The organism is uncultured Flavobacterium sp. (assembly GCF_963974175.1).
Lineage (GTDB): Bacteria > Bacteroidota > Bacteroidia > Flavobacteriales > Flavobacteriaceae > Flavobacterium.
In genome coordinates this window covers 1-57,671 of the sequence record NZ_CAXBBR010000010.1, presented here as the reverse complement: position 1 = coordinate 57,671, position 57,671 = coordinate 1, and the positions used below count along the sequence as shown (strand labels likewise).

41 protein-coding genes and 1 tRNA gene (1 of these 42 running past the window's edge) are annotated in these 57,671 nt (G+C 35.2%); 15 read left to right on the top strand and 27 right to left on the bottom strand.

Going from position 1 to position 57,671, the window contains the following annotated elements; genetic code table 11:
* On the top strand, positions 1-456 hold the 3' end of the coding sequence (gene lpxK, locus AAC069_RS14295) for a tetraacyldisaccharide 4'-kinase (RefSeq protein WP_339921139.1). It extends 582 nt beyond the left edge of the window; the window shows 456 of its 1,038 coding nt (coding positions 583-1,038); the start codon falls outside the window, past its left edge; its stop codon occupies positions 454-456.
* The gene (locus AAC069_RS14290) at positions 416-1,228 is read left to right on the top strand and encodes a purine-nucleoside phosphorylase (RefSeq protein ID WP_339921138.1); all 813 of its coding nucleotides are present in this window, start codon (positions 416-418) and stop codon (positions 1,226-1,228) included. Before lpxK ends, AAC069_RS14290 begins: the two co-directional genes overlap by 41 nt.
* A 25-nt stretch (positions 1,229-1,253) precedes the next feature.
* Here the strand turns inward: AAC069_RS14290 and AAC069_RS14285 are convergent, their stop codons facing one another.
* From AAC069_RS14285 to recF, 13 genes are all read right to left on the bottom strand, one after another.
* The gene (locus AAC069_RS14285; RefSeq protein ID WP_339921137.1) at positions 1,254-3,422 is read right to left on the bottom strand and encodes a response regulator; all 2,169 of its coding nucleotides are present in this window, start codon (positions 3,420-3,422) and stop codon (positions 1,254-1,256) included.
* A gap of 26 nt (positions 3,423-3,448) precedes the next feature.
* Positions 3,449-4,450 carry a type I glyceraldehyde-3-phosphate dehydrogenase gene (gene gap, locus AAC069_RS14280; RefSeq protein WP_339921136.1) on the bottom strand — a complete coding sequence of 334 codons (1,002 nt, stop codon included), beginning with the start codon at positions 4,448-4,450 and terminating at the stop codon, positions 3,449-3,451.
* Between the two features lie 30 nt (positions 4,451-4,480).
* Positions 4,481-5,350: a lipoyl synthase gene (gene lipA / locus AAC069_RS14275; protein WP_339921135.1), complete on the bottom strand. Its 870-nt coding sequence runs from the start codon at positions 5,348-5,350 to the stop codon at positions 4,481-4,483.
* 336 nt (positions 5,351-5,686) lie between these two features.
* Positions 5,687-6,514, bottom strand: a complete 828-nt coding sequence (locus AAC069_RS14270; protein WP_339921134.1) for an energy transducer TonB — start codon at positions 6,512-6,514, stop codon at positions 5,687-5,689.
* Positions 6,515-6,700: 186 nt separating this feature from the next.
* Positions 6,701-7,252: a sigma-70 family RNA polymerase sigma factor gene (locus AAC069_RS14265; protein ID WP_339921133.1), complete on the bottom strand. Its 552-nt coding sequence runs from the start codon at positions 7,250-7,252 to the stop codon at positions 6,701-6,703.
* Positions 7,243-8,349: a glycosyltransferase gene (locus AAC069_RS14260; RefSeq protein WP_339921132.1), complete on the bottom strand. Its 1,107-nt coding sequence runs from the start codon at positions 8,347-8,349 to the stop codon at positions 7,243-7,245. Before AAC069_RS14260 ends, AAC069_RS14265 begins: the two co-directional genes overlap by 10 nt.
* A gap of 99 nt (positions 8,350-8,448) precedes the next feature.
* Positions 8,449-9,063 (bottom strand): FMN-binding negative transcriptional regulator, encoded by a 615-nt coding sequence (locus tag AAC069_RS14255; protein ID WP_339921131.1) that lies wholly within the window; start codon positions 9,061-9,063, stop codon positions 8,449-8,451.
* A gap of 70 nt (positions 9,064-9,133) precedes the next feature.
* Positions 9,134-10,147, bottom strand: a complete 1,014-nt coding sequence (gene murB, locus AAC069_RS14250) for a UDP-N-acetylmuramate dehydrogenase (RefSeq protein ID WP_339921130.1) — start codon at positions 10,145-10,147, stop codon at positions 9,134-9,136.
* A 47-nt stretch (positions 10,148-10,194) separates the two neighbouring features.
* Entirely contained in the window at positions 10,195-12,042 is a 1,848-nt protein-coding gene (gene asnB, locus AAC069_RS14245) for an asparagine synthase (glutamine-hydrolyzing) (RefSeq protein WP_339921128.1), read from the bottom strand.
* 2 nt (positions 12,043-12,044) lie between these two features.
* On the bottom strand, positions 12,045-13,112 hold the full coding sequence (locus AAC069_RS14240; protein ID WP_339921127.1) for a glycosyltransferase: 1,068 nt from the start codon (positions 13,110-13,112) through the stop codon (positions 12,045-12,047).
* Between the two features lie 9 nt (positions 13,113-13,121).
* Positions 13,122-13,799 (bottom strand): DUF2461 domain-containing protein, encoded by a 678-nt coding sequence (locus tag AAC069_RS14235; RefSeq protein ID WP_339921126.1) that lies wholly within the window; start codon positions 13,797-13,799, stop codon positions 13,122-13,124.
* A 274-nt stretch (positions 13,800-14,073) separates the two neighbouring features.
* On the bottom strand, positions 14,074-14,469 hold the full coding sequence (locus AAC069_RS14230) for a rhodanese-like domain-containing protein (RefSeq protein WP_339921125.1): 396 nt from the start codon (positions 14,467-14,469) through the stop codon (positions 14,074-14,076).
* 82 nt (positions 14,470-14,551) lie between these two features.
* Positions 14,552-15,631 (bottom strand): DNA replication and repair protein RecF, encoded by a 1,080-nt coding sequence (gene recF / locus AAC069_RS14225; RefSeq protein WP_091092076.1) that lies wholly within the window; start codon positions 15,629-15,631, stop codon positions 14,552-14,554.
* Positions 15,632-15,876: 245 nt separating this feature from the next.
* Here recF and AAC069_RS14220 point away from each other — a divergent pair, with 245 nt between their 5' ends.
* From AAC069_RS14220 to AAC069_RS14195, 6 genes are all read left to right on the top strand, one after another.
* Entirely contained in the window at positions 15,877-16,650 is a 774-nt protein-coding gene (locus AAC069_RS14220; protein ID WP_339921124.1) for a tetratricopeptide repeat protein, read from the top strand.
* 104 nt (positions 16,651-16,754) lie between these two features.
* Complete coding sequence (gene ribH / locus AAC069_RS14215; RefSeq protein WP_339921123.1) at positions 16,755-17,330, top strand: 6,7-dimethyl-8-ribityllumazine synthase; 576 nt, start codon at positions 16,755-16,757, stop codon at positions 17,328-17,330.
* 162 nt (positions 17,331-17,492) lie between these two features.
* A complete protein-coding gene (mutL, locus tag AAC069_RS14210; RefSeq protein ID WP_339921122.1) occupies positions 17,493-19,349 on the top strand; it encodes a DNA mismatch repair endonuclease MutL in 1,857 nt (618 codons plus the stop codon).
* Positions 19,346-20,092 (top strand): rhomboid family intramembrane serine protease, encoded by a 747-nt coding sequence (locus AAC069_RS14205; RefSeq protein WP_091092085.1) that lies wholly within the window; start codon positions 19,346-19,348, stop codon positions 20,090-20,092. Before mutL ends, AAC069_RS14205 begins: the two co-directional genes overlap by 4 nt.
* A gap of 52 nt (positions 20,093-20,144) precedes the next feature.
* Complete coding sequence (locus AAC069_RS14200) at positions 20,145-21,014, top strand: rhomboid family intramembrane serine protease (protein WP_339921120.1); 870 nt, start codon at positions 20,145-20,147, stop codon at positions 21,012-21,014.
* Between the two features lie 83 nt (positions 21,015-21,097).
* Positions 21,098-22,144 (top strand): endonuclease/exonuclease/phosphatase family protein, encoded by a 1,047-nt coding sequence (locus AAC069_RS14195; protein WP_339921119.1) that lies wholly within the window; start codon positions 21,098-21,100, stop codon positions 22,142-22,144.
* 114 nt (positions 22,145-22,258) lie between these two features.
* On the opposite strand, the gene AAC069_RS14190 is transcribed toward AAC069_RS14195, so the two are convergent.
* The 6 genes from AAC069_RS14190 to AAC069_RS14165 form a co-directional block, all read right to left on the bottom strand.
* Entirely contained in the window at positions 22,259-22,891 is a 633-nt protein-coding gene (locus AAC069_RS14190; RefSeq protein WP_339921118.1) for a WbqC family protein, read from the bottom strand.
* A gap of 68 nt (positions 22,892-22,959) precedes the next feature.
* Positions 22,960-24,534 (bottom strand): signal peptidase I, encoded by a 1,575-nt coding sequence (gene lepB / locus AAC069_RS14185; RefSeq protein WP_339921117.1) that lies wholly within the window; start codon positions 24,532-24,534, stop codon positions 22,960-22,962.
* A gap of 64 nt (positions 24,535-24,598) precedes the next feature.
* Positions 24,599-25,300 carry a 4-hydroxy-tetrahydrodipicolinate reductase gene (gene dapB, locus AAC069_RS14180; protein ID WP_339921115.1) on the bottom strand — a complete coding sequence of 234 codons (702 nt, stop codon included), beginning with the start codon at positions 25,298-25,300 and terminating at the stop codon, positions 24,599-24,601.
* A 58-nt stretch (positions 25,301-25,358) separates the two neighbouring features.
* Positions 25,359-25,919 carry a DUF5683 domain-containing protein gene (locus tag AAC069_RS14175; protein WP_339921113.1) on the bottom strand — a complete coding sequence of 187 codons (561 nt, stop codon included), beginning with the start codon at positions 25,917-25,919 and terminating at the stop codon, positions 25,359-25,361.
* Complete coding sequence (locus AAC069_RS14170; protein ID WP_339921111.1) at positions 25,919-26,821, bottom strand: ParB/RepB/Spo0J family partition protein; 903 nt, start codon at positions 26,819-26,821, stop codon at positions 25,919-25,921. The genes AAC069_RS14175 and AAC069_RS14170 overlap by 1 nt, the downstream gene beginning before the upstream one ends.
* Before the next feature lie 4 nt (positions 26,822-26,825).
* The gene (locus AAC069_RS14165) at positions 26,826-27,593 is read right to left on the bottom strand and encodes an AAA family ATPase (protein ID WP_091092104.1); all 768 of its coding nucleotides are present in this window, start codon (positions 27,591-27,593) and stop codon (positions 26,826-26,828) included.
* Between the two features lie 445 nt (positions 27,594-28,038).
* Between AAC069_RS14165 and AAC069_RS14160 the strand changes: the two genes are divergently transcribed.
* The 6 genes from AAC069_RS14160 (at position 28,039) to trxB (ending at position 34,628) form a co-directional block, all read left to right on the top strand.
* A tRNA-Pro gene (locus AAC069_RS14160) sits at positions 28,039-28,113 on the top strand.
* 215 nt (positions 28,114-28,328) lie between these two features.
* Positions 28,329-29,927: a malate synthase A gene (aceB, locus tag AAC069_RS14155; RefSeq protein ID WP_339921109.1), complete on the top strand. Its 1,599-nt coding sequence runs from the start codon at positions 28,329-28,331 to the stop codon at positions 29,925-29,927.
* An 86-nt stretch (positions 29,928-30,013) separates the two neighbouring features.
* Complete coding sequence (locus AAC069_RS14150) at positions 30,014-31,639, top strand: isocitrate lyase (protein ID WP_339921108.1); 1,626 nt, start codon at positions 30,014-30,016, stop codon at positions 31,637-31,639.
* Between the two features lie 97 nt (positions 31,640-31,736).
* The gene (gene rraA, locus AAC069_RS14145; RefSeq protein ID WP_339921107.1) at positions 31,737-32,216 is read left to right on the top strand and encodes a ribonuclease E activity regulator RraA; all 480 of its coding nucleotides are present in this window, start codon (positions 31,737-31,739) and stop codon (positions 32,214-32,216) included.
* Positions 32,217-32,223: 7 nt separating this feature from the next.
* Positions 32,224-33,390, top strand: a complete 1,167-nt coding sequence (locus tag AAC069_RS14140) for an alanine--glyoxylate aminotransferase family protein (protein ID WP_339921106.1) — start codon at positions 32,224-32,226, stop codon at positions 33,388-33,390.
* 290 nt (positions 33,391-33,680) lie between these two features.
* Positions 33,681-34,628 (top strand): thioredoxin-disulfide reductase, encoded by a 948-nt coding sequence (gene trxB, locus AAC069_RS14135; protein WP_339921105.1) that lies wholly within the window; start codon positions 33,681-33,683, stop codon positions 34,626-34,628.
* Between the two features lie 74 nt (positions 34,629-34,702).
* Here trxB and AAC069_RS14130 read toward each other — a convergent pair whose 3' ends face one another.
* The 5 genes from AAC069_RS14130 to AAC069_RS14110 form a co-directional block, all read right to left on the bottom strand.
* Positions 34,703-35,536: a DUF2807 domain-containing protein gene (locus AAC069_RS14130; RefSeq protein ID WP_339921104.1), complete on the bottom strand. Its 834-nt coding sequence runs from the start codon at positions 35,534-35,536 to the stop codon at positions 34,703-34,705.
* An 85-nt stretch (positions 35,537-35,621) separates the two neighbouring features.
* Complete coding sequence (locus AAC069_RS14125; protein WP_339921103.1) at positions 35,622-36,362, bottom strand: head GIN domain-containing protein; 741 nt, start codon at positions 36,360-36,362, stop codon at positions 35,622-35,624.
* 2 nt (positions 36,363-36,364) lie between these two features.
* On the bottom strand, positions 36,365-38,083 hold the full coding sequence (locus AAC069_RS14120) for a PspC domain-containing protein (protein WP_339921102.1): 1,719 nt from the start codon (positions 38,081-38,083) through the stop codon (positions 36,365-36,367).
* Between the two features lie 5 nt (positions 38,084-38,088).
* The gene (locus AAC069_RS14115) at positions 38,089-38,418 is read right to left on the bottom strand and encodes a PadR family transcriptional regulator (protein WP_339921101.1); all 330 of its coding nucleotides are present in this window, start codon (positions 38,416-38,418) and stop codon (positions 38,089-38,091) included.
* A gap of 155 nt (positions 38,419-38,573) precedes the next feature.
* Positions 38,574-39,029, bottom strand: coding sequence for a DUF4870 domain-containing protein (locus AAC069_RS14110; RefSeq protein WP_091092129.1), 456 nt, complete (start codon positions 39,027-39,029; stop codon positions 38,574-38,576).
* 198 nt (positions 39,030-39,227) lie between these two features.
* On the opposite strand from AAC069_RS14110, the gene AAC069_RS14105 reads away from it, so the two are divergent.
* Complete coding sequence (locus tag AAC069_RS14105) at positions 39,228-39,683, top strand: DUF4442 domain-containing protein (RefSeq protein ID WP_339921100.1); 456 nt, start codon at positions 39,228-39,230, stop codon at positions 39,681-39,683.
* Positions 39,684-39,755: 72 nt separating this feature from the next.
* Here AAC069_RS14105 and AAC069_RS14100 read toward each other — a convergent pair whose 3' ends face one another.
* The 3 genes from AAC069_RS14100 to AAC069_RS14090 all read right to left on the bottom strand — a co-directional run.
* A complete protein-coding gene (locus AAC069_RS14100) occupies positions 39,756-40,004 on the bottom strand; it encodes a hypothetical protein (protein WP_339921099.1) in 249 nt (82 codons plus the stop codon).
* Positions 40,005-40,130: 126 nt separating this feature from the next.
* Positions 40,131-51,239, bottom strand: coding sequence for a PKD-like domain-containing protein (locus tag AAC069_RS14095; RefSeq protein ID WP_339921098.1), 11,109 nt, complete (start codon positions 51,237-51,239; stop codon positions 40,131-40,133).
* A 433-nt stretch (positions 51,240-51,672) separates the two neighbouring features.
* A partial coding sequence (locus AAC069_RS14090; protein ID WP_339921097.1) for a LamG-like jellyroll fold domain-containing protein occupies positions 51,673-57,671 on the bottom strand: 5,999 nt, incomplete at its 5' end.

Below are 57,671 nucleotides of genomic sequence, written 5' to 3'. Positions count from 1 at the left end.
TCATTAGCGGAGCAAAACAACATTAAAAAAAGATTGAAAATTGCCGAAAATCAGGAGTTGTACTTTACTAGTATTGAGTACGATGAATTTGTTTATTCTGAAAAGGGAGAACGAACAGTAAAAGATGTTTTAGTTACAGATAAATTACTTTTGGCCGGTATTGCAAAACCAACATCTTTTTTTGCATATTTGCAGGCTGCAAATGATGTAAGTATGGCTTTTCCAGACCATCATCATTTTAGTGAAAAAGATATTTTAGACATTAAAAATAAATCACTAAACAGGATCATTATTACTACTGAGAAGGATTATGTTCGATTGCTGGGACGATTGCCTGCCGATCAGCTTTTTTATCTACCGATAAAAAGTCAGTTTCTCAAAGGAGATGAACAGTTTAGAAAAACAATTATGAATTATGTGGGAACAAGTACAAGAGACGGTAAGTTATATCAATAAAATAAATAGTTTCAATCCTGAATATGGAATCATTTTAGGTTCGGGATTAGGAAGTTTCACGGAGGACATCAAAATAGAATTTACACTACCGTATAATGAAATTCCTAATTTTCCTGTATCTACAGTTCAGGGACATAAAGGGGCTTTGGTTTTTGGGACTATTGGTGATAAAAAGGTAGTAGCTATGCAAGGTCGCTTTCATTTCTATGAAGGCTATTCCATGAAGGAAGTTACTTTTCCAGTACGAGTGTTGAAATTTTTAGGAGTTAAAAAACTAATAGTTTCAAATGCATCAGGTGGAGTGAATCCTATTTATAAAATTGGAGAAATTATTATTATAAAGGATCATATTAATTTTACGCCAGAGCATCCGTTACGTGGTGCAAATGACGAACGTTTTGGTCCCCGATTTGTAAATATGAGCGAGCCTTATTCGAGAAAAATGATTGCAAAAGCAAAAGAGCTAGCTGTAGCATTAAATATAGAAGTTAAAGACGGGATTTATTTAGGTTTGCAAGGGCCTAGTTTTGAAACGTTGGCAGAGTATAAAATGGTTAAAATTTTAGGTGCTGATTGCGTAGGAATGTCTACTGTACCTGAAGTTATTGTGGCGCGTCACATGGATTTAGAGACTTTTGGGATATCTGTAATTACAGACATAGGAGATGAAGCTAATATTGATTCCATCTCTCATGATGAAGTATTAGAAGCAGCGCAAAATGCAGAGCCTAATGTAAGAAAGCTAATTAAAGAATTAATTTTAAAATACTAAACTAAGAAAGGTTATTTGCAATTAACTAAGAAAGGTTATTTGCAATTACAGTGTAGAAAACTTCAGGAGCAAATGGTTTAGTAACTACATCATTCATACCAAAGGATAGCAACATTTCTCTGTTTTCATCTAGAGAAATGGCTGTTATTGCAATAATTGGAGTGACAGAGTCAAATTCTCTTATCTGCTTTGTTGCAATGGTACCGTTGATTCCAGGTAAATGAACGTCCATTAAAACCATATCATAATTATTATTCCTGACAGTTTCAATTGCTTCTTCGCCGTTATCAATGATTTCGCAAACAATACCCTTGTTTTCAAGCATTTTTTTGGTAATCATTTGGTTGATTTTATTGTCTTCAACAATAAGTATTTTTTTATTTTTTAAAGTTTCATTGTCATAAGTTGGTGCTGGGGCCTCTTCTGGCAATTGATTTTTGTCTACTTTAAATTGCAAGTCAAAAAAGAAAGTAGAACCTTGTCCTAGGATACTTTGCAGCTTTATTTCTCCTCCTAGTATTTCAATTAGTTTTTTTACAATGGTTAGCCCAAGGCCTGTTCCTCCAAATTTGCGGTTGATTTCCACAGACCCTTGTGAAAAACTCTCAAATACAGTTTCTAGTTTGTCTTCAGATATTCCTATTCCAGTATCTGTAATTTCAAAGGATAGGATGACGTTGTCGGTTTCTAATTGGGTTACTTTGGTAGTAACTGTTACACTCCCGTCCTTTGTGAATTTGAGGGCGTTATTAATCAAATTCATGAATATTTGGGATAACTTAGTGGGGTCGCCAATTAAATTATCTGGAATATTTGGATCGATATTAAGGGTAAAAATATCATTATTGGTAATTGCTAATCCTTTTAAGGAGTTCTTAATGTCTTCTAAAAGCTCCTTTAGATTAAATTTGATGTATTCTATTTCAGTTTTGTTAGAATCGATTTTGTTGATTTCAAGAATTTCATTGATGAAGGTGGCTAAATAATTTCCGGAGAATTTTAACGAGGATAAATAATGCAATTGTGATTCCTTTGGATTTTCTTGCAGTAACAGATGGGTTATTCCATTTATTGCATTTAAAGGTGTTCTAAGCTCATGACTTACTGTTGATAAAAATTCAGACCTGGCTTTTGAGGCTTTTTCCGTCTTTTCTTTTTCAATCAGTAATTCATTGTTTTTTTCTTTAAGTAATAGGTTTGATTTATTTCTGATGATATTGTTTTTGTACAATGATAAGCTCAGCAGTGATAAAATGGTGATTAAGGCAATTGCCAGAATGTTAATGAGTTTAGAAAATTTATTGGTTTTTTCTTCTTCAGCATTTTTATGATTAATTCTTTCTGCTTTTTTTATTCGCTGCGTTTCTTTAAAGTTTTCGTAATCATCGATACCTAACTTTTCATTATTTGCAAGTTCTAAACTTTCTTTTAAGTTTAGGTGCTGTTTCAAATACAAGTAGGCATTGCTCTTATCTAGAGTTTTTTCATATACCTTACTTAGTGCTAATAAAATTCTTGATTTTTGATTTAAGTTGTTCTCCTTCGAGTTAAGGTCAAATGCTTTGTTAAGATAAGTTAGCGCTAGATTATTTCTATTATTAGAGGCTTCGATAAGTCCCATTTGATATAAAGCCTCTACTTTAGCGTCGAAGATAGCTGGATTGTCCGGTTTAGAAATTACAGAGTTAAAACAGAATGCTGCAGTATTAAGATTTCCGTTTGCTTTGTAGATAATCCCTTTTTGAAGATTAAGTAAATCTTCATCAGTATCGATACCTAATTCCTTATAAATAAATAATGCCTGATTAAGAGCAGTTTCAGCAGCTTTGTAATTGTTTATGCCAATGTACGAAAGGCTTAGGTAATAATAACTTTTAGCAGCCTCGTGTGATGGTGGTAAACTTTCGAATAAAGCGGTGCTTTCATTAAAAATATCTTTGGCATCACCGTATTTATTGAGGTTATAATAAAGTACTCCTAGATTATACGTTTGGATTGCTTGGGCTTCTGTTTGTCCATTGTTGTCGCAATAATTGATTGCTTTCTGAGTAAAAAGAAGCGCGTCTTTGTATTTGTTTTCTTTGATGCTAGAATTTGCCAGATTGGTATAATAGGCAGTGCTATCTGTACTCTCTTTTTTTTGAGAATAAAGAAATGAATTAATAAAAAACATAAAAACCAACAGGTATCTCATTTGTTATTTATTTTTCTAAGCAATTTTTATTTTGCAGTCAGTAGTATTAAGTCTATTATTCTTGATGAATATCCTATTTCATTGTCGTACCATCCTACTACCTTAACCATTTTGTCGATTACGGATGTGAGCTGTGCATCAAAGACACATGAGTTTTTATTTCCAATAATGTCTACGGAAACGATAGGGTCCTCTGTGTAATCTAAAATTCCTTTTAAATTATTTTGGGCAGCATATCTAAATGCTTCGTTAATTTCATTTATTGTAACGGCACGTTTTACATTGAATGTAATATCCGTTAATGATCCATCTGGAACGGGTACTCTAATTCCACAACCGCCTATTTTTCCGTCTAATGTAGGGAATATTTTTGTTAATGCTTTGGCTGCTCCAGTTGTTGTAGGTACAATAGATTGGCTAGCGCCACGAGCTCTGCGTAGATCTTTATGGGGTTGATCGTGCAGGCTTTGGTCTGTGGTGTACGAATGTATGGTAGTAATATATGCTTGTTCTATACCACATAGTTCGTCAATTACCTTCATCATGGGTGCCGCATTATTCGTCGTGCAGCTCGCATTAGAAATAATAGTTTCTGTACCGTCAAGGATATGATCGTTTACACCTATGACGACAGTTTTTATACTGTCGACTTCCGAAGGAGCAGATAGGATTACTTTCTTAGCTCCTGCGATTATATGCGCATTTAACTCTTCATGAGTTTTGTATTTTCCAGTAGATTCGATTACATAATCGATATCTAAACTTTTCCAGTCTAAATTTGAAATTTGTTTCTCATGAAAAAATAGAAAATGGTCTTCTTCCACAAGAATTCCTTTCTCATCTGCGCTAACCTTGTTAGGTAAAACACCGTGAATACTATCGTATTTTAATAAATGGGCCATTGTTTTTGTGTCGGCAATGTCATTTATGGCAACAACTTCAATAGTAGGATGGTTTAAAAGCAATCGAAATAGATTTCGACCAATTCTTCCAAAACCATTTATGGCAATTTTTGTTTTTTTATTCATTTAAAATTTAGCATTCAACAGTTAACATAATTATAGAATGTGCTTCTGTGCTTTATAGGAAGAACGAACTAATGGACCACTCTCTACATGACGGAATCCTAATTCCAATCCGTATTTTTCATAGATGGCAAATTGATCTGGTGTGATAAATTCTTTAACCGGTAAGTGTTTCTTACTTGGTTGCAAGTATTGACCTATTGTTACCACATCTACATTAGCGTCGCGAAGATCTCTCATCGTTTGAAAAACTTCTTCTTCTTGCTCACCAAGACCAAGCATAATTCCAGACTTTGTTCTCTTGATTCCTTTTTCTTTCAGGTATCTTAAAACCTCTAAGCTACGGTCATATTTCGCTTGAATACGCACTTCACGAGTTAGTCTGCGTACGGTTTCCACATTATGGGAAACTACTTCAGGATTCGCCTCTACAATACGGTCAATGTTTCTTTCGATGCCCTGGAAATCAGGAATCAAAGTCTCCAGAGTAGTGGTTGGATTCATTCTACGAATGGCTTTTACAGTTTCTATCCAAATAATAGAACCTCCATCTTTCAAATCATCTCTGTCTACGCTGGTAATTACAGCATGTTTGATGTTCATGATTTTTATTGAACGCGCTACTTTTTCAGGCTCATCCCAATCTACCGTTTCGGGTCTTCCAGTTTTTACACCACAAAAACCACAAGAACGGGTACAGGTATTTCCTAAAATCATAAAAGTAGCAGTCCCTTCACCCCAGCATTCACCCATGTTAGGGCAGCTTCCTGATGCGCAAATCGTATTCAAACTATATTTATCCACTAAGCCACGAAGCTCAGTGTATTTTTGTCCTATCGGGAGTTTTACCTTCAACCATTTTGGTTTTTGAACAGGTAAAGTATTTTCTAAAAGAGTTTCCATAAATCAATTTTCAGACTGCAAATATAAGGAATGTTGATTTAAAATAGGGTGTTTCGGGCATGAAGCTTGAAGTCCGTTTTTATATTACTTTTTTATACTGTTTTTTGGAGCTAATTCCAGCTTTTCATTGCAATCTTGCCTTTTGAAAACGGTTTTTCTAAATAAAAAAAAGAGCTTCTTACAGTCGCTTTATTTTTTAAAGAAAAATACCTTTTCAAAGGGCAAGGATTTTCATTGCTATCTGGGCTATAACTATAGGTATTTGTTCGTGTTTTGTTTCTAGGTATCGACATAATAAAAAAGCAGAACCTCTCGATTCTGCTTTTTTGTTTAATACTAATTCATTTGAACAATGATGGGTAGATTGTAGGAGGTTCGCACTGGTTTAGAACCTATCATTCCTGGATTCCATTTTGTTTTTAAAGACTTTAGCACCCGTATAGCTTCTTTCCCTAGTCCATAACCAGGATCGTTTTTTACTTGTACATCAGTCATACTTCCGTCTTTTTCAACCACAAAAGAAACATAAATACGAATACTTCTTTCAGCGTTAATTTCAGGGCTTTCAAAATTCTTCCCTATGTAGGTGTAGAATTTAGCAATTCCCCCAGGAAATTCAGGAAGCTTGTCTAGTAGCGCACTGGTCACAACAGTATTTCCGTAATCAGTGATTGCGGGAGTAGCATTTCCTGTTCCTTGTGATGCAACAGGATTGGTCCCGATAATTGCAAGCCCATCAGAACTATCATTTATTGGAGTTGTGTTTTCACTGTTTTTCGCAATATCTGGAGTCGCTAGTGCAGCTTTTACTATTGTTGGATTTGTGAGCTGTTGTTTTGCAATGAGGACCGTAGGTTTTTGTTGGATTGCCTTCGGGAGAATCGGTTGTTCAATTTTTTTTACTTGATTCGGAAAAATTTTAGTCACCTGAATAATTTGATCAATACTTTCTGGAGTTAGCGAAACTATATTTTTTTCAGGATTAAGAAGACTCATAATCTTTGGAATACTTGCTAGAGAAGCAAATAATAGTAAACCCATAAAAAGTGCAAATAAGGAAGTTTTGGCACTTTCTTGACGCAATTGATATGCCCCGTATTCTTTGTTTTTGTTTTCGAAAACTAGATTAATCCAGCTGGTTTCGTAAAGACTTAGTTTTGACATAATTCATGGATTTAATGGGTTAAGTATCAGTTAAATCATAAGCATGTACTATTTTAAGTACTAACGTAAATAACAAGAATTTTAGTATGTAAAATAAAGATTATTTTTGCAAGAAAAATAGGAAGTGTATAAAAGTATAGTGTAGGGGAGTTTTTCAGGCTGACAAGTTGCTGATGAGGAACTCAATTAGCGTTTATCTCGAATAATTTCTGCTAATAGTTTTTTAGCGCGAAGGAGTTTAATTTTTACGTTGCTTAACGGCTCGTCAATTTTATTGGCAATTTCCTGATAACTCATTTCTTGAAAATAACGCAATTGGATTACTTCCTGGTAATGGGGTTTCAATTCCTTTATGTAGCGGAGCAATTGCGAAAGGTTTTGCTCTGTGATTAGTTCGTCTTCTTTAGACGGTGTGGTGTCAGCAATGTTATATGCCTTCTGGTCTTCCTTATCTGTAATTTCGACAAAAAGACTCGATTTCTTTTTGCGTAATAAATCGATATGCACATTTTTAGCGATACTAATAAGCCAAGTGTTAAACTGGAATTCAGGATTGTAACTCGCAATTTTATCAAAAGCTTTCGAAAATGTTTCGATAGTAATATCTTCAGCGCTGGTCTCGTTTTCGGTACGTTTTAACATGAAGCCATATACTTCATTCCAGTAATAATTCAATAGAAAGGTGAAGGCCGCTTGATCTCCTTTTTTTGCTTTTTCGATTTGATTATTTATTTCCAATGTACCGGTTTTGAGAAAGTATTCAATATAAAGATATTGATTTGTGTGAATATAAGCACTAACTCAACGACAGGAAACCAATATTTTAAATCTTTCTCCTTTAATTTTCCAGCTGAAAAACCGATAACAATCCAAACAGCAATATATCTCACAGCAATTAAACTCAATACCAAAATCCAACGAAATTGAAACGATAGTAAGATAATAGGAAGTAAAATAAACAATAGCTGGGAACAATAGAAAAGACCTAATTGTAATTTGTCTAATTTATTATAATGGTTTGCTGTAGCAACATGTCTTCTTTTTTGGGTAATCCAATCTTTATATTTGGTTTTTGGTTTCGAATACGTGAAACTTTCTGGAGCATAAGCAATAGCCGTGTTTTTTGCTGTAGCAGCTTCATTTACAAATAAATCATCATCTCCAGATCGTATCTGAATATGATTTATAAAGCCGTTCACATTAAAAAACTCGTCTTTTTTGTAGGCTAAATTTCTACCTACGCCCATGTAAGGATGTCCTGCTTTTGCCCATGAAAAGTACTGTATTGCAGTAAGGAGAGTTTCAAAACGAATTAATTTGTTAAGAAATGAGTTGGCAATTTTTTCGTATCCTCCGTATCCTAATACAATCGTTTTTTGCATTGTAAACTGAGAGCTCATCGCTGTTATCCATTCTTTAGAAGTAGGATAGCAATCAGCATCCGTAAATAATAAATAATCATTTTTGGCAGCTTTTATTCCTAAGGTCAGGGCGTATTTTTTATTTCCCCAAAAAGCCTCGTTATTTTGAACTTTTACCAAACGGATATTTGGATATTGTTTTTCAAAGTCTTCAAATATATCCAAAGTTCCATCACTTGAAGCGTCATCGATCAAGACGATTTCAAAATCAGGGTAGTTCTGTTCAGCAAGTAGCGGAATAAAATTAACCACATTTTCCTCTTCGTTTTTGGCGCAGACAATAACAGATACGGAAAGTCTTTTCGGTGTTGTTTTTTGTGCTTTAGCGAAAGAAAATTTTCCGAAAATACCTAAATAATAGGAGAGTTGAATGGCAACGACAACAATAAAAAAGTAAAGAATTATTATAAGCATCTGAGTTTTATGAGTTATTAAACCCGAATTTTCGGGAAAGCGCAAAGGTATGAATAGAATTGTGAATTGTAAATGATAAATTATTGAATTTTTAAAAAATTATCGAGGACATTTTTTCATCTCATTTGCAAGTGCAACTGATTGATTATCTTCAGTTTTTTCTAATTCTGAAATGATATTCTCATAATTTTTATCATCACGATTTTGAGATAATTTTTTTGTCGCGTGAATTTCGGTAATTTCAATTTCAAAAGCGATAATTCCGTGAGTTTGCATCATGGTTTTTTTTGATAAATCTTCAACACGAACAGGGTTCTCAGATGATTTCTCATATTTATCTACTAATTTCTTTAAAGATGCTATAACAGCTTCTCCTTCGATAATTTTAATTGTCCCATAAACGTGTACCCCGATGTAATTCCAAGTGGGTACACGTTTATGATCGTACCATGAGGATGAAATATAGGAGTGCGGACCGGAAAAAACAGCTAGTATTTGATCATTCTCAGAGAAACCTTTCCATTGTGGATTTTCTTTTGAAAGATGTCCGTGCAAAATAGTTTTTCCTTCTTTGTCAGTGTCCAGTTCCAGCGGGATGTGAGTTGCCGTTAATTTACCTTCCGTTTGATTGATTAGTATACCAAAGCTATTTGCTTGTAAAAAAGCATTAATTTCTTCTTGGTTTTCATTTTTGTAAAGGTCTGGAATATACATGGTTTGATTTATGGTTTTAGATTAGTTATGGTAATCCCTGAAATTAAAATCATTACATAGAAATAAACATCTAAATTACATTCACTTCAGCTTCAATATGGATGCCAAATGTAGCAAAGATTGTTTCTTGAATATGCTTTGAGACATTTAGAATTTCTTGCCCTGTAGCTTTTCCATAGTTCACTAAAACCAAAGCTTGATTTTTATGGATTCCTGCGTCACCAAAGCGTTTTCCTTTAAATCCAGCCTGCTCTATCAGCCATCCTGCGGGCACTTTTACTTCGGTTTCTGAGACGTCATAATATTTCATTTCAGGAAATTCCTGATGTATTTTTTCGAAATCAGTTTTTAAAAGGATTGGATTTTTAAAAAAACTACCGCTGTTTCCTAATTCTTTTGGGTCTGGCAACTTACTTTTTCGAATCGCGATAACAGCATTGCTAACATCCTTTAAACTAGGATTTAAAATATTGTTTTTGGCTAATTCGTTGGTGATATCACCGTAGGATGTATTTATATTGTGGTTTCGTTTTGTTAATTTGAAAACCACTGAGGTAATTATATATTGATCTTTTACTTCGTTTTTAAAGATGCTTTCACGATAGCCAAAATGACACTCTTCTTTTACGAATGTTTTTGGTTCTTGATTTATGATGGTTAACGCTTCACAGGAAACAAACGTATCTTTGATTTCGGTTCCATATGCCCCGATATTTTGCACAGGAGTAGTTCCTACATTACCTGGGATAAGTGACATGTTTTCCAATCCGCCAAAATTCTGGTCGATAGTCCAAAGTACAAATTCGTGCCAGTTTTCACCTGCTTGGCTTTCGACCCAAACATAATCTTCATTTTCTCTAATAACTGTTTTTCCTTTCAAATCAATGTGAATTACTAAAGCTTCAATATCCTTAGTTAAGAGCATGTTGCTACCGCCGCCAAGGATGAATTTCTGCTGTGATTTGTTTTGGTCTAATATAGTTGTCAATTCTGCGACACTGTGCACGGCTACAAATTGTTTTGCTTTAGCTTCAATGCCAAAAGTATTATAGTTTTTTAGAGAAAAATTAGTTTGTATTTCCATGAAAGAAAGTGCTTTTTAGTAATGTATTCTGGGTTCAAAAGTAAGAATTAAAATTTATTTGCATAGCTTTTCATCCAGATATGCATCATAAATAAAGGCATAATGTATGGAACCATTCTAATGTCTCCTTTTTCTAATTTCTGAATAAGTTGCTTGATGTTTATATTTTCAAAATAGGGCATTTGAAAGAGGTCACTTTTTGAAAAAGACTCTAATTCATCTTTGAAAGCGGGACTTTTTGTTAAATAATCTCCCCATGGAGCACTTAGTCCAACTTTTTTAAATTTTAGAATTTCTTTGGGCAGTCGGTCTTCCATCGCAGTTTTTAGTATGAATTTCCCCTTTTTTCCTGTAAACATCCATTTGTCATCCAGAGAGCCTGAGCCAATTATTAGTCTCTGGTCTAAAAAAGGTTCGCGGCATTCTATTGAAGCTCCCATTGTGGCCCGGTCATTTCGGTATAAAAGGGAACGTAAATAGGTTTGTTGATCAAAATAGAGCGCTTGTCTTCTTAAATTATGCGGATACAAAGATTTAGCTTCTTTATATATTTTCTTTCTATATTCATTTTTGGGAGCAGAGTTAATTCCAAAGGTTTTTGAAATATCGCCCGGATAAATATTGCAACCATTATAGAATATTAAATCAGATTTTTTACTGATCTGCGAATATCTAATGAGCTTTTCATAACGTGGATTTTTTTCAAAAAGATCCAAATTTCCTATTGTTGCAATCGATTTTAGCAAGGCAGGGAATTGCAATGTTTTATATCGAACATAGCCACCCATCAATTCGTCTGCGCCTTCACCAGAAATCAATACTTTAACCAGTGGTTTTGCTATTTTCGAAATAGCCAATAGATGAGGCTCGCTTAAGTGCATTATCGGTTCATCTTGAAGATAGGTTGACTGTATCAGATTGTCATAAAGGTCCATGTCTTCTAATTGCATGGTATGAAAATCGTATCCAAATTTTTCAGCCATCATTTTTGCCAAATGGGACTCATTATGCTCTTCCTCTTTAAAACCAATATTGAAGGTTTGTATGTTTTTGTAGTTTTGATGGCTTAAAGAAGCAAGTACTGACGAGGAGTCGAGTCCGCCACTCAATAATACACCAACAGGTACGTCACTAACCATTCTTAATCTGACCGAATCGTCAAAAGTCTCCCTAAACCATTCTATTGGGTTTTTAATTTTTTGTTGGTTTTGAATTTCCTTTTTTAAATCCCACCATTTTTTAACAGTGATTTTTCCACCTTCATGAATGGTCATACTGTGTCCGGGTAGGACTTTATTAACATTTTGAAATAAAGTATTTTCTCCTGCTACAAATCTGTTGAAAATATACTCTTCTATTCCGTCCTGAGCAATTTTAAGGGGGACTCCCGCAGTAAATAATGCTTTTTGTTCAGATGCGAAATAAAATGTTTCGTTATAGAAAGAATAATATAATGGTTTTACGCCCATTCGATCACGAACTACAACAAGTTTTTTTTCTAATTTATCCCAAATGGCAAATGCAAACATTCCGTTTAGACGAGAAAGCATTTTTAAACCATAAAGCTCATATAGTTTTATTAAAACTTCCGTGTCAGAACTTGTTTTTATGTTAAATCCGCTACTTTTTAATTCTGGGTAAAAGTCCTTGAAGTTGTAAATTTCTCCATTGTACACCATTACATATCTTCCGTTATCTGAAAGAAAGGGTTGATGTCCGGCAGTTGAAACATCGAGAACTGAAAGTCTTCGATGGCCGAAACCAATATTGTTTTCAATAAATAAGCCAGCGTCGTCAGGACCGCGATGTTCTAATGAATCGCGCATCTTGGTCAGAATACGACTGTCCACTTTTTTTTGAGACTGCAAATGCAGGACTCCATTAATTCCGCACATAGCTAGTTAGTTTCAATACTGTTAATTAATTCGTGGTATTTGTTGGCAATTAATTTCATATTGATTTTGTAATCGGCAGCATCTTCGATAAATTTTCTGTTATTCAAAATAGATTCCTTTCTATATGCACTGTTCTCGAAAGCCCATAGTAGCTCTTCAGCAAGCATTTCAGAATCATCAACGGTGATTAATTGTCCATTATTGCGATGGGTAATCCAACTTTGGTTTCCGGCTATGTTAGAAACAATAGGATAGCAGTTACAGGCCATTGCTTCAAATAATGATGCAGATACGCCTTCAGTTGTCGGCATGCTGATATAGAAATTAGACTGTTTTAATAACATAGGTAATTCTGTATTTTGAATTCTTCCAGTGAAAAAAACCTTCTTTTCAATATTTAATTTTTTCGCTAAGTCTTTCAAGTTAGGAAGTTGTTTTCCATCACCAACGATAGTAAGAGTGAAGTCAACTCCTTTTTTGTTTAAAAGGCCAAATGATTTTAAAATGACATCATGACGGTATTCGGGCAATAGGGAACGCGTGACAATTGCACTGATTTTTTCTGGATTTGCGGTGTTTTTATTGTCAAATTTCGCCAAGTCAATTCCTTTCGGTAGGACTAGGACTTTATTCATGTCTACATTGGCTTCAGCCATAGAAAGGGTCATTACTGGTCCCCAAGCATGAATTAAGGTTGCTTTTTTGAAGGCGTAATTTTGAATTAATTTTTTGAATGGTAATAAAATAGAATTTTCTGGCCATAGGTCAGTTCTACCCTGTTGTGCAATTGCCACTAGTTTTACACCAGACAATGCAGCAAGAACACCGTAACTCGTGGTTCTTTCAGCAATTACCATGTCCGGTTGTTGCAATTTTATTATTTTCTTAATTTTAAGCAAAGCAAATTTGAACTCGATAATTCGTAGTATTCTGTTGAAGAAAGTATCACTGGGTGTTTTTAATTCCCAACTGATTATTTCAAAATCGCCAAATTCTTTTAGACCATTTGTCCAAGTTAAGGCATCAGCTCTATAAGATTCACCAAGAAAAAGTATTTTTCTTTTTTTCATCGAAATAAATTAAAATTCGTCAGTGGCCAGTGCCCGGTTGATAAATTCATTCAAAGGTTTTAAAAGGATTAGCTTTTTACTCGTCTTTGAAACGAAATCTTTCTGTAGAATTTCTGATATGTCAAATTTAACACTGGCTTCAAAACTTTTTAGTTTTAAAAGTTCAATTGCGGGATGTTCTTTGTCGTATCCTCTAGGCGGGTTTTTGAGTGTGCTTTTTTCATTACGATCAAAATCTCCGAATACTTTTTTAAAGTCTTTTTCGTTTAGAATTGCTTCTAAATCATCATAAAAATAAGCGATCTCTTTGCGAACTTTTTTCAAATCATCTGCTAACGGCGCATAGAATCCACCGGCGATAAAACTGGCTCCTTTTTCAATATGAAGATAATAGCCAGCACGGCTTTGTCCTTTTGTACCTGAAGACAGCCAAACACCTATATGTGACTTGTAAGGTGATTTGTCTTTGGAAAACCGAATGTCCCGATTAATTCTAAAAGTGCAGTTTTTTACTTCTAGCAGTTCTAAAGAGGGGTCTAAAGGTTTCATGATATCAAGAAAATCGGCAACCAATTGATGGTAGTCTTTTTTGAAAATCTCGTATCTTTTTTTATTGTCTAAAAACCAATCCCGGTTATTATTTGCTTGTAAATCTTCCAGGAATTGTAGTGAGTCTTTTGAAAGCATGTTTTTACTATTGTAATAGTGTTCTTAAATTTTCATTACTTAAAAAGCTAGAATATTTGTATTTTACTTTTTATACTATAAAAAGAAGGAAGTTCGTTTGTTTTTATTTTTGAAAATCAGGCCTTGTTATATCTGAATTCAGAGGAATGATAGCCATACTATACCTAATTCTATTTTCACCTTTGTAAGGTACGGAGTCGTTTTTTTGCAATTTGTACACTAATAAGAAGTCAATGCTTTTATATTAGTATTATTGGCTGATCAAATCTATGATTTAGTCTGTTGATGTATTAAGACCTTCGGCGCTCCATTTCATAAAGCCGCCTTCTAGTTCATAAATGTTTTTGAATCCTAGTTCCTTAAGCTTTTCACTTGCTTTTTTGCTTCTTCCGCCACTTTTACAATAAACAAAAACTGGTTTTGTCTTGTCAAATTTTTCTGCATCAGCAATAAAACGGTCACCTAACCAATTTACATTTTCAGCATTTTTGATGTGCCCTTCTGTAAATTCTTCAGGAGTACGTACATCGAGAATTTGCGGGTTTTGGGTTGTGTTCATTGTTTCAGCAAAATCTTTTGCTTCAATCGTTTTTATGTTTTTTGCGGCTTGACCGTTACATGATAGGATAACGAAGGAAATTAGTAAGAATAATATGGAACGAAATTTCATTAGAATTTGATTTAAAAATTGATTAGGCTAAAATAAGTAATTTATCAGGATAGGAGGGTTTTATATCATAAAATAAACACCGCTATAAGTTAAATATTTTATAGGATTGGTGTGTCGACTTTACAATTGCTTCGGTACGTTCTGGGTGTGTGTCTGAAATAAAAAGTTGTCCAAAAGTGTCGCTATTGACCATCTCTATTATTTTTGCTACACGACTTTCATCTAGCTTGTCGAATATGTCATCAAACAGTAAAATGGGTTTTACGCCACTTTGTTTTTTTAGAAATTCAAACTGCGCCAGCTTTAAAGCAATTAGGAAAGACTTTTGCTGTCCTTGGGAACCGAATTTTTTAATTGGGTGGCCATCGATTTCAAATGACAAGTCGTCTTTGTGTGTGCCCACACTTGTGTAATGTAACGCTCTGTCTTTATTGATGTTTTCTTGTAGAAGTGTTAGTAAATTATTTTCGAATAAATGACTTTCATAAACCAGTTGAACTGTTTCTTGCGATCCGGTGATGGCATGGTGATGAGTATTGAAAATAGGAATGAATTGCGCTATGAATTCTTTTCTTTTTTCGAAAATAGATTTTCCATAACCATCAAGTTGTTCATTATATATAGAAAGGGTATCGATTTCAAAAACGCGGTTTAAGGCAAAATATTTAAGTAAAGCATTCCGTTGATTTAATACTTTTTGGTATTGTATCAATTGCTGTAGGTATTGCGGGTCTAACTGTGAGATGACGCTATCCATGAATTTCCGTCTGGTTTCGCTGCCTTCAACAATCAAATCACGGTCGGCAGGTGAGATGATAACCAAGGGAATAAAGCCAATATGGTCTGAAAATTTATCATATGCTTTGCCGTTGCGTTTTAATACTTTTTTTTGACCTTTCTTCAAACTGCATACCACTTGCTCGTTTCTTTCATTTTTTATAAACTCCGCATCAATTACAAAAAACTCTTCGCCGTGTTTGATATTTTGGACTGCTAATGGGTTGAAATAACTTTTACCGTAGGATAAATGATAGATGGCATCTAATACATTTGTTTTTCCTATGCCGTTTTTACCTACAAAACAAATTATCTTTCCGTCAAATTCGAAGTTTGCTTCTGAAAAATTCTTATAATTGAATAATGAAATCTTTTTTAAATACATCTTTAGGGCTTACTGGTATTGAGGAGTTTGTTGTTTTTGAAGGGCTTTTTGAAAGTGGGTGCAAATTATTGAAAAATATTGATATAAAGCCGTTTTGAACTTTTTCTGTGCTAATTATTTTTAATTATAATTGAATGAGAGGTGCCTAAAGAAAAATATTTTTTTTATTTAAATATAAAATCCTAGTTTTTTTGTGTCGGTTTGAATAAAAATTTTATTTTTGCCGTTCACTAAATTAAAATTAAATGGCTACTTACAGTAAAAGAGGATATAAAGCACCAAAAGAAAGAGCAGTAGATGATTCTGTTGAGGATGTAATTATCGATGAAAAAGACAGTACGACTGCTGGTGTTTTTTCAACATTGGACGAAACTGCTGGAAAAACAGAAGCTTTTGTTGCTAAAAATCAAAATTGGATCATTGGTGTTGTAGGAGCTGTCGCTATGGTAACTATTGGTTATTTAGTGTATCAAAAATTTATTGCTGAGCCAAAACAACTTGAAGCTGCAGATGAAATGTTTGTTGCACAACAAAACTTTCAACAAGCTACAGATGGTATTGCGAGCGATTCATTATATAAATTATCTTTAAACGGTTCAGAAGGTAAATTTGGATTTATTAAAATTGCAGATGAGTATTCAGGTACTGATGCTGGAAATTTAGCTAATTATTATGCTGGAATGGCTTACTTGAACACAGGTAAATATGCTGAAGCAATTGATTACTTAGGTAAATTCAAATCAGATGATGTTATTTTAAGTAGCTTGGCAATTGGTGCAATTGGAGATGCTTATGCAGAAACTAACAAGTCAGAAGAGGCGTTGAAAAATTACGTTAAAGCTGCTGAAACAAATAAAAATGATTTTACTACGCCACGTTTCTTGCTAAAAGCTGGAAAAACAGCTTTGGCTTTAGGAAAGAAAGAGGATGCATTAAAATATTTCACTGATATTAAAGACAATTATGAAGCGTCTCCAGAGGCTTCTTCAGTTGATGTTTTAATCGGTTTAGCACAATAGTAAAAAAGGATTTAAGATTCTGGTTTAAGACTGCAGTTTTTTGATTTCAAAATTCTATCTTTAACTTATAAAATCTCAAAATTCAATTTTAAAAACTATATCAAATGGCGACCTTAAATAAAAACTTATCCGTTTATGATAAAAACAGTGTTCCAAAAGCGAAGAACTTTCGTTTTGGAGTCGTTGTTGCTGAATGGAACGAAGCTATAACTGAAGGATTATACAATGGAGCAGAACAGGCATTTTTAGAAAATAGTGTTCCGCAGGAACATATTATTCGTTGGAATGTTCCTGGAAGTTTCGAACTTGTTTATGGATGCAAAAAAATGTTGCAAACGCAAAACGTAGATGCTGTAATAGCTATAGGTTGTGTGATTCAAGGGCAAACTAAGCATTTTGATTTTGTTTGTGATGGAGTTACTCAAGGAATTAAAGATTTGAATATTCAAACGGATATTCCTGTTATTTTTTGTGTGCTTACTGATAATACAATGCAACAATCGATTGATCGAAGTGGTGGGATTCATGGTAATAAAGGTACAGAAGCTGCTATAGCTGCTATTAAAATGGCTTTTATTCGTCAACAGGCTTCGTTAACGCATCAAAAAGGGAATCAAAATTTATTGTCAACAGGTCCTTTGAGAATAGAGGAGGGGACCCCTTTAGAACTAAAGGAATAAAGCAATAATATATTATAATAAAGCCTATACTGTTTAGTTAATAGTATAGGTTTTTTTTGTTTTATTTATGACTGAGTAAACCCTAAAACCCAACATAAATTCATTAAATTTGTGCACTTTGGTTTTGAAAATAAAACGTAAACTTTAAATAAATATTTTTTAATGTCGAGTATCATTCAATTGCTTCCTGATCATGTTGCCAACCAAATTGCTGCTGGAGAAGTCGTACAAAGACCAGCTTCCGTTGTCAAAGAGTTACTTGAAAATGCAGTTGATGCAAAGGCAAGTGATATTAAATTGATTATAAAAGATGCTGGGAAAGCATTAGTTCAGGTTGTTGATAATGGACTAGGAATGAGCGTTACCGATGCGCGTTTGTGTTTTGAACGCCATGCGACTTCAAAAATACGTAAGGCAGAGGATTTATTTTCATTACATACGAAGGGGTTTCGTGGGGAAGCTTTGGCTTCAATTGCTGCGATTGCTCATGTAGAGATGAAAACAAAACAAGACCAGGAAGAGTTAGGGACGCAAATTATTGTCGAAGGAAGTAAGTTTGTCTCTCAAGAAGTAGCAGTATTACCCAAAGGGACGTCATTTGCGGTTAAAAATCTGTTTTTCAATATTCCTGCTCGTCGTAATTTTTTAAAGTCGGATACGGTAGAGTATCGTCATATCATTGATGAATTTCAACGTGTCGCTTTGGCACACCCTAATATCTATTTTACTTTTTTTCATAATGGAAGCGAAATGTTCAATTTGCCTCCCTCAAGCATGAGGCAGCGAATCGTTAATATTTTTGCTGGTAAAACCAATGAAAAGCTAGTTCCGGTGCAAGAAGAGACAGAAATCGTGACAATTCAAGGTTTTGTCAGTAAGCCTGAATTTGCTAAAAAAAACAGAGGAGAGCAGTTCTTCTTTGTCAATGATCGATTTATAAAAAGTGGTTATTTGCATCATGCGATAATGGCCGCTTATGATGGTATTTTGAGAGATGGAGCGCAACCTAGTTATTTTTTATATTTAACGGTGCCGCCTAATACAATCGATATCAATATACATCCTACTAAAACAGAGATTAAGTTTGATGATGAGCATGCCATGTATGCTATTTTAAGAGCTTCGATTAAACATAGTTTAGGTCAGTTTAATGTGGCTCCAGTTTTAGATTTCGACAGAGATTCTAATTTGGATACGCCTTACCATTATAAAGATTTAGAAGGTGCTACGCCTACAATACAAGTAGATGGGAGTTTTAATCCTTTTTCAGATGATAAAGTAAATAAGCATTATTCAGGTTCTAGTTATAGAAAGCCTGAAGCAACAGCTTCTTGGGAAAGTTTGTACGTAGGATTAAAACAAGAGGGAGAGTTTATTTCCGGGAATACTGATTTTTCATTTGAAAGTGAAGAAGTGACAGGTTCTTTGTTCAATGAGGAAGAAGTCGAACAAACCGTTAATAATGCCTACCAAATCCATAAAAAATATATCGTTTCTCCTATTAAATCAGGAATGGTTATTGTGGATCAGCAGCGGGCCCATCAAAGAGTGTTGTACGAGCAGTTTTTGACTAATATGACAGTGAATCAGGCATCAAGTCAGCAATTGTTATTTCCGTTAGATTTGTTCTTTTCGGCTCCAGAAATGGAGCTTATACAGGATTTAAAATTATCACTGGTGAATACCGGTTTTGTTTTTGAAGAGACTAGTATAGATCATGTTGTTATTTCAGGGATTCCAGTAAACGTAACTGAAAGTGAAGTTTCGTTAGTTTTAGAACAATTATTAAGTGATTTGCAAGATGGAATTCCCGACAGTAGTTTTAGTCAGAATGACACGATCGCGAAATCAATGGCCAAAAGTTTAGCTGTAAAAACAGGGACGGCTTTAACATTAAAAGAACAAGAGAACTTGGTAAATGGTCTGTTTGCCTGTAAAGACCCCAATGTTTCCCCTTTCCAAAAACCAACTTTCATCACGATGCGTGTGGAAGATTTAGACAAAAAATTTGCACTATGAGAAATGTAACCGAAACGGTAAAACAATTAATTATAATTAATGTTCTTTTTTTCATTGGAACTTTAATCGTTGGAGATCCTGCTTACAAAATGTTAGCTATGTTTTTTCCGGAAAATAAAGACTTTCAATTATGGCAGCCTATCACGCATATGTTTATGCACGGTGGGTATATGCATATCTTTTTTAATATGTTTGCTTTGTATTCGTTTGGATCTGCTCTGGAAAGTTTTTGGGGAAGTAAGAAGTTTTTATTCTTCTATATTTCTTGCGGTTTAGGTGCTGCATTGCTGCATACAGGAATTAATTACTATTACTTTAATGACGCTATAAGTACGCTGGTTTCCAACGGTTTTTCTAAGACTGAAGTTATACAGCTTTTAAATGAGGGTAAAATAAATACGCAATGGCAGGAGTTGTTGACTCCTTCAGAATATAAAAATTTTCTTAGTGCTTATATGGGAACTGTAGTGGGAGCCTCTGGAGCTATTTATGGTGTAATAGTCGCATTTGCATTTATGTTTCCTAATGCTGAGTTGGCTTTGATGTTTATTCCTGTGCCTATAAAAGCAAAATATTTTGTACCTGGTTTAGTTTTAGTAGATTTGTATTTAGGAGTTTCTGGACAATCTATTTTTGGCGGTGGTGGTATCGCACATTTTGCTCACGTGGGTGGAGCTTTATTTGGCTTTCTGATTATGTGGTATTGGAAGAAGAATCAGTTTAATGACAACAGGTGGAACTAAAATGTTTCTTCTCGTAAAAGATATTATTTCATTAAAAACCTAAATACAAAGAATGAATATTATAGATGACTTGAAATCACAATTCAAATTTGGTGATATTGTAACAAAATTGATTTTTTGGAATATTGCTATGTTTGTTATTCCTTTCTTAGTTTTTGGTTTTTTGAACTTGATTGGGATTCGAATCGATTATATTTCCTATTTTAGTCTGTCTTCAAATCCAGCTGATTTACTCTGGAAACCATGGTCGCTGCTGACGTACGCTTTTTTTCATGCAGATTTTTTCCATATTTTTTTCAATCTTATAGTTTTGAATTTCGTTGGCCGATTGTTTTTAACTTATTTCAACCAAAAACAACTTGTAGGATTGTATGTTCTTAGTGCTATGTTCGCGGGCATCGCATATATAACGGGTTTTTATTTCCTAGGGTTGAACGCTCCTATAATTGGTGCTTCAGCCTCAGTTATGGCTATATTAGTAGCTACAACAACTTATAATCCTTTTATGAATTTACGTTTGTTGCTTATTGGAAACGTTAAATTATGGCATATTACAGCTGTATATTTATTGATTGACCTAATGCAATTTCGTTTAGATAATACTGGCGGACATATATCTCATCTGGCTGGTGCTTTTTTTGGTTTCCTTTTTATCCGATTATTGCAAAAAGGAACTGATTTGAGTGAAATAGTAACAGGAGTTATTACTTTTTTCGCTAATTTGTTTAAAAAATCGAGCTCGACACCATTTAAAAAAGTACATAAAAATTATGGTAAACCGGCTGAAAAAAGGGTTTCTAAAATTATTACAAAAGATAAAGCGCAGCAACAAATTGATGAAATCTTAGATAAAATTAGTCAGTCAGGATATGATAGTTTGACTAAGGATGAAAAAGAATTTTTGTTTAAAGCTGGAAAATAAGAATTTTACAGCATATTTTAGAAATAAATTAAATAGTTAGCCGTTAGTAATTTGACAATCTAATTAATGGAACAAGTAAAAATATGAAAAAACTTTCCTGGTTCAATAAAGCAATGTATAGTTTAAACATTGTTCTTATTATTGTCACTTTTGTCGCCTATATTTTGCCGTTTCTGGCTCCAAAAATATTTCCAATTTTATCTGTTTTGACTCTTTTCATGCCATTGTTTTTTATTTTAAATGGTTTGTTTTTTTTGTATTGGGGACTGCAGTTTAAAAAACGCATGATCTTATCTGGGTTGGTACTTTTGATTGGGATTACCTTTATTAATAAATTTTACAAGTTTTCAGCCAAAGAGTATCCGCCAGATGAAAAGAATTTCACTGTCATGAGTTACAATGTCCGCTTGTTCAATTTGTTTAAATGGTTAGATAAGGCAGATGTTCCGGGAGAAATTCTTGAGTTTATAAATGATAAAAACCCTGATATCTTATGCATTCAAGAGTTTTCGTCCTCTGCTGTTATTGATTTGAAAGTGTACCGACATAAATATATTTTGATGGAGGGAAACAAGATTAAAACGGGTCAAGCTATCTTCTCTAAATTCCCCATTATAAATCAAGGGAGTATTATATTTCCAAGCTCTAATAATAATGTTATTTATGCTGACATAAAGAAAGGCAAGGATATCATTAGGGTTTATAATATGCACTTGCAATCCATTAAGATTTCGCCTGATGTTAATGAAATATCCGAGAATATAGATGTGATTAATAAGAATAAGTCCCAAATGATGCTTATAAGAATCAGTAAAGCTTTTAAGCAACAACAGCAACAAGCAGAGATTTTTAAGAAGCATGAAAAGGAATGTGAATACCCTATTATCATATGCGGTGATATGAATAATAGTGCATTTTCGTATGTTTATCGAAATATAAAAGGAACACTAAAAGATAGTTTTGAAGAAGCTGGTAAGGGATTTGGAGCAACTTATAAGTTCAAGTATTATCCTACCAGAATTGACTATATTTTTGCTGATGAGAAGATGACTGTCAAAATGTTTGAAAGCTTTCCTGAATTCGAAAATTCTGATCATTACCCCATTATGGCACAATTATCATTAGAATAAAAGAATAGCAATCTTTATTTATAGTATTGGGCTTTTAAAAATACTACAATATAGCATAACCTCAAACTAAATGTTAGATTCAGGGAGCGAAAAATTTCACAGTAATCTCTAGGCTTAAATGGTGTTAATAACCAGTTTTTGGTTTTTCATATAATCTAAAGCAAATTTACCTTCATTGAATAGTAAGTCAAGAACACTAAGATTATTTATAAATCCATGTTTATCATCAAATACTTGAATGTATTTTTCAAAAGAGGAAGGGTCTTTTTTTCCATCTGCAAGAGATCTGCAATCTAAAATTAGGTTAGAATCTACTTCTTGTACATATTCATTAGTAGTGACATAGTCAAACTTTACTCGCATGCATTTAGAGATAATTTCTAAGGTCTCAAAGTTTAAATCCAATAGAAATTTGTGTTTTTTTTCATAGAAGGGACGAATATCGTCGTCAAAAAACTCAAAAAATGGAGAGCTTCGGTAAGCTGTTTCCAGCGATTTGTAATGTTGCTTCTGCCAGTCAAAATCAGCGTCGACTTGAATGTCTTTGGTTGATTGATGGTTGGCTTTAGAGTGCTTAACTGGAATGTTCAGTAACTGAATTCCATTAGGACTATAGATATAAGTACGATTTCTATTAGTTTGTTTTTGGAAATTATCCTCTATTTCAAATATAATCCCGTCTGATTGCGACATGGCAACAAAATGGCTTATCGATGGGAAGTAAGTAGGATGGAGGAGTGTATTCATAGTTTTGTTTTTTGTTTCAGGTTTAAAGTTTCAATTGGTACTAGTAACTTTAAACCTGAACCTTTAAACTAGATATTTTTTTTGTCTTTTCTTTTTTTCCAAAAATACTCACCCACGAAAAAGGCTGCTAATGCAATTAAGAAATATTTAAAATACGATTGTGGTTGCCCTTCACCGCTAACGGTTGTGAAAACTCTATCCCATCGTATTTTATTCAATCCTTTTCCATTAGTATCCCAACTCAACCAAATGAATACTGGTTTTCCGACAATGTGATTTTCAGGTACAAAACCCCAATAACGGCTATCTTCAGAGTTGTGGCGGTTGTCCCCCATCATCCAATAGTAATTTTGTTTGAAAGTATAATCTTTAGCTACTTCACCATTTAATCTGATTTCGTTTCCTGTGACTTTAAGATCGTTTTTATCTCCGTTATCATTCAATTCATAATCAGTGATAATTCTTTTGTAAAACGGTAATGTTTCAGTGGTAAGCGCTACTTTTTGTCCTTTTTGAGGGATGTAGATCGGACCAAAATTATCTCGGTTCCATTTATTTATGTGCGGGAATATTCCGCCTTCTGTTCCTTGAAAAATTTCTTGGGTTACAGCAGTTATTCCGGGAACATTGCGCAGTCTTGCTGCTCCTGCAGCTGTTAATGCTCTGAATAGTAAAGTGTCTTTTGAGGCGCTTTTATAACCAATACCATCAGTTACGTCCATATCTTTTAATAGATATTCAAAATCAATAGGCGTTTTACCGTCTAAGGCTACTGAATAAGAAAACTGAGGCTTAGCTCTTTCTGGTAGTTGTAGTACTTTCCCGTCTATATAAACAATACCATCTTTTATGGACAGGCTGTCTCCAGGAACTCCTACGCATCGTTTTACATAGTTCGATTTTTTATCGATTGGTTTGATTACACCGGGGCTTCCCTTTGCTTCAAAAAAGTAATGAACTGTATCCACAGGCCAGTTAAAAACGACAATGTCAGTACGTTTTATATCTTCTATTCCGGGTAATCTTAAGTAAGGTATTTGCGGCCAGTTCAGGTATGATTTAGTTTTGACAACAGGAATTGAATCATGAACCATTGGCAATGCTACAGCAGTCATTGGTACTCTGGCACCATAATTTACTTTACTAACAAACAGGAAATCTCCAATCAATAACGATTTTTCTAATGACGATGTTGGAATAGTATAGGGTTGTACAAAATAGGTGTGAACCAAAGTAGCTACAATTATAGCAAACAACAATGAGCTAACAGTGTCTGCGGTTTTATTTTGAGGATGGATACTTCTGTCGACAACGTAATCTAATTTTTGAGTGTAATTGATGTAATAGATATATAGACCAAAAGTAATTATTCCTAAAAAAGTATCTAAGCTTGATTTTTTTCCAAAACTCCTTAATGTTTCGATCCAGATTACTGGAAACATAATTAGGTTTATAATTGGAATAAAAAGCAACAACGTCCACCAAGTAGGGCGACCTATTATTTTCATCAATACAATAGCGTTGTAAACTGGAATTGCTGCTTCCCAACGTTTTCTTCCGGCGGCTTCATATAATTTCCAAGTTCCTAAAAAGTGAACTATTTGTACAAATAGGAAAAACACAAACCATTGATATATAGACATAGCTTAATTTTTTAGTTTTATGAGACAGGAAGTTTAGTAACTGGTCCCCAAAAGTTTATTTGATTTATTTTAATTCTAAAACGTCTTTCATTGAGAAAACTCCATGTTTGCCTACAATCCATTCTGCTGCAATTACGGCACCAAGAGCAAATCCCTCACGATTGTGTGCGGTATGTTTTATCTCGATACTATCAACAGCTGAATTATAAGTTACCGTATGTGTTCCAGGAACAGTTCCAATTCTTTTTGCGTTAATATGAATTTGATCTGCTTCCGGTTCGTCTAAAGTCCAATTCGTATAATTGCTGTTTTCAATTACTCCTTTGGCTAATGAGATAGCAGTACCGCTGGGAGCATCCAGTTTTTGAGTATGGTGAATTTCTTCCATTTCAATACTGTAACTGTCCAGTTTAGCCATCATTTTAGCAAGATACTCGTTAATTTCAAAGAATATATTAACGCCCAAGCTAAAGTTTGAACTGGATATGAAAGCACCGTTTTTAGCATTACATAGCGCCACCATTTCGTCGTAATGTTCCAACCAACCCGTTGTGCCTGAAACTACAGGTACATTAGCAAGAAAACAATTTGAAATATTAGGTACAGCCGCTGTAGGTACGCTGAAATCTATGGCGACATCAGCAGTTGAAAGTCCATCGTAAGTGTTGTTTTCATCTTTCTTCAAAACAATCTCATGACCTCTTTCCTGTGCAATTCTTTCGATTACCTGACCCATTTTTCCGTATCCTAAAAGCGCAATTTTCATTTGGTGTTTATTTATAAATTAAAAAATCAGACGGTAAACGAATAGTCTCGTTTAAAATCTAAAAATTGTAATTAAAGGTTAGACCTACATTTGTCTTTAATGTTACATCATTAGGATAAATTACCGGTCGTACTGATAAGTTTTCGTCTACATTAAACTGCAATAAGGCAGCGTCTACGTTAGCGTCGATAATATTTAAAGCATAAAATGCTACAACAAACAAGGCAGATAAATCGCGATTTCGTTGGTAGAACTTCTGTCCGGCAATTAATCTGGAGTCATCTAGGTAGGAGTATTTATCATCACTATATCCTTCAAGCCTATGTTTGTAAGCATCTCTATATTGATGGTATTTCGTATTACTGTCTAAGTAGAAATATAGGCTAGTTCCAATAGCACCATAAACAAGAGGGATCTTCCAGTATTTTTTATTGTATGCCTGTCCTAAGCCGGGTAAAACGGCGGAATAGAATGCTGCTTTTGCCGGGGTAAGCGGATCTATATCGTTTGTCTTTACTGTGTCTTTAGCCACTAGAACAGCATCTGTTTTTACTTGAGCAAAAAGAGTGGTGTGTCCTATAATAAAAAGGAACATTCCTATGTAAAGAAATTTATTCACTATCCTTTTATTATTTCCATGATTCTATTGAAGTCTTCTTCTGATTGAAATGGAATTGTGATTTTTCCTTTCCCATTTCCAGCTACTTTTACATCTACTTTGGCACCGAAATAATTAGTAAAAACTTTTTTCTGTGTTTCTTCAATTTCAAATCCTGATGATGATTTAGCTTTGGTTGCTGGTTTTGGTTTTAAACTTTCCTGATAGTTTTTTACCAAAGCTTCTGTATCACGCACAGAAAGGTTTTGACTTACTATTTTTTGGTAAATATCAGTTTGAATGTCTAAATCTTCGATATTGATAATGGCGCGACCATGACCCATGCTGATAAAACCATCACGAATTCCTGTTTGGATAATCGGATCTAGTTTTAAAAGACGCAAGTAGTTAGCAATAGTAGAACGTTTTTTTCCTACACGCTCGCTCATTTGTTCCTGAGTCAATTGAATTTCGTCAATTAACCTTTGGTAGGACAGTGCGATTTCTATTGGATCTAAATCATGACGTTGAATATTCTCAACCAAAGCCATAACTAACGATTCATTATCATTTGCAATACGAATATATGCAGGGACAGTTGTTAATCCCACTAGGGTAGAGGCGCGTAAACGGCGTTCCCCTGAAATCAACTGGTATTTATTGAATTCTAGTTTTCTAACAGTAATAGGTTGTATCACTCCTAATTCTTTTATAGAAGTGGCAAGTTCTCTTAATGATTCTTCATTAAAATTACTACGGGGTTGAAAAGGATTTATCTCAATAGCATCTATTTCAAGCTCAATAATATTACCTACAACTTTGTCGGCATTTTTATCGTGTACTGATTTAATATCGTTTTCCGGATCTTTTAGTAATGCAGATAATCCTCTGCCTAAGGCTTGTTTTTTTATTGCTTTTGCCATAAAACTATTTGCTGTTTTTCTTTATAACTTCCTGCGCTAGATGTAAATAATTTGCAGCTCCTTTACTGGTTGCGTCATAGTTGATGATGCTTTCTCCAAAACTAGGCGCTTCGCTCAATTTTACATTTCTTTGAATAATAGTGTCAAAAACCATATCGTTAAAATGCTTTTGCACTTCTTCGACAACTTGATTCGATAAACGAAGTCGGGAGTCAAACATGGTTAATAATAATCCTTCGATATCTAAATCTGGATTGTGAATTTTTTGAATGCTTTTTATTGTGTTTAGTAATTTACCCAAACCTTCTAGTGCAAAATACTCACATTGAATAGGGATAATTACTGAATCAGCTGCTGTCAATGCATTCAACGTAAGCAGTCCAAGAGAAGGCGCGCAATCAATGATTATATAATCATAATCGTCTTTTACACTCTCTAGTGCTTTTTTAAGCATATATTCTCTATTTTCCTTATCTACCAATTCGATTTCGATGGCAACAAGGTCAATATGTGATGGAATTACATCTACGTTTGGTGCTGAACATTTAATAATTGCCTCTCTGGGGGTATTGCTATGTTCCAGAATTTGGTACGTTCCGATTTCAACTTCGTCGACGTTGATTCCTAATCCAGAACTCGCATTAGCTTGTGGATCAGCATCTATAAGTAATACTTTCTTTTCTAAAACTCCTAAGGAAGCGGCAAGATTTACAGATGTTGTAGTCTTTCCAACTCCTCCTTTTTGATTAGCAATCGCAATGATTTTGCCCATTTATTTTATAAATTTTGAACCGTAAAAATACAATTTATTATGGTTTCTAAAAATCTATTTTGTTAACATTTGTTAAAGCTTGATTAGGGGCGTATTGCTGTGTTTTATTATGTGCTTCTTGATTTTTATTTTAGAATTTTTTTGGATTGTCAACTAGGTCCGCTTGGGTCGCTGATTATAGAGTTTGAATATTCGAGTTTGGACTGTTTTGTTAGTTTATGCTGAGTTGTACTTTGGCTGTTTATAGGTCATTTAAAACTGAGTTTAGATAAAGAGATTTTTTATTTGTAGTTATAGATTTATGAAGAAGGAAGCTAAACTGCAAAAGATGAAGCCGATGTGGGTAATAATGTTACAGCGTTCTTTTTTTACAATTGTTTTTTATTTCTTATTTTTCAAATAGTGTTGTTTAAGCAAAAAATAGTTTTATATTTGCACTCGCTTTCGGGGTGTAGCGTAGCTCGGTTATCGCGCCTGCTTTGGGAGCAGGAGGCCGCAGGTTCGAATCCTGCCACCCCGACTAAAACCTTCTTGTAGACCAAGAAGGTTTTTTTATGTCTAATAATTTTACCCTGGTTATGAAATAGTTGCTGTAGGAATATCTTCGCTTTCAATGAAAGTAAATTCAATAATTTTTAGCGAATATGTTTTTTTAGCGAAATACAATATTTAACGAACGTTCGCTTGTTTTATAAAAAACTTTGTTATACTATTGCATTATAAATATATAACAACATGGAAAGCACCTATTTAAAACAATCTAAAATTAACTTTTCTAAAGAGGTTAATAATTACTATCCGGAAATTTTAACTGATGAAGCATTAACTTTTATTACTGCTCTTCATGAAAAATTTAATGCAGAGAGATTATCTCTTTTAGAAAGTCGCGTAACTCAACAAGAGGTTTTTGATGAAGGTGAATTTCCAAAGTTTCCAAGTGAGACTAAAACTATAAGAGATGGAAACTGGACTGCTGGTAGTATTCCGCATGACTTACAGGATAGACGTGTAGAGATTACAGGTCCAGTTGATAAAAAAATGATTATCAATGCTTTGAATTCAGGAGCCAAAACATTTATGGCAGATTTAGAAGATAGTAATGCTCCTACTTGGAAAAATACTATTGAAGGTCAGCAAAACCTAATAGATGCCAATAAAAAAACCATTTCGTTAGTTGATACAAAACGCAATAAAACATATACATTAAATCAAGAGACAGCTGTTTTATTGGTTAGACCAAGAGGTTTGCATTTAGACGAAAGACATATTATAATTAACAATGAAAAAGCCTCTGGTAGTTTAGTTGATTTTGGTTTGTATGTATTCCATAACACACAAACAATGCTGCAAAATGGAACTGCACCGTATTTCTACTTACCAAAATTAGAGCATTATTTAGAAGCGCGTTGGTGGAACAAAGTGTTTGAATTTGCTCAAGAGTATTTAGAAGTGCCAAATGGAACTTTTAAAGCGACAGTTTTAGTAGAAACCATTACAGCTAGTTTTCAATTAGACGAAATAATTTTCGAACTAAAAGATCATATTGTTGGTTTAAACTGTGGTCGTTGGGATTATATTTTTTCTTACATCAAAAAATTCAGAAACCATCCAAATTTTGTAGTTCCAAACCGTGATCAAGTAACTATGACAACACCATTCATGGATGCGTATTCAAAGTTAGTGATTCAACGTTGTCACAAAAGAGGAATACTTGCTATAGGCGGAATGGCAGCGCAAATTCCGATTAAAAATGATGAAAAAGCGAATGCTGCTGCTTTAGAAAAAGTAAGAAAAGACAAAGAGCGTGAAGTGAAAAATGGTCATGATGGTACTTGGGTTGCGCATCCTGCACTGGTAGCAGTCGCCATGGCAGAATTTAACAAATACATGCCAACAACGAATCAATTGCATGTGACACGTGACGATGTAAATATAACGGAGCAAGATCTGGTTGAAATACCTAAAGGAACCGTTACCGAAGAGGGAATTAGAAAAAACATTAATGTTGGTATTTTGTATACGGAAGCTTGGCTACGAGGTCATGGCGCAGTGGCTCTTTATAACTTAATGGAAGATGCTGCAACAGCCGAAATTTCCAGAACTCAAGTATGGCAATGGTTACATAATGAAGTTGTCATAGAAGATGGACGAACTTTTAATAGGAAGTTATACGAAGCCATTTTTGATGATGAGATAGAAAAACTCATTATTGAATTTGGTGAAGAGAACATAAAGAATAGCAAGTTTGAATTAGCTATTGAGCTTTTTAATAAGCTAGTGATCTCAGAAGAGTTTGAAGAATTTTTAACATTACCAGCATACCAATATATTTAAAAAAAATGTCTCGCAACTACTGGAATAGTTTGCGAGACGGAATTATCAAAATCTAGAAAAATCTTAATAATAAAAAAAACAAAATTATGAAAAATTTAGCACAAAGTAATTATAGTTCTGCATTACAAACTGTAATTGATCTTAAAGCAAAGTACGGAAGTACTTGGAATGCCATAAACCCTGAAAGCGCAGCTAGAATGGTTACTCAAAATCGTTTTAAAACGGGTTTAGACATCGCTAAATATACAGCTGCTATTATGAGAAAAGATATGGCAGAATATGATGCAAATGCATCTAATTATACACAATCACTAGGTTCTTGGCATGGTTTTGTTGCTCAACAAAATATGATCGCTGTTAAAAAGCATCATAAAACGACTAGCAAAAGTTATATCTATTTATCAGGTTGGATGGTTGCTGCATTACGTTCAGAATTTGGGCCGTTGCCAGATCAATCTATGCACGAAAAAACTACTGTTCCTGCTTTAATAAAAGAAATTTATGATTTCTTACGTCAAGCAGATGCAATTGAGTTAAATGATTTATTTAGAAGACTTGAAAAAGGAGAAAATGTACAAGATCAAATTGATAATTTTGAAACACATATAGTTCCTATTATTGCTGATATTGATGCAGGTTTTGGAAACGAAGAAGCGACTTACTTGCTAACTAAAAAAATGATTGAGGCTGGTGCATGTGCAATTCAGATTGAAAATCAAGTTTCTGATGCTAAACAATGTGGTCATCAAGATGGAAAAGTTACTGTGCCGCATGAAGATTTTATCGCTAAAATTAATGCTATTAGATACGCTTTCTTAGAATTAGGAGTAGATGACGGAATTATTGTTGCAAGAACTGATTCAGAAGGGGCAAGTTTAACTCAAAAGTTACCAGTTAGCACTGAGGCGGGAGATTTAGCTTCTCAATATTTAGCTTTTGTAGAAGCAGAAGAAATAGCTATTAATGATGCTAAAGAAGACGATGTTCTTCTTAAAAGAAATGGTAAATTAGTACGTCCTGTTAGATTACCAAACGGTTTGTACCAATTTAAAGAGGGTTCGAATATCGATAGAGTTGTTTTAGATTGTATTACCAGTCTACAAAATGGAGCCGATCTTTTATGGATTGAAACTCCAACACCTAATGTGAAGCAAATTGCTCATATGGTAAACAGAATTAGAGAAGTGGTACCAACTGCTAAATTGGTTTACAATAACTCACCTTCTTTTAACTGGACTTTAAATTTCCGTAACCAAGCTTATGATGAAATGCTTGCAGAAGGTGAAAACATGACAGCTTATGATAGAAATAATTTAATGGACGTACAATATGATGACTCGGAGTTATGTCATCGTGCAGATGATAAAATTAGAACGTTTCAATTAGATAGTTCAAAAGAAGCTGGAATTTTCCATCACTTAATTACGCTACCAACTTATCATACTACAGCACTTCACATGAATGATTTAACTCAAGGTTATTTTGGTGCAGAAGGGATGTTAGCTTATGTTAAAGGGGTTCAAAGACAAGAAATTCGTAAAGGTGTTGCTTGTGTAAAACATCAAAGAATGGCAGGATCGAATCTAGGTGATGATCATAAAACATTCTTTGCTGGAGACAAAGCTTTAAAAGCGGATGGAGCTAAAAATACTAGTGATCAGTTTGAAAGTAAAAAAACAGAGCAAAAAAGAGAATTAGTATTAGAAAAATAATATTTTATTCTATTTAAAGAAAAAGGCAACATGTACGCATGTTGCCTTTTTAAATTGAGTTAATTAAAACAATTTCCTTAAATAACTACTTGCAAATATGTTTACAACTGCAGATCTTTGGGATGAGTATGATACACTTCTTAGTTGTGTTGACCCTATTTTTAATCATTTTGGTAACAAAAAAAACTTTTCAGGAAAAATCACTACGATAAAGTTGTTTGAAGGTAATTCCTTAGTTCGAAAGCAGTTAGAACTTGATGGAAAAGGTAAAGTGCTCTTAATTGACGGTGGTGCTTCTTTACGATGTGCGCTAATAGGTGATCAATTAGCTGAATTAGCAATACAAAATAATTGGCAAGGCATTATTGTAAATGGTTGCATTCGCGATAGTGAAGTAATTAACGCAATGAATATAGGTATAAAAGCGTTGAACACTTCCCCTGTTAAAAGTGTGAAGCGTAATTTAGGAGAGATAAATATTCCAGTTAAATTTGGAGGGATTACTTTTATTCCGGGTGATTACATCTATGCAGATGGCGATGGAATATTGGTAAGCAATAATAATTTATTAAAATAAAAATCAAATGAAAGCTAGAAAATTACTGATGATTCCTGGTCCTATCGAATTTGAACCAGAAGTTTTACAAGCAATGGGTATACCTACGACGAGTCATGTAGCTCCAGATTTTATTGAAATTTTTGGAAAGAGCCTTGAGCTAATGAGAGAAGTTTGGATGTCTCCAAAGGGGCAACCCTTTATCGTCGCTGGAACTGGTACGTTAGCTATGGACATGGCTGCTGCTAATCTCATCGAACGAGGAGATAATGTACTAGTTATTTCTTCAGGTTATTTTGGTAAACGATTCAAAGATATTTTAGATCGCTACGGGGCAAATACAACGCTTTTAGAAGCGCCTTTAGGCGAAATTGTCCCTCTTGAAGTTATAGAAAATGAACTAAAAAATAGACGATACAAAGCTCTGACTATTACGCATGTAGATACTTCTACGGGGATAATAGTAGATCCTAAACCTATAGCTCAATTAGCCAAGAAATACAATACGTTAAGCATTCTAGATGGTGTATGTTCGGTTGCGGGTGAAGAGTTAAATCAGGATGAATGGGAGCTCGATGTTGTCTTAACAGCATCTCAAAAAGCAATTGGTGTACCGCCAGGATTGGCACTTTTGATGGTTTCAGAAAAAGCGATGCAAGTTTGGGAAAACAGGAAAACGCCTGTGCCTAATTATTATGCAGACTGGAGCAATTGGTTACCCATAATGAAAGCTTACGAAGAAAGAAGACCTTCGTATTTTGGGACACCAGCAGTTAATTTAATTGTAGCTTTAGAAACTAGCTTGAAAATTATATGTAAAGAAGGCATCAAAAAAAGGGTGAAGAGACATCAAAGTTTAGCAAAAGCATTTAGAGCCGCAATAGCTTCCTTGAACCTAACTATATTACCTAAAACAACTGAAATAGCTGCGAATACCTTGACAGCAGTATATTATCCTGAGGGTGTAGACGGAGCCGCATTAAGTTCTAAAATGGTTGATAGTAATGTAATTATAGCAGGAGGTTTACTGCCAGAAATCAAAGCCACTTATTTTAGAATAGGGCATATGGGTTCGGTTTCTCCAAATGATCTTTTGGCTGTACTAGGAGCTTTGGAACGTGCTTTATCAGAATTAGGACATCCATTAGAAATTGGAAAAAGTTTACAGACTTTTCAAATTGAACTTTTAAAATAAAAGTAACTAGGTCTTTAAAACTCATTTTTCAATATTTGTATAGTCAATACAATTTTTCTAAAAAAAAAGTTACTTAGTAAGATATTAATAGTGCGATTAAAACTGTATATAATTAATTTATAATGAGATAGAGGAGTTGTTTAGCCTCTTTCCACCTAATGAAAAATCCTTTCTGTATCAACAGAGGGGATTTTTTTATTGTAGAATAGCAAAAACTGATTATTCTGTTTCTGTATTCCATTAAATAAGACTTATTTTTGTACTGTTTAAAATAATTATAAAATTTCACTATGTCAGATACAATCGAAAAAATAAAATGCCTTATTATAGGTTCTGGCCCTGCAGGATATACTGCTGCAATATATGCTGCAAGAGCAAATATGAATCCGGTTTTATATCAAGGAATGCAGCCTGGAGGTCAGTTAACTACAACTAATGAAGTGGAAAACTGGCCTGGAAACCCTGAAGGGATAACTGGTCCAGAAATGATGGTGGGTTTGCAAGCTCAAGCACAACGTTTTGGTACTGATGTACGTGACGGTTGGGCAACTAAAGTTGATTTTTCAGGAGATATCCATAAAGTTTGGATTAATGGAACTAAAGAATTGCATTGTGAAACAGTAATTATTTCTACTGGAGCATCTGCTAAATATTTAGGCTTGCCTTCTGAACAACACTATTTGAAAATGGGTGGTGGTGTTTCTGCTTGTGCAGTTTGTGACGGTTTTTTCTATAGAAATCAAGAAGTAGTTATTGTAGGTGCTGGAGATTCAGCTTGTGAGGAAGCGCATTATTTGTCTAAACTTTGCAAAAAAGTGACAATGTTAGTTCGAAGTGAAAAATTTAGAGCGTCAAAAATAATGGAAGCTCGTGTGCGTAAAACGGAAAATATTACAATTCTGATGAATCACGATACCGTTGAAGTTTTAGGAGATGAACAAGTAGTTACAGGTGTAAAAGCACTGAACAAAACTACAAACGAAGCTTTTGAAATTCCAGCAACTGGTTTCTTCGTAGCCATTGGACACAAGCCAAATACTGATATTTTTAAAGATTTTATTGCTCTTGATGAAACGGGTTATATTATTAATACTCCGGGATCTTCAAAAACAAATGTTGAAGGTGTTTTTGTATCTGGAGATGCAGCAGACCATGTGTATCGCCAAGCAATCACGGCTGCAGGTACAGGTTGTATGGCAGCACTTGATGCCGAAAGATATTTAGCTGCCAAAGACTAATTTCGAAGAATATAAATTTAATAAAAAAGCCCCATTTACTAATGTAAATGGGGCTTTTCATTTGGGATCGATGTTTATTTTGCCTTTTTAAGTAATTTGGCTTCATCAGCAAATTTTCTCATTTCAATTTTAGGGTTTCCGTAAAGTTCAATTTGAGATTTCTCCCCAGCACTTATACTAATGGATGTTTCTACGTTTACACTACCGGTAGAGTAACTCTCAGTAATTAATTCTAGATCTTTAATCGTCAATTTATCTCCTTTTAAATCAGAATTATTATCTAGACGAATCACGGCATTGGTCGCAGTACCTTCAATATTCGCTTCTGATTTTTGATACAAGTCACATGTTAAGTCAGGAGTAGTAATTAAGGATTTTAAAGCTGCATTTTTACTCAATACAATTTTTATTTTTTCAGATTTTGCATTCAGTTCGATTTTTGATTTATCATCTGCTTGTAGTACAAAAATCTTTGTGTTTATGTTTAAAAACAATTTAGAGTAATCGATACTTTTAAAAATGATCGAGTCAAGTTGTATTTCTTGTATCGCGTTAACAACAGCATCATTTTTTGAAGAAACACTTTTTAAGTCATTTGTATAGGTAACCTTTACAATCAGTTTTCTATATTTTATAGCTTCCTTAGAAGTGTATATGCGAAGAATTTTATCTCTTAAGTCCATTGAGATAATATCATGAAGATTGTCATCTGCTTCAACCTTTATTCCAGGTTTTTCTCCCTTTTCTAAATAGACTTCAAGATTATCTTCCAGTTCAAGGGTGTCAAAATAACCGACTTCCATTAGCTCAGTCGTTACTGTTTTTGAACCTTTTATTTTTTCTTTTTTTTGTGCAGAAACAAGAGTGGTCGATAGTACAAGTAGCGTGATGACTATATGTTTTTTCATTTTATTTTTTGTTATGATTATTACAAATATAAAAAAACCATCCACTTTTGATGGATGATTTAGTTATTAATTGTCAGATAAAAAGTTAAATCTTGTCTATACTTCCTCCAGAACTCGATCTTTTTTCGATTGATTTTGGGGTAGTGTTATAGTCAACATTGCTACCACTCGAAGCTTTGGCTTTTAAACTTACAATTGGATGAACGCTAATTGTTGCTCCGCTTGATGCTACAGCATTTACTTCGTTAGCAAGTAAGTCCTTAGCGTCAATATCACTTCCGCTAGAAGCAGTAGCCTCCATATTTAGTGCCATTCCTTCAATAGTTATTGAACTCCCACTACTGGCTTTACATTCAATATGATCTGATTCAATATTCAAATTTATATTTGAAGCAGAAGATGTTCTGAGGTTAATGTTTTCACCTTTAATTGTGTTTGCACTTGTAATCGATGAAGCACTAGAAGCGCGCAAGGATTCAATAATTGGCATTTTAACCGTAACTTTTTTTGATTCGATATTTATAAAGGAATTATAATCACAGGCTATAATAAGTACTCCATTTTCTACTGTTGTAGTGATGCTTTTTTGTAAATTATCATCAGCTTCTACAATAATTTCAGTCTTGTCTGATTGTTCAATTATCAAATCGATAGCATTGCTAACTTCAATACTTTTAAAATCTCCGTCTACATTCCTTTTCTCCGTAGTAACGTGGCCACTTCCCGTGATAGATTTGATGTTTATCGAATGGTCACAGGATGCAAATAACAAGGCAGCTAGTGCTACTAGAATGAATTTAGTTATTATTGTGATGATTTTTAACATGATTATCTCGTTTTTATAATTATACCATCTTTGTTTATTTTCAACTCTTTAATATTACTATTCGATACATTAACAGTATCATCTGTAATAGAAACACCATCTTTAGTAATCTTTATTGAGCTGTTCTCGTTATCTTTATCATCATTATACGCATTTTCATCAGAAGCACAGTTTAAACATCTCACTTTATTATCCTCTACTCTGTAGATGTCATTACTAGAATTTGGGTTCCATAGGAAGTAATCCGCATCCGTACGATCATAATTTTTCATTGAGTCGTCTGGTTTTAATAATGTCCCTTTAGGCAAGAATAAAGTAATTTCTATTTGCTGATCACGAAATTTATTTTTTAAATCAGTAGTTAGATAGTTGTCTAAAATTAATTGATTTCCTTCAATTTTATAGCTGTATTTTATTTGTTCTGCTCTTTGTCTCGCCTCAGAAAGAGATTTTCCTTTTGCTTCTTTCTCAATTTGGATATATGGTAGTTTTTCATCTGTGCTTTCTATTCTCAAACTAACGTCATTAGAATACATTACCTCTGTACCGTTTGGATCTTGTGCTATTTTAAAATCATCGCGATCATCAACGTTCTTTGCATAATAGTCATTGTGTTTGAATTTAATTTGCAGCGTATCTGTTGGTAGCAACATAATGTTTTCTTTTTGAACTACACGTCCGTCCGCGGCAAAAGCAGAGGCTTGTTTTACTCCTATTGAAATGGCTAAGGCAACTGAAATCAACCATAGCGCAAGCAACGTATATTTAGCAATGTTTCCTATCGACTTCATATTGGGAGCCAATAGTTTGAAACCTAATACGGTTAGAAAAAAGAATGGAATCCCTACTGCAAGGAACATTAATAGTCCAAAAGCCCAGATAGGATAGTCAGTGAAGTTTCCTGCTTCTATAAATCCTTGCCAAGGAAAGTCAATAAAAGAGGAAGATCCTAGTGTAAACATACCTATAAATAATGCCATTAATGTAGCTAGTCCTGTCATAATTAAGATAACTCCAAGAAATTTAGCAAAAATTTTAAAAATCGTCATAATGAAATCGCCAAAAGAACTTCCTATTTTTCCGGCTCCAGTTTTTATTTGGTTACCATATTTGTCATAATCTACATTTTTAAATTTGTCAGAAACATTTTCAAATTCCTCTCTGACTTTTTTTTCGATGTTTGAAATATTGACTGGTTCTCCATTCATTTCTAATTTCTCTGATGTTGTCACTGCAGCAGGAACAACAATCCAGAGGATGATGTAGGCAAGAACTCCTGTTCCTGCTCCCCATACTAAGAGGATAAAGATTATTCTAACCCATACAGCATCAATTCCAAAATAATGACCTAGTCCGGCAGAAACTCCGCTAACCATCCCTTTGTCTGTGTCTCGGTATAGTTTTTTAGTCCTTCTGGGTGCAGCATTACTAAATGTTTGAGACGTATGATTGTCTTCTTCTATAATATAGTCTTCGGGTTGTCCCATAACAGCAATCACTTGGTCAACGTCTTTTAGTCCCACAACGTGTTTGTCTGTTTTTTGATTTTCGGTTAATAATTCCGAAACGCGCATTTCAATATCTTTTATAATTTCGTCTTGTCCGGATGATGTAGATAAAGATCGTTTTATGGCGTCAAAATATCGTGTTAGTTTTAGGTATGCATCTTCATCTATATGAAAGAACATTCCGCCTAGGTTTATGTTTACAGTCTTGTTCATGGCTATTATTTTTGGTTTGTGATTAGGTTTACGGCATCAGACAATTCAGTCCAAGTGCTGGTAAGTTCGTTTAAAAATGTCTGTCCTATTTCGGTCAGACCATAGTATTTTCTAGGTGGTCCCGATGTTGATTCTTCCCAACGGTAGCTTAGTAATCCGTCATTTTTCAGTCTGGTAAGTAGCGGGTAAATGGTTCCCTCCACCACTAATAATTTTGCGTTTTTTAAAGTGTCTAATATTTCCGATGTGTAGGCATCTTTTTCTTTTAATACAGATAAGATGCAAAACTCGAGAACACCTTTGCGCATCTGGGCTTTTGTGTTTTCAATATTCATAATTCGTTTTTTTGATTTTTGTGTTGATTAAACTATTCATTTTTTGATTGATGATTGTTTTCTGGAGCTCCTTCCTGCTGTCCGCTATATCTTTTTTATCTTGAAACAAATTCAAGACAAAAAAGGATGCCGCTTCCATCAGGGCTAGTGACTCACTATTTGATAAAAGGAATCGTAATTGGGTATTTGTATTTTTCTCCATTAGATGTTTTTATAGAAGCATAAATGATTAGAAAAAACTCGGCTATTTTTAAACAAATAAAAACAAATACAGTTGTTAAACCAAGCGTGATTAATGCTATGTTGTTTTCAAAATTTAAATGATTGATTACAAAACTTTCCTCGTGAAGCATAGCATTCATAGAGACATTATTAAAAATCGTTATAATCAAAATAGGAATTGCGATCAGTGCAAGTGCTATTGTGTATAACAACACGCTTAGCTGGAAATTAAGTATTTGTTTCCCACTGTAGTCTACAAATTCAGACTTGTCTTTTTTTGAAGTCCAAAGTATTATTGGGAAAATATAATTCCCAAAAGGAATAAAATATTGTGTCAATGCACTCAGGTGAGTAAAAGTGGCGATGTTTTTTTCGGTAGTTGCTTCCATTTTTTTTGATTTTTTTGGTTGATGATTGAAACTTTTAGTAATTGTTAAATAGTACTACCTAGTAATTTCTTATGCAAATATATATCTAAAAGACAGTATCTTGTATCGCATAGTAGTAAAAGTTAACATAATTTTAACAAAATAATATTATATGTACGCATAGTATTTTTTCGTACATTAGCAAAAAAACCACTGATAATGAAACTTACAGCGTCTAAACTTAATAAATTTTTATTTTTCAAATTGCCTTCCGCATTTATCTGTGGTGTACGGGTGAAGAAACTTGATGAAACAGATTGTGTTGTGACAGTAAAGCATCGCTGGATTAACCAAAACCCGTTTAATTCGATGTATTTTGCAGTTCAGGCCATGGCTGCAGAGCTTTCAACAGGAGCTTTGGTGATGTATCAAATTCAAAAAAGCGGAAAAAAAATATCAATGTTAGTAGCAAACAACAAAGGGAGTTTTACTAAAAAAGCCACTGGAAGAATAACATTTGTTTGTAAAGACGGTCATTTGATAGAGCGTGCTATTCAAGAATCTGTGGCAACAGGCGAGGGGCAGACGTTCTGGATGAAATCTATTGGAACTGACGAGAAAGGAGTCCAAGTATCAGAAATGGATTTCGAATGGAGTGTTAGAGTAAAAAAATAAATCAGTTTTCAACTTATGATTATAAAAAAAATGCCTCCATCTGGAGGCATTTTTTAATGCGTAAAAAGTAAATTATGCTTTTTTAGCACAACACTTTTTTTCTTCTGTTGCTACCATTTTAGCGTCACATTTTTTTCCTTCAGCTTTACACTTAGCTTGGCATTTTGAAACTTCTGCAGCAGTCATTGCTTTAGAATCGGCCTCTTTAGCACAACATTTTTTTTCTGTTTGCGCTTCTTTGTTAGAGGCAGTTTTTGCTTCTTGGGCACTTGTTGTAATAGTGAATAAAGCAAATGCTGCTAGGATAAGTATTTTTTTCATTGTTTTTATTTTTTAAGTAATTACCAAAATCAAATATATAAATAATTTAATTACTTATTTTTTAAAAATAAGTTAATTATTAGAATAAAATATTCAAAATTGATTCAGCGCTAGTATTTTAGGACTCTATTTTATAATTATTTTTCTACTCAAATCCCCTTTTGTTGTTTTGACTTTAACAATGTATCCTGCCGCACTTACATTTGTAATAGGAATTTTAATCTTGCTTTGTTTTACCTCATCGATAGTCCAATGTGCTATTTTTTGCCCTAATAAGTTAAATAAATCTACAGCAGAAACTTCAGTATCGATAAAATCATTTTGGATGTTTAAAGTCTGATTCGTATTCGAATAGTAAATCAGAATTCCATCTTCTAAATTATTGGTGTCTACGCTAAGTGTTTTGTTTACAAATTGGAGTGAGAAACGTTTGTTGTATTGTCCTATAGGAAGTGAAATAGTAAAATTACTATTTTTTAGATCGTGATAAAGCCCGGTCAAATTGTCGTGTATATATATATACAACCCATCTGGTATGTTTTCTAAAGCGTCAATTTTTATAGTAGATCCTCCTTCAATAGCCACTATTAAACCTAAAGGGACTATTTGACTATCATTAAAGTTTGGTATCGCTTGTATCACGAACTGACTATTACTTAATTCCCAATACATGTCATTATCGTTCATGTCAAACATTGGAGCATCATAACCAATATCAAAAGCATTAGTGGTATTGCTGTCTGCCCCTAATAATAATTGTCTATGTGCGCCAGTAGGGGAGTCAAATCCCAATCTGATTTTTGATCTGTTGTCAGAAACCGTTTCTTGTTTTCTTGATTTTTGAGAATCAACTGTTTTCATAAATTGAGAATTACCGGAAGTTTCTCTCCAGAATTGTCGCTGACTATTCTTAAAGTTTAGGTTGATACCTGCACTTGTTCCTTGAACTGTAGTTGTTGTCCCTGATATAGAAGGGTCTAGTTCAGCATCAACAAAGAACCCTTGGGCTACGGGAATATAGCGCCCAGGTACTTTTCCTACTGAATTAGTAGTATTTGCTGTTAGAGGAGAGTCTGCAATGGCAGGAACTCCTCCAGTCAAGGAATAAGTCGCGTAACCGCCTTGGTATTCGGCTAATAAATGATTATTAGTTAACCCAAAATGATCCCAGAAATAGAGTGCGCCATTAAAAATGTTGCTTCCTGCTCTGCCTTGCAGATTATCCAATATGAATTCATTAGCGTCAAGTGCAGAAGGATAAGGGTTTCCTACGAGATAGGTTTGGTTTAAAGGTAAACTCAAAGCAATAGTTCCGGAATTAGGTTTTCCAATAAACACATAGTTTTGCAATGATGTAATAGGGGCAGTTCCTCCAGTTCCTTTCATGGTAAAACCTTCTCCTATTTTTATAGTACCAGTACTTCCAATATAATTCCATAGATTATAGTCTTGCAAATCAGTATTTGAATTCAGTGTTTGTGTATTGTAAGACCATAACCATCTGTTACTTATTTTTATTGATCCTGAGTTTAACAAATCAGCAAAATAAGCGCCGTCTCCAAAGGTTATCGTACCCGGACTAAAATTTGAAAGATCAGTAAAAGTATTTGTAATAGACGAACCATCTCTCAATACACCTCCAATAGAATAATTAGTATTATTTGTACTTACTGGAGATGACCAGTAATTATAATTGAAACTGTTTTTTTGTCCTTGTTGGTCAATTAATATATTACCAGTTCCTCCAGTAGGATTTGCTGATGTTCCACCTTGAATTAATTGGGCTTCACCGGTCAATCGGATGTCTCCACTTAGTAGCGATAAATTGTTTAAAACAGTTAACTCAAATTTATCCACCACGCTAATTCCCTTAGCTCCACCGGTATTGTTAGTCGTAAGATTATTGAAAGTTTCGTTGGTTTTAATAGTATTGTTGATGGTTTGAATTTGATTCGTTGTTGCTCCATTAAAGGTTACCGTTCCTGTTCCAGGGATGAAAACACCACTATTTCTCCAGTCACGACTAATCTGTAACTCTGAATTATTAGTGCTTACCATAGTTACCGAAGCTGAGGGAGAGACAATCAAATCTCTCGCACTCGCTATAAAGTTATACAAAGTAGCATAAGGTGATGTTCGATCTATTTTAGGCATTCTTTTAGGTATCCCATCATTATTTGGAATGGTTGGAATGTTGGCATCAATAGTAAATGAAGGCAATCCTTGTTCCCAGTTTTTACAATCAAACCAGTCTGTACTAACAAGTCCTGTCCACCAGCCTGCTCTACCAGTTAGAACATTCACGGCTGCAGAACCGGTTATCCCTCCTGGAAAAGGAGAACAGTTATTGTCATTTAAGCCTGTAATAGTATAAGTAACATTGGCTTTAAGATTGGGAACACTGAAAACGTATGGGCTTGCATTTATTCCTGTCACTGTGGTAGGTACTGTACCATTAGTGTAGGTTACTGTCCATGGCGCTACCCCAGTTAAAGAAACAGAAAAAGTAGCTGTGCCATCGTAACAAATAGTCTGGTCAGGACCTATATTAGCCGTTGGTCCTTTATTGACAGTTACAGTTATATAAGATGTTCCATCTACACCATAACTGGTGCATCCATTAAGGAATGAAGTTACTTCATAAGTTGTTGTTACCGGTGGCTTAACAGTCACACGAGTAGAATTGGTGACGCTTACAATTTCATTAGTGTTTAAATTTTTCCATTGTGAAGTTAGTAACGGATCCGGTGCTTGAGGAATTTGAACATTATCAAGTGCCCATGTGCTTCCAATATTAGATGCTTGTTTACCTGCATTATTTACTGTTCCATGGAAGAAAAATTCTAATTTTAAATTTGTATATCCTAAATAAGGATTCAAATCCAAACTTATTTTATTAGCAGGGGTCGTAAACTTATTTTTAGGTCCAAGATTACCAGTCAAACTAGTTAACCTCACAGGAAATGTTAGCCCACCGTCTAAAGAAAGTCTGACTTCGGCGTATGCTCCAGGGTCATTTAATTTATAAGCATGGTCAAAGGTTAAATTGGCAGAAGCCAATCCGATAAGGTCAAAGGTAGGAGTTCGCATGAAGGAATCTCGGTTACCGCGAACAATTGCAAATTTTCCGTCTCCTGAATCATATTCATCGCCAGCATTTCCATTTGTTTCCGAAAATCCATTATTTACTCCATTGTCACCATTTGCAGGAAAAATTCCATTATCTACCGTCCAGCCGGGAGGGTTAGCCGTATTAAAAAGACCTCCACTAGCTAAATTTTGACTGCTTGAAAAACTACTATCCGAAATTAATTCGCTAGTATCCCCTTCACAGATGATAGATGGACTTGCACTTATTGGAGTTGGTTTAATATTTGGTATGATAAATAATGTTGAAGTTCCTGAGTTTGCCGTTGCACAGGAGCCGTTTTGAGTTACCGCTCTGAAAATAGTAGTTGCTGTAATTCCTGTATAAGAATAGGATAAATTTCCTCCATTAAATAAATTAGTCCATGTACTTCCTGCATTAGTTGAGGATTCCCATCGTATAACAGCACCGACATTCCCATTTAACCTAATAACTCCCGCAGAAGAATGGCAGTCAGTTAATCTGGTGGTTCCATTGTTAACATTAGAAGGATTAGTGGTGGATGAAATAGTGGTCGTTCCTCCAACTGTTGCTGCATTAATTGTTACGTCAACACTAAAGACTGTTCCTAGGCAAGAATTTGCAGTTGGAGTAACGGTATAGCGAATAATTCCTGCCGTTGTCCCGGTATTGCTTAAAATTTGAGTAATTGTATTTGCCGAACCATTGCTAAAACCGGTAATTGTGCCACCTGACGGAGTAGTAAGAATTGCTGCTGTCCAAGTAAATGTTGTCCCAGTAACTGTTGAGTTTAAAGCCACATTTGTTGACGATCCACTACAAACAGTTTGCGCAATGGCAGAACCGGTTGGTTTTGGGTTTACCGTAACATCAACTGTAAAAGCTGATCCTGGACAGGAGTTGGCCGTAGGAGTAACTGTATAACGAATTGTTCCTGCCGATGTTCCAGTATTGGTTAAAACCTGTGCAATTGAAGCTCCTGAACCGCTACCAAATCCTGTAATTGTTCCAGCTGTTGGAGTGTTCAGGATTACCGCAGTCCAAGTAAATGTTGTACCAGTAACGGTTGGGTTTAGTGCCACGTTAGTAACTGAACCACTACAAACTGTTTGCGCATTGGCAGAGCCAGTTGGATTAGGATTAACAGTTATGGTTCCACTTAATGAGCTATTAATACAAGTCCCCGCTGTTGTTATGGTATAATTATAATTACCTGCTATAGCTGAAGAACCGGTAATGGTGTAAACTCCAGCAGCAGTATCATATGATCCTGTAAAACTAGCCGGTCCTGGGTTCCAAGAGATGGTAGGATTGGTTCCGCCATTACTTATGGTATATTTTATTGGAGTAATGGCAGTATTAATACATTTTGTTTGATTGTCAGTTCCTGCTCCTAAGGACAAATTAATAGTTGAATCTGGATTGACTGTAATCGTTCCACTCAAAGAAGCGTTACTACAAAGTCCTTGTGTTGTTACGGTATAACTAAAAGTTCCTACATTAGTAGGATTTCCACTTATTGTATAAACTCTAGTACCAACATTGTATGAACCGGTAATACCGGCTGGTAATATACCAGCTGTTATGGAAGCATTAGTTCCACCGCCTCCAATAGCGTAACTAATATTTAGTATAGTATTGACACAATTTGTTGGATTGTCTGACCCTGAAACCGATGATAATACAATAGTTGAATTAGGATTAACGGTAACATCAACTGTAAAAGATGTTCCTGTACAAGAATTTGCAGTAGGAGTAACGGTATAGCGAATAATTCCTGCCGTTGTCCCGGTATTGCTTAAGCTTTGAGTAATTGTATTTTGAGTACCATTGCTAAAACCGGTAATTGTACCGGCTGTTGGAGCAGTTTGTACGGCTGCTATCCATGTAAATGTTGTACCTATAACAGTTGAGTTTAACGCTATGTTTGTTGTTGAACCACTACAAATCGTTTGAGCAGTGGCAGAACCCACAGGCGTTGGATTAACTGTAACATCAACTGTAAAAGCTGCTCCTATGCAAGAGTTTGTAGTGGGAGTAACAGTATAACGAATAGTTCCTGCAGTGGTTCCTGAATTGGTTAAATTTTGCGTAATTGTATTTCCCGAACTATCGCTAAATCCAGTAATTGTTCCACCAGTTGGAGTAGTTTGAACTGCTGCAGTCCAAGTAAATGTTGTACCGCTAAGAGTTGAGTTTAATACTACATTTGTTGTTGAACCACTACAAATAGTTTGAGCAGTGGCAGAACCGATTGGTTTTGGGTTGACTGTTAATATTGCTGCTGCAGATTGTATCGAGGAGCAAGTGTATCCAGAGGGCCCTGAAATTAATACGTCATAAGTGCCGGCTGTCGCCAATGTGGCAGTTGGAATAGTGAAGGTAGTCGCTGTTGCTCCTAATATGTTAACGCTATTTTTTCTCCATTGATAAGTCAAAGGATCGCCGCCAGCATTCGCAATCACTGAGAAACTAACGTTTGGAGTGTCTTCACAAACAGTTTTTGAAATTGGCTGAGATGTTATGATAATGGATTGATCAACATTCAAGGTTACTTGGTTAGAAGTAATAGCTGAGCAAGGTGCTATCCCGCTAACGATTGCATAATACGGACCGTCATCAGTCAAAGCAGCTTGTGCAAAATTTAAAACATTAGCGGTAGCACCAGTTATATTAGACGAATTCACAACGGCTACTCCACTTCCTATTGTTCCTTTGTACCATTGATATGTTAATCCGTCTCCGCTTGCTACTATACCAAAGGTTGCAGGGTTGGAAACACAAACACCTACATTAGATGGCTGAGTATTTATAGCTACTAAACGGTTTATAACCAATATTGAATTGTTTGATGTTAACGGAGTACAAGGGCTCGTTCCCGTTATTACCACATTATAATTATTAGCGGCATCAGTAGTTTGTAAATTCGAGAGGGTTAAAGTTGATGAGGTCGCACCAGCTATATTGGTGCCGTTTACCAAATTAGTGCTGCCTTTTCTCCATTGGTATACTAAGCCTGCACCCGTTGCATTTACGCTTAAAGTGGCTGTACCTCCTGAACATAAAGTTTGGGTTGCTGGAGGTTGGGTTATAATTGAGACTGCTTGATTAATGACCAATGTTGCATTATTTGAAGTCAAGGGTGTGCATGGTGCAGTTCCCGTAATTATCACGTTGTAATCAGAAGCCGCATCACCGCTAACTGTTAGATTTATAGTTAATGTAGCTGTGGCAGCACCTGAAATAGTACCTCCATCAGTTAAATTAGTAGTTCCTTTTCTCCATTGATACGATAAACCTGTTCCTGTGGCAAGTACATTAAAACTTGCTGATGTTCCTGAACAAACGGTTTGTGCTGTTGCTGGTTGAGTACCAATGGCCAGTATTTGGTTTACTAAAAGGGCCGATATATTTGAAGTAACTGCCGAGCAAGGTGCAGTTCCACTGACAACTACAGTATAGCTTGCAGCATCAGTCGAAGCAACATTAGTTATTGTTAAAGTAGATGAAGTTGCACCAGAAATTTTGCCACCATTCACTAAATCCGTTCCGCCTTTTTTCCATTGGTAATTTAAACCTGTTCCAGTTGCACTTACGCTAAATGTTGCTGTACTACCGGAACATAAAGTTTGTGTTGTTAGTGGTTGGGCAGTTATTGCAACGACTTGGTTTACCACCAAAGCGGCAATATTTGAAGTCAAAGGGGTACAAGGAGCCGTTCCTGTAATGACTACATTATAATCAGAAGCGGCATCGCCAGTAACTGTTGGATTTATCGTTAAAGTTGCTGTGGTAGCACCTGAAATAGCCCCTCCATCAGTTAAATTAGTAGTTCGTTTTTTCCATTGATACGATAAACCTGTTCCTGTCGCTACCACATTAAAACTTGCTGATGTTCCTGAACATATTGTTTGTGTTGTTGCAGGTTGAGTACCAATTCCTACTATTTGGTTTACTATAAGGGCTGAAATATTTGAAGTAACTGCGGAACAAGGAGCAGCTCCGCTGACCACTACAGAATAATTTGCAGCATCAGAAGCGGCAATATTTGTTATAGTTAATGTTGATGAAGTTGCGCCAGAAATTGTGCCGCCATTGACTAAATCCGTTCCACCTTTTTTCCATTGATAGCTTAAAGCTGTTCCAGTTGCGGTCACGCTAAAAGAAGCCGTACTTCCTGAACATAAGGTTTGTGTCGTTAGCGGTTGGGCAGTTATTGCAACAACTTGGTTTACCACCAAAGCTGCATTATTTGAAGTCAATGGGTTACATGGAGCGGTTCCCGTAATGACCACATTATAATCAGAAGCGCTATCACTGCTAACTGTTGGATTTATGGTTAAAGTGGCTGTGGTCGCACCTGAAATTGAACCACCATTAGTTAAAATAGTAGTTCCCTTTCTCCATTGATAGGTTATACCAGCTCCTGTTGCTACCACATTCAAACTAGCTGATGTTCCCGAACAAACGGATTGATTTGCTGCTGGTTGAGTCCCAATGGCAATTATTTGGTTTACCAAAAGGGCCGAAATATTTGAAGTAACTGCCGAGCAAGGAGCAGCTCCACTAACTACGACTCTAAAGTTTGCTGCATCGGCTGTTGTAATATTTGTTAAAGATAATGATGATGAGGTTGCTCCAGAAATAGTACCGCCGTTCACCAAATTGACTCCTCCTTTTTGCCATTGGTAGGTTAAGCCGGACCCTGTTGCGCTAACGCTAAAAGTAGCTGTACTTCCTGAACATAAGGTTTGCGTTGCTACTGGTTGAGAAGATATTGCGACTGCTTGGTTTACGGTTAGATTAATTGTAGCTGTTCCAGCTACATTAGGGCATCCAGAACCAGAGGGAGTATTTGTGGTAATTGTTAATATCACATTACTAGTTGTTACTGGTGGATTAGTTGCAGGGGTGTATGTGGCACTTACTAAAATTGGATTTGTTCCGGAAGTAACAATATTTGAAAAACCTCCATTTGGAGCAGACCAAGTTCCAGATGCGGCATTTCCCGTTAAAGTTCCAACTACTGAAATTGAACCATCGGAACAAACTGATGCAGAAGATGGAGAAGCAGTTACTCCATTGAAACCACCAACATTAATCTTATCAGTTTTTGAATTATTATTACCACAAGGATTAAATGCTTGTACCGTAACGTTTTGACCGTTTCCAACAGCTGCTCCAGTGTTTATAGACACAGTAATTGTAGATGTTCCGCTACCAGAGGTAATTGTAAAGCCAGGGGGCAAAGTCCATACATAATACTCCGTATTTGCAAGTGGAGTTACCGAAATAGTAATTGTTCCTGGAGGGCATACTGAAGCTGGCAAAGTTATCGGGTTACCGCCAGTCCAATTTGAGGGAGCGCTAGAATATACATTCATAACAATAGCATTACTTGAAGCTGATGATCCGCAAGTAACACTTGAAGTCATTGCAGCTGTGATGTTTGAACCACTTGCCAACGAGGTAGTTGTATACGTAGAACTTGTAGCCCCAGCTATATTTGATCCATTATTTTTCCATTGATAGACGGGAGTTGGTCCACCATTTACTGGCGTTGCTGTAAATGTAACGCTTGTTCCAGCGGTTGAACAAATAGATGTGGATGTGGATGTAATAGTCACAGAGGGTACTACAGCAGGATTGACAGTGATCGTTCCGGTAGCTGTGGTCTGATTACAAGAACCTGTAGTTGTCACTGTATAAGGAAAAGAGCCACTAGCAGTGGGTGTTCCGTTTATTGTAAATGTTCCGCCACTATAAATGCCATTTACGCCGCTTGGTAATCCCGTTACGGTTGCTCCAGTTCCCCCACCGTTAATGGCAAATGTAATCGTACTAATTGCGGTATTAATGCACCTGGTTAGATTATTTGAACCACCTCCTGAGGTTAAAGCGATTGCTGCATTTGGACTTACTATAATTGTTCCAGTTGCTGTTGCCTGGCCACAAGGACCTGTAGTTGTTATTGTATAAGGAAAAGAGCCACTTGCTGTAGGTACGCCATTTATTGTATAAACTCCGCCACTAAAACTACCTGTTACTCCCGCAGGTAAGCCCGTTACGGTTGCTCCAGTTCCTCCACCGCTAACTGCAAATGTGATATTGGTAATCGCAACGTTAATACATTTTGTTTGGTCATTTGTACCTGCTCCAGATGTTAAAGTAATTGCTGCATTAGGAGTAACAATAATGGTTCCCGTGGCTGTTTTTTGGGCACAAGTTCCAGTTGTTGTTATAGTATAAGGAAAAGATCCGCTAGCTGTGGGTGTACCGCTTATTGTAAATGTACCGCTATTAAATACGCCTGTTAAGCCTGCCGGTAATCCTGTTATAGTTGCGCCAGTTCCTACTCCGCTTACGGCAAATGTAATAGTGCTTATTGCTATATTAATGCATCTGGTTTGATTATTTGTGCCTGCGGCGGAAGTTAAAGTGATAACTGCATCTGGACTAACACTAATGCTTCCAGTTGCTGTTACTTGAGCACAAGATCCTGTGGTTGTCACTGTATAAGGAAAAGTTCCACTAACTGTTGGAGTTCCAGCAATTGTGAAGGTGCTTGCACTAAAGCTTCCTGATACTCCAGCGGGAAGGCCTGATACTGTAGCTCCGGCTCCACCACCACTTATACTATAGCTAATATTCGTTAGTGAAGTATTGGCACATAATGTTTGATTATTTGAGCCAGCTACCGAAGCTAAAGTCATTGCTGCATCCGGATTTATCGTAATTGTTCCTGTAGCTGTAGTCTGCGTACAGCTGCCTGTCGTTGTCACAATATAGGGAAAAGATCCAATTGCTGTTGGTGTTCCACTTATGGTAAAGGTTCCTCCACTAAATGTTCCAATTACGCCTGCAGGTAATCCTGTTACTCCTGCTCCAGTTCCTCCACCAGTTATAGCAAAAGTGATATTGTTTATGGCAACGTTTATACATCTGGTTTGATTATTAGTACCTAACCCTGATGTCAAACTAATTGTTGCTATAGGATTGACCGTTATTACACCCGTTGCTGTTGTTTGGACACAGGTACCGGTTGTTGTAACTGTGTATGTAAAAGAGCCACTCGCTGTGGGTGTGCCGCTAATTGTAATTATCCCTCCACTAAAACTGCCTGTTAAACCTGCTGGTAGACCAGTCACGACTGCTCCGGTTCCTCCACCGCTAATAGCAAATGTAATAGACGAAAGTGGCGAATTAGCGCATAAGGTTTGATTATTGCTGCCGACTCCTGATGTTAAACTGATTGCAGCATCTGGATTGACTGTTACTTGAATAGCGTTGCTAGTTACCATCGCAGGAGAGGGGCATGTGGCAGAAGAAGTAACATCTACAGTAATGTTATCATTGTTTGAAAGTGCGTTTGAAGTAAAAGAGGCGCTGTTTGTTCCAACTAGGATTCCATTTATACGCCACTGATAGGACGGGCTTAGTCCTCCGTTATATAAATTATTAATATTAAAAGTCACAGTAGTTCCAACACAAAATGTTGTTTGCGTAGCTGAAATAGTAACTGATGGAATAAGCAAAGGATTCACAGTCATCGTTAATATATTGCTTGTTGCAGTAGGAGGAAGGGGACAAGTCGCATTGGAAGTCATAACCACTTTTACCTGATTTCCATTAGTTAAGGCAGAAGTTGTGTAAGTTGCGCTATTAGTTCCAACTGGAGTGCTGCCAACGAACCATTGATACGAGGGAGCTGTACCACCATTTGTGGGGCTTGCTGTAAAGATCACAGATGTTCCAGCACAAATACTAGATCCTGTGTTAGCTGAAATAGTTACAGAGGGAGTGATATTTGGGTTTACAGTAACAGTTGAGGTATCAGTATATGCGAAAGTACATCCTACTGCTTTGATATTATAAGTTGTGGTTGATGATGGGGCGACGTTAAATATAACATCAGCTCCGTCAGCTACACTTGTTTTAGTTTCAATAACAGTACTTCCTATTCTTAATTGGTAATCTTGAGAGTTGACACTACCATTTAAAATAATTGTCGCAATTTGCCCACTGCAAATTATGTCATCCGATACGTTTCTTTCAGCACAATCTTGTGCAAAACTGTAAAGCGATTTTAGCAGCAATAAAATTATAAGTAAGTATTTTTTTTTCATGGCACCAACATTTTAAAATCAAACAATCGATAGTTTCATTTAAAATCGGCTAGGAGAAGGCTATGCTTTTTTTAAGTGAAATAGTGTTTTTTTTGTAGTGTAATTATTTTCAAAGAACAATTGGAAATCGGTTCGATTGTTATTCAAAAACATTGAAAGTTTACATATATAAAGATTAGGAACAGATATATTTAAGTCCTTTGTCCTTCAATTAACATATTGAAAATAATGGCTTATATATCTTAAAATTAAGCTTTTAAGCTTTAAATATGCTGATATTTTTTCTATTTCCGATTAAAGGATTTTATCTATCGGTGAATCACATGTTAATAAAAAAGAAGAAAGATTTTTCTTTTTTTTTTGTTCATATAAAATCAAAAAAAAACTGTCCTTTTGGACAGTTTTTTTTATTTATGTTTCCCTTACTTAGTAGTTACGGAATAAGTATTTTAGAACTTAATTCGCCTTTTGTCGTCTTCAGTTTTACAATATATACTCCTGTACTTACATTTTTAATCGGAATTTGAATGTTATTTTGTTTAATGTCGTCTATATCCCAATTTGCCAGATTTTGACCTAAAACATTGAAAAGGTATACTTTGTCTACTGTTGTATCAATAAAATTATTCTTGATGTTTAACATTTCATTATTATTGGTGTAATACACATATATTCCGTCATCTAAAGCAGTTTTACCTACATTATATAGTTTATTCACGAATTGCAATGAGAATCGATTGTTATACTCACCAATTGGGAGCGAAATAGGATAATCATTATTTTTTATGTCATGATAAATTCCAGTTACATTGTCATGTAAATAAATTTCGAGAGTATTTGGTATGTTTTCTAAAGCATCTATTTTGATAATCGATTTACCTTCATTAGCCACACTAAGTCCAAAAGGAATTATCTGGTCATCATTGAAGTTTTGAACGGATTGAATAACAAGCTGGATATCTCCTAACTCCCAGTACATATCATTATCATTCGTGTCAAACATCTGTGCATCGTAACCTAAATCAAATTTATTAGTTGTATTACTGTCTGCTCCAAGTAATAATTGGCGGTGTGCACCTACAGTTGAGTCAAAACCAAGCCTGATTTTCAATCTAAAATCATTTTCTGTTCCTTGATCTTCTGATAAGCTACTTTTTGCACTATTTTTTTTCATAAAAATAGAGTTTACCGGCGATCCTGTCTCTCTAACGAAAATTCGCTGACTATTCTTAAAAGTAATAGTTCCTCCTCCTACTGTTGTTGTTACGCCAGCTCCACTCACTTCAAGATCTAAATCCCCATCTATAAAGAAACCCTGTCCCACGGGTATATAGCGCCCAGGTGTTTTTACTCCACTCGTGCCATCATTTAATGTTAATGAGCTGTCGTTTATTCCTGGTACACCGCCCGTTAAAGTGTAAGTTGCGTAGCCACCTTCATATTCTGCAAGGATGTGACTATTAGATAAACCAAAATGATCCCAGAAGTAAAGTGCACCACCAAATGAGTTTTGACTACCTCTACAATCAAAGCAATCTTTGATGTTGTCTTTTATAAATTCATTTGCATCTAAAGCAGATGGATAAGGATTACCTACTAAATAAGTTTGGTATATAGCTAAAAATAATGATATTGTTCCCGAGTTAGGCTTACCAGTAAAAACATAATTTTGTAATTTTTCTACTGAATAAACACCTCCTGTTCCCTTCATGGTGAATCCTTCAGCAACCCCTATTAGTCCCGTATTGGCTTTGTATTGCCATTGATAATAGTTATCCCAATCAGAATTAGAATCTGGTGTTAACGACTTATAAGACCAAATCCATCTATTGCTTATTTTTATTGGACTTATGAAATCTCCGTCTGCAAAATACGCACCATCACCAAAGTTTATTATTTTTGGACTTGAAGAAACTGTTCCGCCTCTTAAAACGTCAGAAACTGTATAATTGGAATTGTTTGCGCCTCCTCGTTTACTTACAGGCGAAGACCAATAATTATAATTGTAACTGTTTTGTTTTCCTTGTTGGTCACGTTCTATATATCCAGTACTTGAATTTTCAAAAACACTCTCATTAAATTGAGAAGTAATAAAGTTACCACCTGGAGTATCATAATATCCATGTCTTTTTTGTAAGAGTTGTGATTCTCCAATTAAGTCTATTTTACCGTCTAGTTTCAAATATTTTGTTAGCCATAATAGATGTCCAAAATTATTTTCGTCTTGTACACCTGAATTGGTAATAATTAATTCATTTGACATAACGATTAGACCAAGAAGTGTAATGTCTCTAGTATCAGAGATTACTTTGTGACTTGTTACAACGATATTCCAATCTATAGGTTTCGAATTTATTCCTAGACTATTAGGAACATCCCAAACATTAAAATTTGTCCAAGTATTATCAGTGTCCCAAGTTTGATCATTTACTCTAGTTGTATAAGGAATAGGAGCAGTTTGCTGTTCACTAGAATTGATGTTACGAAGTCTACCACTTACCCCTTTATAAGCTGATAAATCACCACAAACAACGCTCATACGATAATAACCTATAAGGTCATTCCATACTAATTCAACGTCTTCTGCACCATCTAAATCACTATCTGCACCATAAATTTTTGTAGGTATAACAACACCACCTACATCTGGTCCTAAGGCAACAATTTCTTGATTCATCATTTGCCTAATATTCTCTACTGATAATGCTTTACTCCATATTTCTAATTCATCAACCCAGCCATTAAAATAATTAGTAGGTACACTTGGTGACACTTGGTACATTGCGCCTAAAATTGCTTCAACATTAATTGCGGTTAGAGCAGGTGCTGTACCATTTACAGATCCTAATTCTAAACCATCTACATAAAGTTTATAGGTTGAACCATTAAAAGTTACTGCTAAATGATACCATCTACTAGTATTGATTGTATACGCTCCGGATGTTACTGAACCAGAACCAGAACCATTGTACCAATTAAACTTTACTTGACCATTAACAATACTTAAATCATATCCTGTAGTATTATTAGCCGCATTTTTTCTTGAAAAAACAGTACTTGTATTACTTACGGAATTTGGTTTAACCCATACTTCGATACTGAAATCATTATTTAAGTTGTAATTATTTTTAAATGTAACAAAATCATTAACTCCGTCAAAATCGACAGTTTTACAATCTATTACAGTAACATTGACATCATCATAACATCCATTTATTAGGGTCCATCGTAAGGAATAACTTCCTGGGTCGGCAGTAAAGATTGCATTTGGATCAGTTGTACTAGAAAAAGTAGCAGAGCTACCACAAGATGATGAACTAGAACTAATAATAGACCAAGCTCCTGTAACACCAGTACCTTTATAGTTTATACTTCCCATCGTAATGTTAGGTACGACATAGAGATTGCTTTTCCATGCTCCTTTATCGTAATTTTCAACAGCTGTTATTCTGTTGTCATAAGCGTTTAATTTTAAAGTGTTGTCTCCACAATTACTTGTTAACGGCATGTAATCTTCCCCCGCATAAGCTAAACTTGTATTTATGTTAATGAAATTTGTACCATCATTATTATTTGTTCTACAGCCATTAACTAATGTGGTTACACCATATTCTCTAACTCCAGGTGTGACTGGTGTAACAATTGCCGTAGTACCTCTAGCTATCACAGTACCATTTTCATCTGTCCATTCTAATTCGTCATCTACTCCAGCAAAATTAAAACCTACGGCATCAATAGCCCATCCACTTGCTAGAGCATTACCAGTGCCGCAGTTAACGTTATCAGGGTTTGGAATGTTAGAACTACTTACTGTTCCACAACTTGAAGTACTACCAGTAAATTTAAACATAACACGTAATCCTGAAAGTCCTGCATAAGCCCCTAAACTTACGGTGGCAGGCATCATTCTTGGGTCAGTTCTACCTATGCAATTATTCCCTGGTCCCTTTGCTAGTTTGACTCCAGTAGTAGTCACGCCATCTCGAGAATCAAAATCAAAAGGTTCATTTGTAGAAAGTTGTACCGTATAAGTATTACCAGAATCAAATGAAAGCCAAATTTCACCATATCCTCCATTACAGAAGTAATAACTTGTTTTGAAATTTAAAATAGCTTCACTAGCTGTCATACCAATAGTGCTAAAAACGGGTGTTTCTAAAGAGGTGTAATTTCCTAGAGCACTAGTATTTCCTACACCATGGGCAACAGCAAATTTGGTATTGTCTGTAGTATCATAGTTAATACCACTAAAAGTAGCGTTGTTATTTGAATTCGTTTCTTTCCATGATTCTTCATTACCGTTATCCCCACTAGCAGGGAAAAAACCATCTCTTTTGTTTACTCTCCATCCGTCAGGCTGCGCATAGTTAAACTCACCACCCTCTCCAAATTGGCCATTAGGTTGGTCAAAAAAGCTTTCAGCAATTACAGTTACTGAGTCGCCTAAACAAATATCTAAAGCGGTATGACTAATAATTATAGGTCGTTCGTCTGGTGGTAAAAATCGTACATAGGCTTCAGCAGATGTTTTGATAAGTGTTGGATCAACTGAATCTCTAATTCTAAGACGAACAAAAGTGTCACTAAGTAATCCTGTTAGTGTATATTCTAATAATCCTGCGGTACCAGATAATACTATCCATGTTTCACCGTTGTCATTGGAGTATTCCCAATTTTCAATATCTGAAGCTTGTAAATCATAACTTCCTATCGCTTGTATTGTAAAATGAACGTCTTTAGGTACTGTTATTCCTCCAGGACAAGCTGTTGCTTCAATAAGTGCAGCTGGAGGTTGTTGATTGTCTGGAACAGGGTTTATAATTTGTCCTGTTAAATATGTGAATTGGTTTTTAGGTGGCTCTACAGTAATTGTTGCGGTACAAGTATTTGAATTCCCATGAATATCAACGGCGGTTAATACAGTTGTAGTAGTATAAACATTAGCTGACTCTGGGAATTCACTCGGAGAAACACTTAAGCTTGCGATTCCGCAAGCATCATTTGTACCATTATCGACATCTGAAGCCTTTATTGTGGCAACTCTAGTAATAGCATCAACTACCACAACAAAGTTTTTACAAAGCATCGTAGGAGGAGTGTTGTCAACGATTGTTATTTCTGCCTGACAACTATCACTATTTCCTCCATTATCATAAACTGTAAACGTTACTGTTTTTGTTCCAATATCAGCACAATTAAATGAGTTAGGTGATATCGTCATATTTACAATTCCACAGTTGTCAGAGGAACCGTTATTTAAGTTAGAGGCCGCTACAGTTACCGTTCCATTTGCAGTTAAGTAAGCAGTATAGTTTTTACAGACTGCTACTGGCTTTATATTATCTGTAGGAATAACTTTAAAAGTACAGCTACTTGTTCTGTTAGAATAGTCTTTAGCGGTTAATGTTACAGTTGTTATTTCTGTAATTATTGTACCTGGAGCTGGACTTTGGGTAATAGTTAGATTATTATCACAATTGTCGGATGTGGAAGCAAAAGTTGTATAATCTAAAAGTGTAAATCCACAATTCGTATTAAAAAAAACATTTTGATCACTAGGACAGCTGATTGTTGGATTTTCATTATCGATAATTTCCACTATTTGATTACAAGTAGCAGTCAATCCTGAATTATCAGTTGCAACCCAAGTAACTGTGGTAGTACCTATAACGAATAGGTGAGTAGCAGGGTCGATAATAGTACTGCCTATTTTAGCAGTTATCGAGACAGTTCCGCAATTATCGGTAGCTGTAGGAGAACCGAGATTTACTGTTGTAGTACAATCTCCAGTTCCGTTAGCACTAGTATTAGCGGTTTTGTTTCCAGGGCAAGATGTGATGATTGGATTTTCATTATCTGTTACTATAACAGTTTGATTACAAGAAGCAGAAATATTTCCAGCTTGATCTATAGCTGTCCATACCACTGTACTAGTTCCTTTCCCAAATAAATAAGTAACAGGGTTTATAGTTGTACCTTCCACTTTAGCGATAAAAGTAAAGTTTCCAGTAGTCGTACAATTGTCTGTCGCTATTGGGGTACCTAAAGAAACTGTGGTTGTGCAGTTGCCCGTTCCATCACTGTTAGTATTTGCTGTTGCAGTTCCCAGACAAGTAATGATGGGCTTGGTTACATCTTTCAACGTTATTGTAAAAGTAGTAGTATTTGTATTTCCATTCCCGTCATTAGCAGTTATGGTAATGAGTTGAGTTGAGTTATGTCCGCTAATCACGGTTCCAATAGCTGGCGATTGTGTTTTATTGATACTTCCCTCTGCAGTACAATTGTCTGCAGCAGTAGTTAAACCAGTATAATTTGGAATTACGAAGCTACAAGCAGTGCTTAAATTTTCGGTAAAACCAGATACATTAGTAAGTGTTGGATTGATGTTATCAGTTACAATTACAGTATATGAGCAATTGGCAGTGTTTC

What these genes read in the sequence shown, in the direction of transcription:
- trxB (WP_339921105.1), top strand. Translation starts at nt 33,681, where the DNA reads ATGTCAGATACAATCGAAAAAATAAAATGCCTTATTATAGGTTCTGGC.
- AAC069_RS14230 (WP_339921125.1), bottom strand. Translation starts at nt 14,469, where the DNA reads ATGAAATTTCGTTCCATATTATTCTTACTAATTTCCTTCGTTATCCTA.
- AAC069_RS14125 (WP_339921103.1), bottom strand. Translation starts at nt 36,362, where the DNA reads ATGTTAAAAATCATCACAATAATAACTAAATTCATTCTAGTAGCACTA.
- lepB (WP_339921117.1), bottom strand. Translation starts at nt 24,534, where the DNA reads ATGTCTATATATCAATGGTTTGTGTTTTTCCTATTTGTACAAATAGTT.
- AAC069_RS14285 (WP_339921137.1), bottom strand. Translation starts at nt 3,422, where the DNA reads ATGAGATACCTGTTGGTTTTTATGTTTTTTATTAATTCATTTCTTTAT.
- AAC069_RS14240 (WP_339921127.1), bottom strand. Translation starts at nt 13,112, where the DNA reads ATGAAAAAAAGAAAAATACTTTTTCTTGGTGAATCTTATAGAGCTGAT.
- AAC069_RS14130 (WP_339921104.1), bottom strand. Translation starts at nt 35,536, where the DNA reads ATGAAAAAACATATAGTCATCACGCTACTTGTACTATCGACCACTCTT.
- AAC069_RS14290 (WP_339921138.1), top strand. Translation starts at nt 416, where the DNA reads ATGTGGGAACAAGTACAAGAGACGGTAAGTTATATCAATAAAATAAAT.
- AAC069_RS14110 (WP_091092129.1), bottom strand. Translation starts at nt 39,029, where the DNA reads ATGGAAGCAACTACCGAAAAAAACATCGCCACTTTTACTCACCTGAGT.
- aceB (WP_339921109.1), top strand. Translation starts at nt 28,329, where the DNA reads ATGGAAAGCACCTATTTAAAACAATCTAAAATTAACTTTTCTAAAGAG.
- AAC069_RS14255 (WP_339921131.1), bottom strand. Translation starts at nt 9,063, where the DNA reads ATGTATATTCCAGACCTTTACAAAAATGAAAACCAAGAAGAAATTAAT.
- gap (WP_339921136.1), bottom strand. Translation starts at nt 4,450, where the DNA reads ATGAATAAAAAAACAAAAATTGCCATAAATGGTTTTGGAAGAATTGGT.
- AAC069_RS14165 (WP_091092104.1), bottom strand. Translation starts at nt 27,593, where the DNA reads ATGGGCAAAATCATTGCGATTGCTAATCAAAAAGGAGGAGTTGGAAAG.
- AAC069_RS14150 (WP_339921108.1), top strand. Translation starts at nt 30,014, where the DNA reads ATGAAAAATTTAGCACAAAGTAATTATAGTTCTGCATTACAAACTGTA.
- AAC069_RS14270 (WP_339921134.1), bottom strand. Translation starts at nt 6,514, where the DNA reads ATGTCAAAACTAAGTCTTTACGAAACCAGCTGGATTAATCTAGTTTTC.
- rraA (WP_339921107.1), top strand. Translation starts at nt 31,737, where the DNA reads ATGTTTACAACTGCAGATCTTTGGGATGAGTATGATACACTTCTTAGT.
- AAC069_RS14100 (WP_339921099.1), bottom strand. Translation starts at nt 40,004, where the DNA reads ATGAAAAAAATACTTATCCTAGCAGCATTTGCTTTATTCACTATTACA.
- asnB (WP_339921128.1), bottom strand. Translation starts at nt 12,042, where the DNA reads ATGTGCGGAATTAATGGAGTCCTGCATTTGCAGTCTCAAAAAAAAGTG.
- recF (WP_091092076.1), bottom strand. Translation starts at nt 15,631, where the DNA reads ATGTATTTAAAAAAGATTTCATTATTCAATTATAAGAATTTTTCAGAA.
- AAC069_RS14115 (WP_339921101.1), bottom strand. Translation starts at nt 38,418, where the DNA reads ATGAATATTGAAAACACAAAAGCCCAGATGCGCAAAGGTGTTCTCGAG.
- AAC069_RS14200 (WP_339921120.1), top strand. Translation starts at nt 20,145, where the DNA reads ATGAATATTATAGATGACTTGAAATCACAATTCAAATTTGGTGATATT.
- AAC069_RS14120 (WP_339921102.1), bottom strand. Translation starts at nt 38,083, where the DNA reads ATGAACAAGACTGTAAACATAAACCTAGGCGGAATGTTCTTTCATATA.
- mutL (WP_339921122.1), top strand. Translation starts at nt 17,493, where the DNA reads ATGTCGAGTATCATTCAATTGCTTCCTGATCATGTTGCCAACCAAATT.
- lipA (WP_339921135.1), bottom strand. Translation starts at nt 5,350, where the DNA reads ATGGAAACTCTTTTAGAAAATACTTTACCTGTTCAAAAACCAAAATGG.
- AAC069_RS14140 (WP_339921106.1), top strand. Translation starts at nt 32,224, where the DNA reads ATGAAAGCTAGAAAATTACTGATGATTCCTGGTCCTATCGAATTTGAA.
- murB (WP_339921130.1), bottom strand. Translation starts at nt 10,147, where the DNA reads ATGGAAATACAAACTAATTTTTCTCTAAAAAACTATAATACTTTTGGC.
- AAC069_RS14095 (WP_339921098.1), bottom strand. Translation starts at nt 51,239, where the DNA reads ATGAAAAAAAAATACTTACTTATAATTTTATTGCTGCTAAAATCGCTT.
- ribH (WP_339921123.1), top strand. Translation starts at nt 16,755, where the DNA reads ATGGCGACCTTAAATAAAAACTTATCCGTTTATGATAAAAACAGTGTT.
- AAC069_RS14235 (WP_339921126.1), bottom strand. Translation starts at nt 13,799, where the DNA reads ATGCTTTCAAAAGACTCACTACAATTCCTGGAAGATTTACAAGCAAAT.
- dapB (WP_339921115.1), bottom strand. Translation starts at nt 25,300, where the DNA reads ATGAAAATTGCGCTTTTAGGATACGGAAAAATGGGTCAGGTAATCGAA.
- AAC069_RS14220 (WP_339921124.1), top strand. Translation starts at nt 15,877, where the DNA reads ATGGCTACTTACAGTAAAAGAGGATATAAAGCACCAAAAGAAAGAGCA.
- AAC069_RS14190 (WP_339921118.1), bottom strand. Translation starts at nt 22,891, where the DNA reads ATGAATACACTCCTCCATCCTACTTACTTCCCATCGATAAGCCATTTT.
- AAC069_RS14205 (WP_091092085.1), top strand. Translation starts at nt 19,346, where the DNA reads ATGAGAAATGTAACCGAAACGGTAAAACAATTAATTATAATTAATGTT.
- AAC069_RS14170 (WP_339921111.1), bottom strand. Translation starts at nt 26,821, where the DNA reads ATGGCAAAAGCAATAAAAAAACAAGCCTTAGGCAGAGGATTATCTGCA.
- AAC069_RS14105 (WP_339921100.1), top strand. Translation starts at nt 39,228, where the DNA reads ATGAAACTTACAGCGTCTAAACTTAATAAATTTTTATTTTTCAAATTG.
- AAC069_RS14260 (WP_339921132.1), bottom strand. Translation starts at nt 8,349, where the DNA reads ATGCTTATAATAATTCTTTACTTTTTTATTGTTGTCGTTGCCATTCAA.
- AAC069_RS14195 (WP_339921119.1), top strand. Translation starts at nt 21,098, where the DNA reads ATGAAAAAACTTTCCTGGTTCAATAAAGCAATGTATAGTTTAAACATT.